This is a genomic window from Aquibium sp. A9E412, assembly GCF_030398335.1.
Classification (GTDB): domain Bacteria; phylum Pseudomonadota; class Alphaproteobacteria; order Rhizobiales; family Rhizobiaceae; genus A9E412.
The window spans coordinates 1-55,822 of sequence record NZ_JAOAOP010000021.1; the positions used below are offsets into that span (position 1 = coordinate 1).

At 70.9% G+C, this 55,822-nt stretch carries 52 protein-coding genes, 1 tRNA gene and 1 pseudogene; 25 read left to right on the forward strand and 29 right to left on the reverse strand.

Translation table 11 applies throughout. The annotated features are described in order from the left end of the window. Positions 1–199: 199 nt before the first annotated feature. Both N1F89_RS09910 and N1F89_RS09915 read right to left on the reverse strand, forming a co-directional pair. Entirely contained in the window at positions 200–946 is a 747-nt protein-coding gene (locus N1F89_RS09910; protein WP_290083768.1) for a sulfite exporter TauE/SafE family protein, read from the reverse strand. A 206-nt stretch (positions 947–1,152) separates the two neighbouring features. Further along, positions 1,153–1,229 (reverse strand) — tRNA-Ile (locus tag N1F89_RS09915). 168 nt (positions 1,230–1,397) lie between these two features. Here N1F89_RS09915 and N1F89_RS09920 point away from each other — a divergent pair. Continuing rightward, positions 1,398–2,120: an SIMPL domain-containing protein gene (locus N1F89_RS09920; protein WP_290083769.1), complete on the forward strand. Its 723-nt coding sequence runs from the start codon at positions 1,398–1,400 to the stop codon at positions 2,118–2,120. 123 nt (positions 2,121–2,243) lie between these two features. Here N1F89_RS09920 and N1F89_RS09925 read toward each other — a convergent pair whose 3' ends face one another. The 4 genes from N1F89_RS09925 to N1F89_RS09940 all read right to left on the reverse strand — a co-directional run bounded on the left by N1F89_RS09925 (position 2,244) and on the right by N1F89_RS09940 (position 4,380). Beyond that, complete coding sequence (locus N1F89_RS09925; RefSeq protein ID WP_290083770.1) at positions 2,244–2,597, reverse strand: hypothetical protein; 354 nt, start codon at positions 2,595–2,597, stop codon at positions 2,244–2,246. A gap of 135 nt (positions 2,598–2,732) precedes the next feature. Then, complete coding sequence (locus tag N1F89_RS09930) at positions 2,733–3,335, reverse strand: GNAT family N-acetyltransferase (protein WP_290083771.1); 603 nt, start codon at positions 3,333–3,335, stop codon at positions 2,733–2,735. Then, positions 3,332–3,748, reverse strand: coding sequence for a ketosteroid isomerase-related protein (locus N1F89_RS09935; protein WP_290083772.1), 417 nt, complete (start codon positions 3,746–3,748; stop codon positions 3,332–3,334). Before N1F89_RS09935 ends, N1F89_RS09930 begins: the two co-directional genes overlap by 4 nt. 185 nt (positions 3,749–3,933) lie before the next feature. After that, entirely contained in the window at positions 3,934–4,380 is a 447-nt protein-coding gene (locus tag N1F89_RS09940; protein ID WP_290083773.1) for a YcgN family cysteine cluster protein, read from the reverse strand. Between the two features lie 179 nt (positions 4,381–4,559). Here N1F89_RS09940 and N1F89_RS09945 point away from each other — a divergent pair, with 179 nt between their 5' ends. The 13 genes and pseudogenes from N1F89_RS09945 (at position 4,560) to N1F89_RS10005 (ending at position 23,777) form a co-directional block, all read left to right on the forward strand. Next, positions 4,560–6,707 (forward strand): OmpA family protein, encoded by a 2,148-nt coding sequence (locus tag N1F89_RS09945; RefSeq protein WP_290083774.1) that lies wholly within the window; start codon positions 4,560–4,562, stop codon positions 6,705–6,707. A gap of 632 nt (positions 6,708–7,339) precedes the next feature. Further along, on the forward strand, positions 7,340–8,425 hold the full coding sequence (locus N1F89_RS09950) for an ABC transporter ATP-binding protein (protein ID WP_290083820.1): 1,086 nt from the start codon (positions 7,340–7,342) through the stop codon (positions 8,423–8,425). Between the two features lie 130 nt (positions 8,426–8,555). Further along, entirely contained in the window at positions 8,556–9,644 is a 1,089-nt protein-coding gene (locus N1F89_RS09955; protein WP_290083775.1) for an ABC transporter substrate-binding protein, read from the forward strand. An 80-nt stretch (positions 9,645–9,724) separates the two neighbouring features. Continuing rightward, a complete protein-coding gene (locus N1F89_RS09960; protein ID WP_290083776.1) occupies positions 9,725–10,996 on the forward strand; it encodes an ABC transporter permease in 1,272 nt (423 codons plus the stop codon). Between the two features lie 130 nt (positions 10,997–11,126). Beyond that, the gene (locus tag N1F89_RS09965) at positions 11,127–11,978 is read left to right on the forward strand and encodes an ABC transporter permease (RefSeq protein ID WP_290083777.1); all 852 of its coding nucleotides are present in this window, start codon (positions 11,127–11,129) and stop codon (positions 11,976–11,978) included. A 251-nt stretch (positions 11,979–12,229) separates the two neighbouring features. Then, on the forward strand, positions 12,230–13,882 hold the full coding sequence (locus N1F89_RS09970) for an ABC transporter substrate-binding protein (protein ID WP_290083778.1): 1,653 nt from the start codon (positions 12,230–12,232) through the stop codon (positions 13,880–13,882). Between the two features lie 89 nt (positions 13,883–13,971). Continuing rightward, positions 13,972–15,009 (forward strand): ABC transporter permease, encoded by a 1,038-nt coding sequence (locus N1F89_RS09975; protein WP_290083779.1) that lies wholly within the window; start codon positions 13,972–13,974, stop codon positions 15,007–15,009. Positions 15,010–15,021: 12 nt separating this feature from the next. After that, complete coding sequence (locus N1F89_RS09980) at positions 15,022–16,179, forward strand: ABC transporter permease (RefSeq protein WP_290083780.1); 1,158 nt, start codon at positions 15,022–15,024, stop codon at positions 16,177–16,179. A 12-nt stretch (positions 16,180–16,191) separates the two neighbouring features. After that, positions 16,192–18,249, forward strand: a pseudogene (locus tag N1F89_RS09985) (ABC transporter ATP-binding protein); the annotation flags it as partial. Positions 18,250–19,240: 991 nt separating this feature from the next. Then, entirely contained in the window at positions 19,241–20,593 is a 1,353-nt protein-coding gene (locus tag N1F89_RS09990) for an NAD(P)-dependent oxidoreductase (protein ID WP_290083781.1), read from the forward strand. A 126-nt stretch (positions 20,594–20,719) separates the two neighbouring features. After that, positions 20,720–22,030 (forward strand): NAD-dependent dihydropyrimidine dehydrogenase subunit PreA, encoded by a 1,311-nt coding sequence (gene preA, locus N1F89_RS09995; protein ID WP_290083782.1) that lies wholly within the window; start codon positions 20,720–20,722, stop codon positions 22,028–22,030. Between the two features lie 328 nt (positions 22,031–22,358). Beyond that, positions 22,359–23,306, forward strand: a complete 948-nt coding sequence (locus N1F89_RS10000) for a DMT family transporter (protein WP_290083783.1) — start codon at positions 22,359–22,361, stop codon at positions 23,304–23,306. Between the two features lie 48 nt (positions 23,307–23,354). Beyond that, the gene (locus N1F89_RS10005; protein WP_290083784.1) at positions 23,355–23,777 is read left to right on the forward strand and encodes a PaaI family thioesterase; all 423 of its coding nucleotides are present in this window, start codon (positions 23,355–23,357) and stop codon (positions 23,775–23,777) included. Between the two features lie 144 nt (positions 23,778–23,921). On the opposite strand, the gene N1F89_RS10010 is transcribed toward N1F89_RS10005, so the two are convergent. The 4 genes from N1F89_RS10010 to paaI form a co-directional block, all read right to left on the reverse strand. Beyond that, the gene (locus N1F89_RS10010; RefSeq protein WP_290083785.1) at positions 23,922–24,806 is read right to left on the reverse strand and encodes a PaaX family transcriptional regulator C-terminal domain-containing protein; all 885 of its coding nucleotides are present in this window, start codon (positions 24,804–24,806) and stop codon (positions 23,922–23,924) included. A 50-nt stretch (positions 24,807–24,856) separates the two neighbouring features. Continuing rightward, a complete protein-coding gene (locus tag N1F89_RS10015) occupies positions 24,857–25,456 on the reverse strand; it encodes a TetR/AcrR family transcriptional regulator (protein ID WP_290083786.1) in 600 nt (199 codons plus the stop codon). Between the two features lie 86 nt (positions 25,457–25,542). After that, entirely contained in the window at positions 25,543–26,853 is a 1,311-nt protein-coding gene (paaK, locus tag N1F89_RS10020; RefSeq protein WP_290083787.1) for a phenylacetate--CoA ligase PaaK, read from the reverse strand. Between the two features lie 22 nt (positions 26,854–26,875). Next, the gene (paaI, locus tag N1F89_RS10025) at positions 26,876–27,313 is read right to left on the reverse strand and encodes a hydroxyphenylacetyl-CoA thioesterase PaaI (protein WP_290083788.1); all 438 of its coding nucleotides are present in this window, start codon (positions 27,311–27,313) and stop codon (positions 26,876–26,878) included. Positions 27,314–27,425: 112 nt separating this feature from the next. On the opposite strand from paaI, the gene N1F89_RS10030 reads away from it, so the two are divergent. Then, positions 27,426–28,640 (forward strand): cytochrome P450, encoded by a 1,215-nt coding sequence (locus tag N1F89_RS10030; RefSeq protein WP_290083789.1) that lies wholly within the window; start codon positions 27,426–27,428, stop codon positions 28,638–28,640. Positions 28,641–28,675: 35 nt separating this feature from the next. Continuing rightward, the gene (gene paaZ / locus N1F89_RS10035; RefSeq protein ID WP_290083790.1) at positions 28,676–30,706 is read left to right on the forward strand and encodes a phenylacetic acid degradation bifunctional protein PaaZ; all 2,031 of its coding nucleotides are present in this window, start codon (positions 28,676–28,678) and stop codon (positions 30,704–30,706) included. A 19-nt stretch (positions 30,707–30,725) separates the two neighbouring features. Here paaZ and N1F89_RS10040 read toward each other — a convergent pair whose 3' ends face one another. The 5 genes from N1F89_RS10040 to pobA all read right to left on the reverse strand — a co-directional run bounded on the left by N1F89_RS10040 (position 30,726) and on the right by pobA (position 34,829). Further along, positions 30,726–31,796 carry a 3-carboxy-cis,cis-muconate cycloisomerase gene (locus N1F89_RS10040; RefSeq protein WP_290083791.1) on the reverse strand — a complete coding sequence of 357 codons (1,071 nt, stop codon included), beginning with the start codon at positions 31,794–31,796 and terminating at the stop codon, positions 30,726–30,728. A 10-nt stretch (positions 31,797–31,806) separates the two neighbouring features. Continuing rightward, on the reverse strand, positions 31,807–32,421 hold the full coding sequence (gene pcaG / locus N1F89_RS10045) for a protocatechuate 3,4-dioxygenase subunit alpha (RefSeq protein WP_290083792.1): 615 nt from the start codon (positions 32,419–32,421) through the stop codon (positions 31,807–31,809). A 69-nt stretch (positions 32,422–32,490) separates the two neighbouring features. Continuing rightward, positions 32,491–33,240, reverse strand: coding sequence for a protocatechuate 3,4-dioxygenase subunit beta (pcaH, locus tag N1F89_RS10050; RefSeq protein WP_290083793.1), 750 nt, complete (start codon positions 33,238–33,240; stop codon positions 32,491–32,493). Continuing rightward, positions 33,237–33,641: a 4-carboxymuconolactone decarboxylase gene (pcaC, locus tag N1F89_RS10055; protein WP_290083794.1), complete on the reverse strand. Its 405-nt coding sequence runs from the start codon at positions 33,639–33,641 to the stop codon at positions 33,237–33,239. Before pcaC ends, pcaH begins: the two co-directional genes overlap by 4 nt. A gap of 15 nt (positions 33,642–33,656) precedes the next feature. After that, positions 33,657–34,829 carry a 4-hydroxybenzoate 3-monooxygenase gene (pobA, locus tag N1F89_RS10060; protein ID WP_290083795.1) on the reverse strand — a complete coding sequence of 391 codons (1,173 nt, stop codon included), beginning with the start codon at positions 34,827–34,829 and terminating at the stop codon, positions 33,657–33,659. A 153-nt stretch (positions 34,830–34,982) separates the two neighbouring features. Between pobA and N1F89_RS10065 the strand changes: the two genes are divergently transcribed. Continuing rightward, on the forward strand, positions 34,983–35,879 hold the full coding sequence (locus N1F89_RS10065; RefSeq protein WP_290083796.1) for a helix-turn-helix domain-containing protein: 897 nt from the start codon (positions 34,983–34,985) through the stop codon (positions 35,877–35,879). Positions 35,880–35,996: 117 nt separating this feature from the next. On the opposite strand, the gene N1F89_RS10070 is transcribed toward N1F89_RS10065, so the two are convergent. The 9 genes from N1F89_RS10070 to N1F89_RS10110 form a co-directional block, all read right to left on the reverse strand. Continuing rightward, positions 35,997–36,986: an ABC transporter substrate-binding protein gene (locus N1F89_RS10070; protein WP_290083797.1), complete on the reverse strand. Its 990-nt coding sequence runs from the start codon at positions 36,984–36,986 to the stop codon at positions 35,997–35,999. A gap of 46 nt (positions 36,987–37,032) precedes the next feature. Next, positions 37,033–37,893: an ABC transporter permease gene (locus N1F89_RS10075; RefSeq protein WP_290083798.1), complete on the reverse strand. Its 861-nt coding sequence runs from the start codon at positions 37,891–37,893 to the stop codon at positions 37,033–37,035. Next, positions 37,890–38,771, reverse strand: coding sequence for an ABC transporter permease (locus tag N1F89_RS10080; protein WP_290083821.1), 882 nt, complete (start codon positions 38,769–38,771; stop codon positions 37,890–37,892). Before N1F89_RS10080 ends, N1F89_RS10075 begins: the two co-directional genes overlap by 4 nt. A gap of 91 nt (positions 38,772–38,862) precedes the next feature. After that, on the reverse strand, positions 38,863–39,504 hold the full coding sequence (locus N1F89_RS10085) for a LysE family transporter (RefSeq protein ID WP_290083799.1): 642 nt from the start codon (positions 39,502–39,504) through the stop codon (positions 38,863–38,865). Between the two features lie 27 nt (positions 39,505–39,531). After that, complete coding sequence (locus N1F89_RS10090; protein WP_290083800.1) at positions 39,532–40,356, reverse strand: ABC transporter ATP-binding protein; 825 nt, start codon at positions 40,354–40,356, stop codon at positions 39,532–39,534. A gap of 10 nt (positions 40,357–40,366) precedes the next feature. After that, on the reverse strand, positions 40,367–41,818 hold the full coding sequence (hydA, locus tag N1F89_RS10095) for a dihydropyrimidinase (protein WP_290083801.1): 1,452 nt from the start codon (positions 41,816–41,818) through the stop codon (positions 40,367–40,369). 222 nt (positions 41,819–42,040) lie between these two features. Further along, positions 42,041–43,291, reverse strand: coding sequence for a Zn-dependent hydrolase (locus N1F89_RS10100; protein ID WP_290083802.1), 1,251 nt, complete (start codon positions 43,289–43,291; stop codon positions 42,041–42,043). Positions 43,292–43,413: 122 nt separating this feature from the next. Next, positions 43,414–43,704 (reverse strand): cupin domain-containing protein, encoded by a 291-nt coding sequence (locus N1F89_RS10105; RefSeq protein WP_290083803.1) that lies wholly within the window; start codon positions 43,702–43,704, stop codon positions 43,414–43,416. 7 nt (positions 43,705–43,711) lie between these two features. Next, a complete protein-coding gene (locus N1F89_RS10110; RefSeq protein ID WP_290083804.1) occupies positions 43,712–45,040 on the reverse strand; it encodes an aspartate aminotransferase family protein in 1,329 nt (442 codons plus the stop codon). A gap of 215 nt (positions 45,041–45,255) precedes the next feature. Between N1F89_RS10110 and N1F89_RS10115 the strand changes: the two genes are divergently transcribed. Both N1F89_RS10115 and N1F89_RS10120 read left to right on the forward strand, forming a co-directional pair. Then, a complete protein-coding gene (locus tag N1F89_RS10115) occupies positions 45,256–45,888 on the forward strand; it encodes a TetR family transcriptional regulator C-terminal domain-containing protein (RefSeq protein ID WP_290083805.1) in 633 nt (210 codons plus the stop codon). A gap of 76 nt (positions 45,889–45,964) precedes the next feature. After that, positions 45,965–46,819, forward strand: a complete 855-nt coding sequence (locus tag N1F89_RS10120) for a methyltransferase domain-containing protein (RefSeq protein WP_290083806.1) — start codon at positions 45,965–45,967, stop codon at positions 46,817–46,819. Between the two features lie 59 nt (positions 46,820–46,878). Here N1F89_RS10120 and N1F89_RS10125 read toward each other — a convergent pair whose 3' ends face one another. Further along, positions 46,879–47,262 carry a hotdog domain-containing protein gene (locus N1F89_RS10125; protein WP_290083807.1) on the reverse strand — a complete coding sequence of 128 codons (384 nt, stop codon included), beginning with the start codon at positions 47,260–47,262 and terminating at the stop codon, positions 46,879–46,881. A gap of 166 nt (positions 47,263–47,428) precedes the next feature. On the opposite strand from N1F89_RS10125, the gene paaA reads away from it, so the two are divergent. From paaA to paaE, 6 genes are all read left to right on the forward strand, one after another. Next, the gene (gene paaA, locus N1F89_RS10130; protein ID WP_290083808.1) at positions 47,429–48,424 is read left to right on the forward strand and encodes a 1,2-phenylacetyl-CoA epoxidase subunit PaaA; all 996 of its coding nucleotides are present in this window, start codon (positions 47,429–47,431) and stop codon (positions 48,422–48,424) included. A 195-nt stretch (positions 48,425–48,619) separates the two neighbouring features. Then, positions 48,620–48,868, forward strand: a complete 249-nt coding sequence (locus N1F89_RS10135) for a hypothetical protein (protein ID WP_290083809.1) — start codon at positions 48,620–48,622, stop codon at positions 48,866–48,868. A 112-nt stretch (positions 48,869–48,980) separates the two neighbouring features. Beyond that, the gene (gene paaB, locus N1F89_RS10140; RefSeq protein WP_290083810.1) at positions 48,981–49,268 is read left to right on the forward strand and encodes a 1,2-phenylacetyl-CoA epoxidase subunit PaaB; all 288 of its coding nucleotides are present in this window, start codon (positions 48,981–48,983) and stop codon (positions 49,266–49,268) included. Further along, entirely contained in the window at positions 49,268–50,044 is a 777-nt protein-coding gene (paaC, locus tag N1F89_RS10145) for a 1,2-phenylacetyl-CoA epoxidase subunit PaaC (protein WP_290083811.1), read from the forward strand. Before paaB ends, paaC begins: the two co-directional genes overlap by 1 nt. An 11-nt stretch (positions 50,045–50,055) precedes the next feature. Next, a complete protein-coding gene (gene paaD, locus N1F89_RS10150; protein ID WP_290083812.1) occupies positions 50,056–50,556 on the forward strand; it encodes a 1,2-phenylacetyl-CoA epoxidase subunit PaaD in 501 nt (166 codons plus the stop codon). Positions 50,557–50,563: 7 nt separating this feature from the next. After that, positions 50,564–51,643, forward strand: a complete 1,080-nt coding sequence (gene paaE, locus N1F89_RS10155) for a 1,2-phenylacetyl-CoA epoxidase subunit PaaE (protein WP_290083813.1) — start codon at positions 50,564–50,566, stop codon at positions 51,641–51,643. Positions 51,644–51,751: 108 nt separating this feature from the next. Here the strand turns inward: paaE and N1F89_RS10160 are convergent, their stop codons facing one another. The 4 genes from N1F89_RS10160 to N1F89_RS10175 form a co-directional block, all read right to left on the reverse strand. After that, positions 51,752–53,485: a glycosyltransferase family 39 protein gene (locus tag N1F89_RS10160; protein ID WP_290083814.1), complete on the reverse strand. Its 1,734-nt coding sequence runs from the start codon at positions 53,483–53,485 to the stop codon at positions 51,752–51,754. Continuing rightward, entirely contained in the window at positions 53,451–53,783 is a 333-nt protein-coding gene (locus N1F89_RS10165) for a lipid-A-disaccharide synthase N-terminal domain-containing protein (protein WP_290083815.1), read from the reverse strand. The genes N1F89_RS10160 and N1F89_RS10165 overlap by 35 nt, the downstream gene beginning before the upstream one ends. Further along, positions 53,780–54,508 carry a glycosyltransferase family 2 protein gene (locus N1F89_RS10170; protein ID WP_290083816.1) on the reverse strand — a complete coding sequence of 243 codons (729 nt, stop codon included), beginning with the start codon at positions 54,506–54,508 and terminating at the stop codon, positions 53,780–53,782. The genes N1F89_RS10165 and N1F89_RS10170 overlap by 4 nt, the downstream gene beginning before the upstream one ends. Before the next feature lie 93 nt (positions 54,509–54,601). Then, on the reverse strand, positions 54,602–55,771 hold the full coding sequence (locus N1F89_RS10175; protein ID WP_290083817.1) for a CaiB/BaiF CoA-transferase family protein: 1,170 nt from the start codon (positions 55,769–55,771) through the stop codon (positions 54,602–54,604). Positions 55,772–55,822 lie beyond the last annotated feature (51 nt).

The window sequence follows — 55,822 nt, forward strand, 5'->3', positions numbered from 1 at the left end:
ATAGGAGAGCTGTCGCGTTTCCATGGTGCCACCCCGATTGCCCCGGTCCGGCCGTGCCGGATGCACCGCCCGCGCCGCCCGCCGGCGGTCGTCTCCCCGCCGTGCGCCGCGCGGCCGTCGGGCGTCTGCCGGGGCAGTCTATCAGAAGCGGCTGGCCATGCCGCAACCGCCGCGCTGCGGCGTCGCGGCGCGGCCGGCCTCAGCCGAGCAGGCGGGCGAAGAAGATCAGGCTCATCGCGCTGCCGACGGCGATCACCACGGCGCGGACGACCTGGCGCGGCAGCGCGCGGGCGAGCGGCGCGCCGGCATAGCCGCCGAGCGTGGCGGCGACCATCATGACGGCCGCCTGCGGCCAGGCGACGAGGCCGGCGAGGGCGAAGGTGGCGACCGAGATGGCCGACAGCACGAAGGACAGCCCGGTCTTCAGCCCGTTCATCACGTTGAGATCGCGCATGCCCCACAGCGCGAACAGCGCCAAGAGCACGATGCCGAGCCCGCCATTGAAATAGCCGCCGTAGATCGCCACCAGCAGCGCCGAAACCGGGCTGTCGGCCGCGCCGCCGCCGCGCCGCCGGGCCCAGCCCTGCAGGCGCTCGCCGAAGGCGAAGGTGAGCGTCGCCAGCGCGAGCAGGAACGGCACCACGGCGGCGAACGCCGCGTTGGAGGAGACGAGCAAGAGCAGCGAGCCGATCAGCCCGCCGGCCGCCGTCCAGGCGGTGATCTTGACGAGCCGCCGCCGGTCGAAGGCGGCGATCTCGCGGTAGAAGCCCGCCGCGCCGCCGAGATAGCCGGGAAACACCGCCACCGCGCTGGTGGCGTTGGCCGCCACCACGGGCACGCCGGTGTAGACCAGGGCGGGGAAGGTGAGGAAGGTGCCGCCGCCGGCGACCGTGTTCAGCGTGCCGGCACCGAACGCCGCCGCGGCGAGGACGAGATAGTCGGGCATGGCTTTCCTTCTGCGGCGCACCGGCTGGCCGCCGGCCGCCGCGCCACACGGCACGCGACGCCGCTGCGGCGGATGACGCCGCAGGCTTTAGGCCGCCGGCCCGCCGGCAATCAAGCGCCGGAGCGCGCCGCGCGGGACCGGCGCGCGCCGCAACCGGCCGCTGCGCGCCTTCGCCGCGCGGGTCCCGTGGCTGTGCAGGTGTGTGATGGTGGGCCCGGAGGGACTCGAACCCCCAACCAAGCGGTTATGAGCCGCCGGCTCTAACCAGTTGAGCTACAGGCCCGGCCGGGGTTCCGCTTAGTGCGTTTTGCGCGGCCGCACAAGCGGCCGCCGCAATGCGCCCCCAATCGCCGGCTAGAGCGGCCGGCATGCGGCACGCGCGTGCGGCGGTCCGGCGCTGCCGGTCCGGCTCGCGGCTTGCGCCGCACCACCAGCATGGAGAGTTCTTCCGATGACCCGTTTGCCGCTCAACCTCGCCGCCGCCGCCCTCCTGCCGCTGGCGCTCGCCGCCGTCCCGGCCGCGCATGCCGCCGAGCCCGCGGCCGAGCCGCGCATCGTGGTGACCGGCGAGGGCGAGACGGCGGTCAGCCCCGACATGGCCGTCGTCACGCTGTCGGTGGTGCGCGAGGCCGAGACGGCGCGCGCGGCGCTCGACGCCAACAACGAGGCGATGCGGGCGGTGATCGCGGCGATGAAGGAGGAGGGCGTCGCCGCACGCGACCTGCAGACCGCCGGCCTGTCGATCCAGCCGCGCCAGGTCTACCCGGAAAACGGCGAGGGCCGGCCGCGCATCGTCGGCTACACCGTCAGCAACACGCTGACGGTGCGCGTGCGCGAAATCGGCAACACCGGCGCGATCCTCGACCGGGCGGTGACGCTCGGCGTCAACCAGGGCGGCAACATCGCCTTTCTCAACGCCGATCCCTCCGCGGCGCTGACGACGGCGCGGCAGCGCGCGGTGGAGGACGCCATCGCACGGGCGCGCACGCTGGCCGAGGCGGCCGGCGCGTCGGTCGGCCCGATCCTGAGCATGCGCGAGCGCCAGGGGCAGGACGGGCCGCGGCCGATGGAGGTGCGGGCGATGCGCATGGACGCGGCCGGTGCCGCGCCGGTCGAGGCCGGCGAGACGACCTATCGCGTCGAGGTGGAGGTCACCTTCGGGCTCGAGCAGTAGGCTGCGCGGTGCGCGGCGTGCCCGTCGCGCCGCGGCCGGCGCCTCGCACAACACATGGCAGAAAGGCGCCGCCGGCCTGGCCGGCAGCGCCTTTTTGCGGTGCGGCCTGGCGCCGGCCGGGCCTCAGAGCGAGACGATCGGGCAGCGCGGCGCGCGGGCGAAGACGATGCGCACGGGACGGTGGTGCAGCCGGCCGCGCACGACGATGGCGCGCCGGTTGGCCCGCACCACGCGGGCGCGGCGCACACCGAGCCGCTCCGCCTTGTTGACGGCGCGATGCGGCGTGCAGTGGCGGCCACGGGCGCGCGGCGCGCGGCGGTAGGAATGGCCGCTTTCGCCGATGTGCACGCCGGCGCGGGCACCGTTGCCGCCGATGCTGAAGCTGAAGCCGTCGGCCTGTGCGGTGGCCGGCATGGCGGCGAGCGTGCCGAGCCCGACGAGGGCGGAAAGGGCGGCGATCCTGAGTGTCTTGAACATGGGTCCTCTCGCGTGGCGGTGGTTGCGTTCCAAGGCGACGGGAGGACGATGGCAGGGCGCGGCTGAACGCTGCGCGAACCGGCCGTTCATCGCAGGTTCAGCCGGTGCGGCGGCGCGCCGCCGGACGGAGGCGGCTCAGCCGAGCCGCTTCAGCCAGTATTCCATGGGCTTTTCGGTCTCGCCCGGCTGGTCGACGTCCTTCCAGGCGAAGTGCGTCTGCAGGCCGGGCACCCGCGCGTAGCCGCGCCGGCGCCAGAAGGCGTCGAGCGGCACGTAGCCGTCGGGCCGCAGCGGATGGTCCGCCGGCCGCACGACGGCGGAAAACAGCGCCTGGTCGAAGCCCTGCTCGCGGGCGGCGCGCTCGCGCTCCTCGAAGAAGCGCACGCCGATGCCGCGGCCGCGCCAGGCCGGCTCGAGCACGGATTCGCCGAAGTAGAACAGCCGCCGCGGATCGAGGCCGGCCGCCGCCAGCGGCCGCGCGAAGGCGTCGAAATGATCGGCGAGCGGCGCGGCGGTCGCCGCGCCCACCATGCGCGGGCCGGCGAAGGCGCCGACGACGACGGCGCCCGGCGAGCGGGCATAGGCGGCGAGATAGCCGCGCTCGTAGTCGGCGTCGCCGTCGTAGAGATAGGGGAAGGCGCGGAAGACGGCGATGCGCAGGCGCGCCAGGTCGTCGAGACGCTGCTGCAGCGCGTCGCCGGAAAGCCGGCGGATGGCGATCGCGGCCTCGCCGCTCATGGCGCGTCGCGCACCTGGGCGGTCCAGTCGGCCAGGTTGTAATAGGTGGAGACGCGGCTGATGGCGCCGTCGTCGACCTCGAAGAAGATGCCGGCGGGCAGCGTGTAGCGCTGGCCGCGCGCCTCCGGCAGGCCCTCGGCGGTGGCCAGATAGGTGCCGCGCACGGTGAACTCGGCCGCCGCGCGCACGCCGCCCGGCGCGGTCATGACGACGATGTCGCTCAGCGCCTCGCGATAGTGGCGCGCCATCATGGCGAGGAACCAGCGGAACTTCTCGCGGCCGATCTCGCGGCCGTCCTGGTTGATGTCGTGCGCCACGTCGTCGGCCAGAAGCGCGAGCATCGCCTCGTGGTCGCCGGCGTTGAAGGCGGCGAGATAGCGCTCGATCAGCGCCCGCGTGTCCTGTTCGCTCACCGGTCTCTCCCCGTCGCATGCGCCGCGTGGCAGGTCGCGGCCGGTGCGCCGCTTTGGCATGGCCCGGCGGCCGGCGCAAGCCGGGCTGGAGCCGTCCTGCCTTTCAGACAATCGCAGCTCGGCTCCAACTGGTCGTCTTGAGGCGTTCTAGGACGGCGAACCGGTCTGCGCTTCGCCTGCAAACGCTAGGGTTCCTCGGGCAGGATGTGCGCGACATAGGCCTCCGGCTCGTCGCACTCCTCCTCGAAGGCGGTGACCCGGCCGCGGATCGACACGCCGGCCTCGTGCACGCTGTCGGCCCGGCCGGAGACGAGCGGGTGCCAGGCCGGCAGGTCGCGCCCCTCGGCGACCAGGCGGTAGGCGCAGGTCGCCGGCAGCCAGGCAATGGTGGCGACGTTGTCGGGCGTCAGCCGCACGCAATCGGGCACGCGCTCGAGCCGGTTGGCATAGTCGGTGCAGCGGCACAGGCCGGCATCGAACAGCCGGCAGGCGACGCTCGTCCAGTGGATCTCGCCGGTGTCCTCGTCCTCGAGCTTGGCCAGGCAGCACTTGCCGCAGCCGTCGCACAGCGCCTCCCATTCGGCCGCGCTCATCGCGGCCAGCGGCTTGGTCTTCCAGAAGGGCTCGTCCATCGCCGCGGTTTGGCGCGCCGCGCGGCCGCGGTCAAGCGGCTCGTGGCGGCCGCCGCCCTGTCGCCGCGCCGCCGCCGCGCCGCCGCCGCAATCGGCCGCGCGGCGGCTGTGGCGGGAACCAAATGTCCGGTCGCCGATTACGCCGATGACGGGACGACCGAATTCGAGGAGTGCATTTGATGACCAGAGCTATCCGGGGCCGCATCCTGGCAGGAACCGCGCTCGGCCTGTTGATGGCGGCGACGCCGCCGTCGATCGCCGCCGGCATGGACCGGCTGTCGAGCAGCGACCTCGTCAACGCGACGCGCGGCGCGCCCAACGCGCGCATCATCCTGGCCCAGGCCGAGGCGCTCGGCGAGGACGAGAGGCGACGGGAAGAGAACGGCGAGCAACCGCCGGAGGACCGTGGCGGCGAGGGTGCCGCGAATGGCGGCCAGGGCGGCGGCGCAAGCGCCGGCGGCCAGGGCCAGGGGCAGGGGCAGGACGCGCCTCCGCCCGAGCAGCCGCCGGCCGAGGAGCCGCCGGCCGAACCCGCGGCCGAGCCGCAGCCTCCGGTCGGCGACGATGCGCCGCCCGCCGGTGCCGCGGCCGAGCCGCCGCCACAGGACGACGGCATGCTGGAAGGCCCGGTGGAAGAGGGGCCGGAACCCGCGCCGAGCCCGCCGCCGGCGCAGCAGGACGCGCCGGCCGAGGCGGTCGAGCCCGCGCCGCAGGACGACGGCATGCTGGAAGGCCCGGTCGAGGAGGGTCCCGAACCCGCGCCGAGCCCGCCGCCGGCGCAGCAGGACGCGCCGGCCGAGGCGGCCGAGCCCGCGCCGCAGGACGACGGCATGCTGGAAGGCCCCGTCGAGGAAGGCCCCGAACCGGCGCCGAGCCAGCCACCCGCGCAGAATGCCGAGCCGGCCGACGCGGTTGACGAGCAGCCGGAGGCCGGCGCCGACGACGGCGCGGCCGCCGACGACGAGCTGCTGGAAGGCCCGGTGGAAGAGGGGCCGGAGCCCGCGCCGAGCGCCCCGCCGGCGCAGCAGGACGGCGCGCCGGCCGAGGAGACCGAGGAGCAGCCGGAGGTCGGCACCGACGACGAGCTGCTGGAAGGCCCGGTCGAGGAGGGCCCCGAGCCCGCCCCGGACGCGCCTCCCGCCGAGGACGGTGAGCCGGCCGACGAGGCCGAGGAGCAGCCCGAGGAAGCGACCGACGGCGCGCCCGCCGATGCCGCCCCGGTGCTCGACAGCCAGAAGGACGCCGACGCCGAGGGCGCGCCGACGGCCGCGCCGGACGGTTCGGCCGGCAGCAGCGCCGAGCAGCCGGCCGATGACGGGCAGCAGGCCGGCGAGGCCGCGCCGCCGCCGGCTTCCGACGAGGAGGCGCAGCAGCCGCTCGCCATCGGCGATCTGGAATCGGTGATCGGCGAAGAGGGCCGCCGCATCGAGGGCCGCCGGCCGCCGCGCCGCGAGCGGCGCGAGGATGCCGAGGTCGTGCGCGAGTTCGGCGACCGCATCGTCATCCGCTTCGGCGACCAGATCGTCGTCGAGGGCGGCGACCGCGACCGGCTGGTGCGCGACGCGCGCGAGGTCTACTACGAGGAGCTGCCGCGCGGCCGCACCCGCGAGGTGATCGTGCGGGCCGACGGCACGCGCGTCGTCACCATCCGCAACCGCTACGGCGACGTGCTGCGCCGCGCGCGCATCACGCCGGACGGCGACGAGTACGTGCTCGTCTACGTGCCGCGCGAGCGCTGGGGCGAGGGCGAGCGCCGCTGGCGCGACCCGGCGCGCGACCTGCCGCCGCTGCGCCTGACGATCCCGGTGTCGGAGTACATCCTGGAGGCCGAGCGCGTCGAGGATCCGCAGGCCTACTACGAGTTCCTCGACCAGCCTCCGGTCGAGCGCGTCGAGCGGCTCTACACGGTCGACGACGTGCGCTACTCCTCCCGCGTGCGCGACAAGGTGCGCCGCGTCGATCTCGACACGGTGAACTTCGAGTTCGGCTCGGCGGAGATCCCCGAAAGCGAGATCGACGAGCTGGAGGCGCTGGCGCTCGCCATCGACCGGATGATCGAGCAGAACCCCGGCGAGACCTTCCTGATCGAGGGGCACACCGATGCCGTGGGCTCCGACCTCGCCAATCTCGCGCTGTCGGACCGCCGTGCCGACGCCGTGGCGCGGGCGCTGACCAACGTGTTCGGCATCCCGCCGGAGAACCTGGTCACCCAGGGCTATGGCGAACGCTACCTGAAGATCGAGACGCCGGAGCGCGAGCGCGAGAACCGGCGCGTGGCCGTGCGCCGCATCACGCCCCTGGTGGCGCCGGTGGCGAGCGCCAGGTAGCGACGATTCCCTGCCCCGTCCCCGGTCGAACATGCCGGGGACTCGGCGAGAGCCCGGCCGGCTTCCCCTCCACCGGCCGGGCTTCTTGCGTTCGCGGCCCTGCCGGGCACGGCGGTGAAGCTTCCCGGAGGAGCCGGTTTTTCTGCGCCGATGCACGCAGGCAAAGCTTTTCCCGTTTCAAAGACCCCCGCCGGGACTTGACGCCGACCGGAGATCGACATGTTTTTTCGTATATGTTTTCAATGAAGGCGCCAACATAAGAAAAATATTCCCTTTCTGTACGTAATATACGGACTTATATGGCTTGTTTCTTCAAGCTTCCGTCCTTCCGAGAAATCGATGACCGGCAATTAGCGGTATGATTGCACGTCTGTGGACGGCGATAGATACCGTTTGATTTCGGCCACGGGCCGGTCAACCGGATCGTCGACTTCATTCGACACATGCGGCGCTGTCTATCGCGTCAATCTTTCTCGATGCGTCACGCAATGTCGCAAAGGGGTTTGATCATCAAAAAATGTTGCCCTAGGTATTGAAAAAAATGAACAAAGGGGAACAGGCATTTGAACGACGCCAAAAGCGCCGAGGCCGAGGCGCGTGCATCGAACGCGTCCGGCGCCGAGACCTCCGACATGCCGATGGTCCGGTTCGAGGAGGTCCAGAAGTCCTATGACGGCGAAACGCTCGTCGTCAAAAACCTCAATCTCGACATCGCCAGGGGCGAGTTCCTGACGATGCTGGGGCCGTCGGGCTCCGGCAAGACGACCTGCCTGATGATGGTCGCCGGCTTCGAGGCCGCCACCCACGGCGAGATCTTCCTCGACGGCCGGCCGATCAACAGCGTGCCGCCGCACAAGCGCGGCATCGGCATGGTGTTCCAGAACTACGCGCTGTTTCCGCACATGACGATCGCGGAGAACCTGGCCTTCCCGCTCGAGGTGCGCGGCATCAACAAGGCCGACGCGCAGAAGAAGGTGCAGCGCGCCCTCGACATGGTGCAGATGGGCGAGGGCGGCTTCCACGGCCGCCGCCCGGCACAGCTTTCCGGCGGCCAGCAGCAGCGCGTGGCGCTCGCCCGCGCGCTCGTCTTCGAGCCGGAGCTGGTGCTGATGGACGAGCCGCTCGGCGCGCTCGACAAGCAGCTTCGCGAGCACATGCAGTTCGAGATCAAGCACATCCACGAATCGCTCGGCGTGACGGTGATCTACGTCACCCACGACCAGGGCGAGGCGCTGACGATGTCGGACCGCATCGCCGTGTTCAACGACGGCAAGGTGCAGCAGCTCGCCGCGCCCGAGGTGCTCTACGAGAAGCCGGAGAACAGCTTCGTGGCGCAGTTCATCGGCGAGAACAACACCCTGCACGGCAAGATCCGGGCGATCAACGACGGCATCGCCCGCGTCGAGCTGACCGATGGCGAGACGGTCAACGCGCTCGCCATCAACGCCGGCCCGGGCGAGCGGACCCAGCTTTCCATCCGGCCGGAGCGCGTCGAGATCGACCCCGACGGATCGGTCACCGACCACACGGTGACCGGCCGCGTCGAGGAGGTGATCTATCTCGGCGACCACATCCGCACGCGCATGACGGTCGCCGGCAACAGCGACTTCGTCGTCAAGACGCGAAACCGGCTTGGCGCCCGGCGCTTCAAGCCGGGCGAGAAGGTGCGCGTGGGATGGGCGACCGAGGACTGCCGCGCGCTCGATTCCGCCGGGTGAGCAGGCGCGCCACGCGCCGACAACGGGGCCTTCCGGCGGCCTTACCACACGACAAGAAAAGCCGGACATTCCTCCTGTGTGTGTCTCCGATCCCGAAGCAGTTCTTTCACGTGCAAAGGAAGGTGAGAGTATGAAACGATTTCTTCTGATGACCGGCTCGGTCGCGGCCCTCGCGGTCACCGGCGCGGTCGCCCAGGACCAGCAGCTCACGATCGTCTCGTGGGGCGGCGCCTACTCGAACTCGCAGCAGAAGGCCTATCACGAGCCCTACGAGGAGAAGACCGGCGTCGAGATCCTCAACGAGGACAAGTCGGCCAACGCGCTGGCCGGCATCCGCGCCCAGGTCGAGGCCGGCAACGTGACGTGGGACGTCGTCGACATGCTGCAGGCCGACGCGCAGCGCGCCTGCGACGAGGGCCTGATCCTCGAGATCGACCACAACGAGTGGCTCGAGCCGGCGCCCGACGGCACGCCGGCGACCGAGGACTTCATCGAGGGCACGCTCGGCCCCTGCTTCATCCCGCAGATCCTCTACGCCACCATGTTCGCCTACAACACCGAGGCGTTCGACGGCGAAGGCCCGAAGACGGTCGAGGACGTGTGGGATCTGGAGAAGTTCCCGGGCACCCGCTCGCTGCAGAAGATCCCGCAGAAGAACCTCGAATGGGCGCTGCTGGCCGACGGCGTCGAGGTCGACCAGGTCTACGAGGTGCTAGCCACCCGCGAGGGCCAGGACCGCGCCTTCGCCAAGCTCGACGAGATCAAGGACAACGTTATCTGGTGGACCGAGGGCGCCCAGCCGCCGCAGATGCTGGCCGACCAGGAGGCGGCGATCGCCACCGCCTATAACGGCCGCATCTTCAACGCGCAGGTCAACGAGGACCAGCCGTTCAAGATCATGTGGGACCACCAGATGTTCGAGACGGACGGCTGGGTGGTGCCGGTCGACACCGGCAATCTCGACCTGATCAAGGACTACATCCGCTTCGCCACCGACACGCAGCGGCTCGCCGACCAGGCCAAGTACATCTCCTACGGCCCGGCGCGTAAATCGTCGGCGCCGCTGGTCGGCATGCTCGAGGGCACCGACATCGACATGAAGCCGCACATGCCGACCAATCCGGAGAACCTCGAGACGGCGATCCCGTTCGACGTCCAGTTCTGGGCCGACTACGGCGACGCGCTCGAGGAGCGCTTCAACGCCTGGGTCGCCGGCTGATCCCGACCGACCGCGGCGGGGCGCTCCGGCGCCCCGCCGTCTCTCACCGCACGATGCCACGATGACGATGGACGGACGCAATGGCGAGCAGCACTGAAAGGCGCGGCACGGCCGCCCCGATCCTGGCGGCCGACGGCACGCCGCTCAAGCAGGCGCTGCGCCGCTCGCAGTCGATCGAGCGCCGCCGGGCGCTGGCGCTGGTGGCGCCCTTGCTTCTGTTCATCCTCATCGTCTTCGTGGTGCCGATCATCGCGATGATCTGGCGCTCGGTCTACAATCCCGAGATCCGCGAGTTCCTGCCGCAGACGGCGAGCGCGCTGCAGGACTGGGACGGCACCGAGGTGCCGCCCGAGCCCGTGTTCCAGGCGATGGCCGCCGACATGATCGTCGGCGTGGAAAACCGCACCATCGGCCGCGCGGCGGCGCGCATCAACCGCGAGATCCCCGGCGCGCGCAGCACCATGATGCGCACCGCGCGCCAGGTCGACGAATGGTCGGCCCCCTACCGTGAGAAGTTCATCGAGGCCGACGAGGACTGGACCAATCTGGAGTTCTGGCGCATCCTCAAGCGCGAGACGCGGCTGCTGACGCCGACCTACTACCTCTTGGCGCTCGACTACGAATACAACGCCGAGGGCGAGATCGCGCCGCGGCCGGAGGTCTACCAGGTCTACAAGGGGCTGTTCTTCCGCACCGCCTGGATGAGCCTGCTGATCACCGGGCTGTGCGTGCTGCTCGCCTATCCGGTGTCCTATCTTCTGGCCACGCAGCCGACGCGCACGGCCAACCTGCTGCTCATCCTGGTGCTGCTGCCGTTCTGGACGTCGCTGCTGGTGCGCACCTCGGCCTGGATCGTGCTGTTGCAGCAGCAGGGCGTGCTCAACGACCTGTTGGTCGCCGCCGGCCTGGTCGACGACAACGGCCGGCTGCGCATGATCTACAACCGCACCGGCACGATCATCGCCATGACGCACATCCTGCTGCCGTTCATGATCCTGCCGCTCTACTCGGTGATGAAGACCATCCCGCCGAGCTATCTGCGCGCGGCCAAGTCGCTCGGCGCGCACCCGTTCCGCGCCTGGTGGCGGGTCTACTTCCCGCTCACGCTGCCCGGGCTGGCGGCCGGCTGCATCCTCGTCTTCATCCTGGCGATCGGCTACTACATCACGCCGGCGCTGGTCGGCGGCGAGACCGGCATCTTCATCTCGAACCTGATCGCCCAGAACATGCAGGGCTCGAGCGCCCAGCTCAAGCTGGCCGCGGCGCTGGCGACCATCCTGCTCGTCGCCGTGCTCCTCATCTACTGGGCCTTCAACAAGCTCGTCGGCGTCGACAAGCTGAAGTTCGGCTAGGCGATGACGGCGGACCATGTGCAGCGCGCGTCGCACGGCCTGATGGCCGGGACGACAGACTTTGCCGCATGTCTGCGGGGCCGGGTGCGCGCACCCGGCCGCAGCATGCCGTAGGAACCGGAGGAGACCGATGGCTCTGCCAGCCTATGCGACGACCGCCGAACGCGTCTGGCACCACGCGTTCCGGGTGATCTGCGGACTGATCTTCTTCTTCCTGATCGCGCCGATCATCGTCATCATCCCGCTCGCCTTCAACGCCGAGCCCTACTTCACCTTCACGCGCGAGATGCTGACCTTCGATCCGGCCGGCTACTCGATGCGCTGGTTCGACAATCTCGTCACCTCGTCGGAGTGGACGAGCTCGATCGCCAACTCATTCATCATCTCGATCTCCTCGACGATCCTGGCGACCGCGCTCGGCACGCTCGCCGCGCTCGGCCTCAACCGGCGCAACATGCCGGCGCGCGCCGTCATCACCGCGGTGCTGATCTCGCCGATGATCGTGCCGCTGATCATCACCGCGGCGGCGCTGTTCTCCTTCTTCGCGCGCGTCGGCCTGTCGCAGACCTTCCCCGGCATCATCCTCAGCCACGTGGTGCTCGGCACGCCCTTCGTGGTGCTGACGGTCACGGCCTCGCTGGCCGGCTTCGACGAGACGCTGATCCGCGCCTCGCAGAGCCTCGGCGCCAACCAGTCGCGCACCTTCTTCAAGGTGATCCTGCCGCTGCTGCTGCCCGGCGTGATCTCCGGCGCGCTGTTCGCCTTCGTCACCTCGCTCGACGAGGTCGTCATCGTCAACTTCATGGCCGGGCCGGAGCAGACGCCGATGACGGTGCGCATGTTCTCCGGCCTGCGCGAGGAGATCAGTCCGACCATCCTGGCGCTCGCCAGCCTGCTGGTGGCGCTGTCGATCATCCTTCTGACGACGCTCGAGCTGATCCGCCGGCGCAACGAGCGGCTGCGCGGCATGTCGCCGGGATAGCGGCGACCGGACCGGGCCATCGGCTGCCGGCGAGGGCAAGTCGCCGGCAGCGACGATTCGACGGTTGCGGCGCAGGGCGACGTTTGCGACGATTAATGACCGATTTGCGCCAAGCCTGTCGCAAATCCGGCATCCGCCTGGCGGCCAAAGTTGCACAGTCGCGACGGGGTTTCCGTGTGGTCCGCTTCTTTGACAACCCGCGGGCTATGCGGAATGCTACGGTTCGACACCTAACGCATGGGAGAGCGTCAATGAAGTTCTACAAGAGCAACGGGGATCGCGTACCCGCGAAAATCGAGGCGCTGGCAGAGGAGGCGAAGGCCGGCCGCATGGACCGCCGCGAGTTCCTGGCGCTGGCGAGCGCCTTCGGCGCCTCCACCGCGGCCGCCTACGGCATGCTCGGCATGGCCGCGCCGAGCCGCGCGCTGGCGCAGGAGCCCAAGAAGGGCGGCGTGCTGCGCGTCGCCATGCTGGTCAAGGAGCCGAAGGACCCGCGCACGGCCGACTGGTCGGAGATCGCCAACGCCATGCGCCAGACGCTGGAGCCGCTGGTCAAGTACACCCGCGACTTCACCTTCGAGGGCAAGCTGCTCGAGGGCTGGGAGGTCAACGACGACGCCACCGAATACGTGCTGCGGCTGCGCCCCGGCGCCGAGTGGAACAACGGCGACAAGTTCACAGCCGACGACGTGATCTACAACATCACCCGCTGGTGCGACCAGACCGTCGAGGGCAACTCGATGGCCACCCGCATGGCCTCGCTGATCGACCCGGAGACCAAGAAGGCGCGCGAGGGCGCGATCGAAAAGGTCGACGACATGACGGTCCGGCTGGTGCTGCTGTCGCCCGACATCTCGATCATCCCCGGCATGGCCGACTATCCGGGCCTGATCGTGCATCCGAGCTTCGACGAGACGGGCCGCGACTTCGTCGCCAACCCGATCGGCACCGGCCCGTTCGAGCTGGTCACCTACGAGGTCGGCAACCGGGTCGAGCTGAAGCGGCGCGAGAACGGCACGTGGTGGGGCGGCGAGGCCCATCTCGACGGCATCGAGTTCATCGACTACGGCACCGACCCCTCGGCCATGGTGTCGGCCTTCGAGGCCGGCGAGGTGCACACCAACTACGAGACGACGGCCGACTATGTCGACATTCTCGACTCGCTCGGCCTGGAGAAGTCGGAGAAGGTCACCGCCAACACGATCGTGGCGCGCGCCAACGTCAACAACGCGCCCTATGACGACCAGCGGGTGCGCAACGCGCTGCAGCTCGCCGTCGACAACGCGGTCGTGCTCGGCCTCGGCTACGGCAATGCCGGCGAGACGGCCGAGAACCACCACGTCTGCCCGATCCACCCGGAATATGTCGAGCTGCCGCCGATCAGCCGCGACGTGGACAAGGCCAAGTCGCTGATGGAGGAGGCCGGCCAGTCCGACTACGAGCACGAGCTCATCACCGTCGACGAGGACTGGCACAAGAACACCGGCGACGCCATCGCCGCGCAGCTCCGCGACGCCGGCTTCAAGGTCAAGCGCACCGTGCTTCCCGGCTCGACCTTCTGGAACGACTGGACGAAGTATCCCTACTCGATGACCAACTGGAACATGCGCCCGCTCGGCATCCAGGTCATCGCGCTCGCCTACCGCACCGGCGAGGCGTGGAACGAGGCCGGCTACTCGAACGCCGATCTCGACGCCATGATCGAGGAGGCGCTGACCATCCCGGACGCGGAAGAGCGCAAGACGGTGATGAAGGGGATCGAGGAGCACATCCAGAACTCCGGCATCATCATCCAGCCCTACTGGCGCAAGATCTACAACCACTTCGCGCCGCAGGTGAAGAACCACGGCATCCACCAGACCTTCGAGATCAACCTCGAGGACGTCTGGCTCGACGAGGCCTGACGAGGGCCGCAGGAGAGGGGCCGGCCGGCCCCTCTCCGCACCTCCAATAACAACGATAAGACGACGAACCCCGAGGGGATGGGGCTCCGATGCTGACCTTCATTCTGCGACGTCTCGGCGTCATGGCCCTGACCATGGTGTGTCTGACGCTGGTGGTCTTCTTTCTGGTCAATCTCGAACCGAACCTGAAGAAGCTCGCGATCAGCCAGCTCGACATGCGCTCCTCGCAGGAGGACCTGGAAAGCTGGCTCGAGGCCAACGGCTACCGCCAGAACTTCTTCGTGCGCTACGGCCAGTGGCTCGGCGTCATGCCCAAGCAGCCCAACGTCGACCCGGCGACGGGCGAGGCGGTGCCGCGCTTCCGCTACTGCGACGAGCCGGCCGAGCCGCACTATTCGGGCATCCTGCAGGGCGAGTTCGGCTGTTCCACCAAGTTCAAGGTGCCGGTGGCCGAGAAGCTGTTTCCCGCGCTCGGCGCCACCGGCATCCTGATGTTCTGGGTGATGGTGGTGATGGTCCCCGTGTCGCTGCTGGTCGGGGTGCTGGCCGGCATGCGCGAGGGCACGCGCACGGACCGAAGTCTCTCGGTCGCCTCGATCACCACGACCGCGACGCCGGAATACGTCTCCGGCGTCATCTTCACCGTCGTTTTCGCCTCCTGGCTCGGCATCCTCAACGGCTCGGCCGCCACGGCGACCAGCCAGGGCATCAACTTCTTCAACTTCACCCTGCCGGTGATGACCATGGCCATCTACGGCACCGGCTACATCGCCCGCATGACGCGCGCCTCGATGGTCGAGGTGATGACGCAGCAATACATCCGCACCGCCCGGCTCAAGGGCCTGAGCTTCCGCCAGGTGGTGATGAAGCACGCGCTGCGCAACGCGCTGATCGCGCCCTTCACCGTCATCATGCTGCAGTTTCCCTGGCTGCTCACCGGCGTCGTCATCGTCGAGGTGATGTTCCGCTACCAGGGCTTCGGCTTCACGCTGGTGGAGGCGGCCGGCAACAACGACATCGACCTCCTGCTCGGCTGCTCGCTGGTCTCGGTCTTCGTGGTGCTGTCGACGCAGCTCATCTCCGACATCGGCTACGCCTTCCTCAACCCGCGCATTCGCGTGAAATAGAAAGGCGCGGCCATGCAACTGGAGTTCATCGGACCCTTCGAGATCCTGCTCGGCCTCGTCTATCGGTTCTGGCCGGTGTGGCTGGCGCTCGGCATCCTCCTCGCCCTGTCGCTCGGCTTCAAGCGGCGGCTCGGCCTCTACGGCCAGCTCTTCGACACCGGCGTCGGCGTGGCCGGCGTGCTGATCTGCGCCTTCTGGCTGTTCACCGCGATCTTCGCCGACCTGGTGGCGCCCTTCGCGCCGCTCGACCAGATCTTCGTCATGAAGGACGCGCTGCCCGGCGCGGTCGAGCCGGAGACCGGCCGGGTGTTCCTGCTCGGCGGCGACAAGCTCGCCCGCGACGTCTTCTCGCGCATGGTCTACGGCAGCCAGATCGTGCTCATCATCGCGCCGGCGGCGACCGCCTTCGCGCTGATGGTGGGCACCACGCTCGGCCTGCCGGCCGGCTATTACGGCGGCCGCGTCGACACGGTGCTGTCGTTCATGGCCAACCTGGTGCTGGCCTTTCCGGTCATCCTGCTGTTCTACCTGCTGGTGACGCCGGGCATCCGCGAGACGGCGATCCCGCAATGGCTCGCCGGCTTCTTCTTCGTCTTCCCGATCGTCTTCTTCGGCACGCTGTTCTGGACGCGCTTCCGCAGCCGGCCGCGGCTTCTGGCCGTGCAGCTCGCGATCACGGTGCTGCTCGGCGGCTGGGTCTATCTCGGCCTCGTGTTCGACGCCGACCCGCTCGGCATCATCGCGATCGAGCCGAACGAGCTCAACATCTTCGTCGCCGTCGTCTTCGCCTCCGCGCCGGGCGTCTTCCGCATCGTGCGCAGCCTGACCATGGACATCCAGACGCGCGACTACGTGGCGGCCGCCCAGACGCGCGGCGAAAGCCCGTGGTACATCATGCTGTGGGAGATCCTGCCCAACGCGCGCGGGCCGCTGATCGTCGATGTGTGCCTGCGCATCGGCTACACCACCATCCTGCTCGGCACGCTCGGCTATTTCGGCCTCGGCCTGGCGCCGGAGAGCCCCGACTGGGGCACGGCGATCAAGGAGTCGAGCCGGCTGTTGCGCGCCTACGTCCATCCCGCCCTGCCGCCGGTCATCGCGCTGATGTCGTTCGTGCTCGGGCTCAACCTGCTCGCCGACGCGCTGCGCGAGCAGTCGCTGAAAGACTGAGGAGGGCGGGCGATGGCGGAACCGATCCTGGAAATCGAAAACCTGTCGATCTCCTTCTTCACGCGTGCTGGCGAGATCCCGGCGGTGATGGACTTCTCGTGCAAGGTGATGCCGGGCGAGGCGATGGGCCTGGTCGGCGAATCCGGCTGCGGCAAGTCGACCGTCGCGCTCGGCATCATGCGCGACATGGGCAACCGCGGAAAGATCGTTGGCGGCCGCATCAAGTTCATGGGCCGCGACATGGGCGAGATGTCGGAGGCGGAGCTGCGCCGCGTGCGCGGCAACAAGATCGCGATGATCTACCAGGAGCCGATGGCCAGCCTCAATCCGGCGATGAAGGTCGGCCGTCAGCTCATGGAGGTGCCGCTTCTGCACGACCGGGCGTCGCGCGAGGAGGCCTATGCGCGCTCGCTCGACATGCTGAAGTCGGTGCGCCTGCCCGATCCCGAGCGCATGATGGGCTCGTATCCGCACCAGCTTTCCGGCGGCCAGCAGCAGCGCGTGGTGATCGCCATGGCGCTGCTGTCGAAGCCCAACCTGCTGCTGCTCGACGAGCCGACGACGGCGCTCGACGTCACGGTGGAGGCCGGCATCGTCGACCTGGTCAAGGATCTGGGCAAGGAGTTCGGCACCTCGATGCTGTTCATCTCGCACAATCTCGGGCTGATCCTCGAGACGTGCGACCGCATCACGGTGATGTATTCCGGCGAGGCGGTGGAGACCGGCACGGTCGAGGACGTCTTCGACCGCATGCGCCATCCCTACACGCAGGGCCTGTTCCGCTCGATCCCGCTGCCCGGCGCCGACAAGCACGCCCGCCCGCTGATCGCCATTCCCGGCCAGCTTCCGCTGCCGCACGAACGGCCCAAGGGCTGCAATTTCGGGCCGCGCTGCCACCACTTCGTCGAGGGCGTGTGCAACGCAGCCGAGATCCCGATGATCGCGGTGCCCGAGCACGGCAGCCACATGAGCCGCTGCGTGCGCTTCGAGGAGCTCGACTGGACGGCGCTGCCCGAAGGCGTGAAGCAGAACCCGGCCGTCGAGCCCGGCCCGCCGGTGCTCAGGGTCGACGACCTGAAGAAGTACTACGCCGTGTCGGCAAACGAGATCTTCGGCGGCACGGAACGCCGCGTCGTCAAGGCCAACGAGGCGATCAGCTTCGACGCGCGCGAATCCGAGACGGTCGCCATCGTGGGCGAGTCGGGCTGCGGCAAGTCCACGCTGGCCAAGGTGCTGCTCGGGCTGGAGACGGCGACCAGCGGCGAGGTGACGCTCGGCAACACGCACATCCAGGACGTGCCGATCCAGCAGCGCGACACCGAGACCATCTCGTCGATCCAGATGGTCTTCCAGAACCCGTTCGACACGCTCAACCCGAGCCACTCGGTGGGCTCGCAGATCATCCGCACGCTCGAGAAGTTCAAGATCGGCCGCACGGTCGAGGACCGGCGCCAGCGCATGCTGGAGCTGCTCGACCTGGTCAAGCTGCCGCGCGCCTTCGAAAAGCGCATGCCGCGCCAGCTGTCGGGCGGCCAGAAGCAGCGCATCGGCGTGGCGCGCGCCTTTGCCGGCCGGCCCAAGGTGGTGGTCGCCGACGAGCCGGTCTCCGCCCTCGACGTGTCGGTGCAGGCGGCCGTCACCGAGCTGCTGATGGACATCCAGCGCGAATCGAAGACGACGATGCTGTTCATCAGCCACGACCTGTCGGTGGTGCGCTACCTCGCCGACCGGGTGGTGGTGATGTATCTCGGCTACATCGTGGAAAAGGGCACCACCGAGCAGATCTTCTCGCCGCCCTACCACCCCTATACCGAGGCGCTTCTGTCGGCGATCCCGATCGCCGACACCAGCGTGCGCAAGAAGCATGTGGTTCTGGAGGGCGACGTGCCGTCGGCGATGAACCCGCCGCCCGGCTGTCCGTTCCAGACGCGCTGCCGCTACAAGCATCTGGTGCCCGACGACAAGTGCGAGACCGAGGTGCCGCCGCTGCGCGAGCTGGGCGACGGGCACCGCTCGCTGTGCTGGCTGTCGGATGCGCAGCTCGCCGAGCAGGAGCCGGTCATCACCTTCCACCGGAGCGAGGAGAAGGACGCCTCGACGCGAGCGCCGGAGCCCACCGCGCGGGTCACCCGGGCGCCGGTCGCCAAGAAGTCGAAGGCCTCCGAGGTCGCCTCTGAGACCGCCGACCCCGAGACGCCGGCCGAGGCCGAGCTTGCCGCCGGCGGCGGGAAGGGCGGCCGGCGGGCGAGTGCGGTGCCCGGCAGCTCCGCGCCGCAGCGCAGCGCTGGCCAGGTCGGCGGCGGCCGCTCGGCGGCGAGCACCCGCGTCAAGCCGGGCACCACGCGGTCGACTTCGCGCGAGGGCGGGCCGACGCGCAGCGGCACGCGGCCGAGCGCCAGGGCGAAGGCCAACGAGGCGGGCTCGCGCGAGCCGGCCGGCACGGCGACGGCGGCCGATGCGGCAGGCGGGGCGCGCGGCGCGCGCGCCAGGCCCGAGGCGATCGCGCGCCCGGCACAGCCCGACGATCTCAAGCGCATCTCCGGCGTCGGGCCGAAGATCGAGGGCATCCTCAACGGTCTCGGCATCTACACCTATGCCCAGATCGCGGCGTGGAAGAAGGCCGAGCGCGCCTGGGTCGACGAGCACCTGCGCTTCCGCGGCCGCATCGAGCGCGAGGACTGGGTGGGCCAGGCGAGGGCGCTGAAGAAGGGCGTGCAGGCTCCGGCCGGCCGCGCCGGCCGCAGGCCGCGCTGAGGGCGCCGGGCCCGGGCTTCGTCCGGCGCGCGGAAACGACGCCGGCGCGCCGGCATCCCGCATGCCGGCCCGCCAACCTGCGACGGCGATTCAACGCGCTGCCAGTCTGAATCCGGCAAGCGGCGCAAGATGCTGATTTTCAAGCACTTCTCATTGACGTCAGGAGCTGCAGGGCGGCCGCGCGCGACGCGCGGGGCGGGGCGGCGGCAGCCGGGTGCCGGTCCCCGGCGCGGGCAAAATTTGACCGATTGATAAAAAAACAAATCTGCGCTAGCGTTCGCCAAAACAAGCGATCGGGGAACACGCCATGACCGACGGCCCTTTCAAGGAAGGCATCGCCGCGGGGCGCCTGGCGCCGCAGGACTACGCCGGGAACTTCGCCGACCTGCACCCGCCGTTCGACCGGCACGAGGCGCAGGTCGAGGCCGACCGCTGCTACTTCTGCTACGACGCGCCCTGCGTGACGGCCTGCCCGACCGCCATCGACATCCCGCTGTTCATCCGCCAGATCGCCACCGGCAACCCGATGGGCTCGGCGCGCACCATCTTCGACCAGAACATCCTGGGCGGCATGTGCGCGCGCGTCTGCCCGACCGAGACGCTGTGCGAGGAGGCCTGCGTGCGCGAGGCGGCCGAAGGCAAGCCGGTGCAGATCGGCCGGCTGCAGCGCTACGCGACCGACACGGCGATGGCCGCCGGACGGCAGTTCTACGACCGCCCCGCGTCGACCGGCAAGCGCGTCGCCGTGGTCGGCGCCGGCCCGGCCGGGCTCGCCTGCGCCCACCGGCTGGCGATGTACGGCCATGACGTGACGGTGTTCGAGGCGCGGCCCAAGCCGGGCGGCCTCAACGAATACGGCATCGCCGCCTACAAGACGGTCGACGGCTTCGCCCAGGCGGAGGTCGACTACGTCACCGCCATCGGCGGCATCGCCATCGAGAACGGCAAGGCGCTCGGCCGCGACCTCTCGCTGGGCGAGCTGACCGGCGGCTTCGACGCCGTCTTCCTCGGCATGGGGCTCGGCGGCGTCAACGCGCTGCGCGCCGAGGGCGAGGAGGCGGCCGGCGTCGACGACGCGGTCGGCTTCATCGCCGAGCTGCGCCAGGCGAGCGATCTCGCCGCGCTGCCGGTCGGCCGCCGCGTGGTGGTGATCGGCGGCGGCATGACGGCCATCGACGCGGCGGTGCAGGCCAAGCTGCTCGGCGCCGAGGAGGTGACCATCTGCTACCGCCGCGGCAAGGAGCGCATGAACGCGTCCGACTACGAGCAGGATCTGGCGGCGGCCAACGGCGTGACCATCCGCCACTGGCTGCAGCCCCGGCGCGTCGTCGCCGAGGACGGCACGGTGCGGGCGATCGAGCTCGAATACACGCGCGAGGAGGGCGGCCGGCTGGCCGGCACCGGCGAGACGGTGACGCTTGCCGCCGACCAGGTGTTCAAGGCGATCGGCCAGACCTTCGAGCCGGCCGGCCTCAACGGCAGCGGCCCGTCGATCGCCATGGAGGGCGGCCGCATTAGGGTCGACGCCGAGGGCCGCACGTCGCTCGACAAGGTGTGGGCGGGCGGCGACTGCGTGGCGGCCGGCGACGACCTGACCGTGACGGCGGTCGCCCAGGGGCGCGACGCGGCCGAGGCGATGCACCGCGCGCTCGCCCGCTAGAGCGTTTGCAGGCGAAGTGGGAACCGGTTCGCCGTTCGCAAACGCGGCAAGACAGCAAGTTGGAGCCGATCTGCGATTCCCGTGAAGGGCAGAACGGCTGCAGACGACCGGCGGAGGACCGTGACCATGGCTGACATTCGCAACGATTTCGTCGGCATCAAATCGCCGAACCCCTTCTGGCTGGCTTCGGCGCCGCCGACCGACAAGGAGTACAACGTCGTGCGCGCCTTCAAGGCGGGCTGGGGCGGCGTGGTGTGGAAGACGCTCGGCGAGGATCCGCCGATCGTCAACGTCAACGGGCCGCGCTACGGCGCCATCTGGGGCGCCGACCGGCGGCTGCTCGGCTTCAACAACATCGAGCTGATCACCGACCGCAAGCTGCAGACCAACCTGCAGGAGATCAAGGCGGTGAAGAAGGCGTGGCCGGACCGCGCGGTGGTCGTGTCGCTGATGGTGCCGTGCGAGGAGGACAACTGGAAGGCCATCCTGCGCGCCGTCGAGGAGACGGAGGCCGACGGCGTCGAGCTCAATTTCGGCTGCCCGCACGGCATGAGCGAGCGCGGCATGGGCTCGGCGGTCGGCCAGGTGCCGGAATACATCGAGATGGTGACGCGCTGGTGCAAGGCCAACACGCGCATGCCGGTCATCGTCAAGCTGACGCCCAACATCACCGATGTGCGCTATCCCGCGCGCGCGGCCAAGGCCGGCGGCGCCGACGCGGTGTCGCTCATCAACACGATCAACTCGATCACCGGCGTCAATCTCGACCATTTCGCGCCGGAGCCGATGATCGACGGCAAGGGCAGCCACGGCGGCTATTGCGGCCCGGCGGTCAAGCCGATCGCCATGAACATGGTGGCCGAGATCGCCCGCGATCCCGAAACCGCCGGCCTGCCGATCTCCGGCATCGGCGGCATCACCACCTGGCGCGACGCGGCCGAGTTCATGGCGCTCGGCGCCGGCAACGTGCAGGTCTGCACGGCGGCGATGACCTACGGCTTCAAGATCGTCGAGGAGATGATCGCCGGCCTCAGCGAGTGGATGGACGCCAGGGGCCACGCCAGCCTCGACGCCATCGTCGGCCGCGCGGTGCCCAACATCAGCGACTGGCAGCACCTCAACCTCAACTACGTCACCAAGGCGCGCATCGACCAGGAGCTGTGCATCAAGTGCGGCCGCTGCCACATCGCCTGCGAGGACACCTCGCACCAGGCGATCACCAGCATGGTCGACGGCGTGCGCCATTTCGAGGTGATCGACGCCGAGTGCGTCGGCTGCAACCTGTGCGTCAATGTGTGCCCGGTGGAAAACTGCATCACCATGGAGCCGCTCGCCGCCGGCGTCGTCGACCAGCGCACCGGCCGGACGGTCGAGCCGACCTACGCCAACTGGACGACGCATCCCAACAACCCGGCCGCTCGGGTGGCGGCGGAATAGGCCGCACCGACCGCGCGAGAGCCGATCTGCCGTTCGCGGGAATCGCAGATCGGCTGCAACTTGTTGCCTTGGCGCGTTTGCGAACGGCGAACCGGTTTCCCCTTCGCCCGGAAACGCTATGGGACCGCGCCGCAGCCGGGCGGGGCCCGCCGGGTCCGGCCGGCCCGCGGCGACGGTGGCAGGACCGCCCCGGCATGCCGGCGAAAGCCGGCGGCCGCCTGTGGCGGCATGGCTGCGGCCGCGCGGGGCTTGCCGGCGCCGGCTTTGGCGTTGCAGATGGTGAGCGGCGGGCCGGGGGCCGCGCGCGGCAGATGGTGACGAGGGCAGGGTGAGCGAGGCGATCGGCAGCGGCGACGGACCGGCGGCACGGTCGCATACCGTGCACGCCACCGGCCGGCAGAAGCTGGTCGGCCATCTGGCGATGCTCGCCTTCTCGGCGCTGGTCGCCGGCTCGTTCTCCTTCGGCGCGCTGGCCGCGCCGCATGTCGGGCCGGCGGCGCTCAACGCGGTGCGCTTCGCCATCGGCACGGCGCTGATGGGCGCGGCCGCCTGGCTGGTGCTGCGCGGCCGGGTGCCGCCGCCGCGCGCGCCGTGGCGCTTCCTGCTGCTCGGCGCGCTGATGGCGGTGTTCTTCGTCACCATGTTCGTCGCGCTGCGCCTCACCGATCCTGTCTCGACGGGGGCGGTCTTCACGCTGATGCCGCTGATGGCGGCCGGCTTCGGCCGGCTTTTTCTCGGCCAGGTGCCGCGTCCGGTCGTGCTCGCCAGCCTGGCGCTCGCCGGCGCCGGCGCGCTGTGGGTGATCTTCGGCGGCGAGCTGGCGGCGCTGCTCGCCTTCGACGTCGGCCGCGGCGAGATGATCTTCTTCGTCGGCGTCGCCTGCCACGCCGCCTACGCGCCGCTGGTGCGCCGGCTCAACCGCGGCGAGCCGGTGATCGCCTTCACCTTCTGGACGCTGCTGGCGACCGGGCTGTGGATCGCGCTCTACGGCGCCGGCGAGATCGCCGCCACCGGCTGGGGCGACCTGCCGGCGGTGGTGTGGGCGGCGATCCTCTACCTGGCGGTGTTCACCACCGCCGGCACGTTCTTCCTGCTGCAGTTCGCCACGCTGCGGCTTCCCGCCTCCAAGGTGCTCGCCTACAACTATCTCACGCCGTCGCTCGTCATCCTCTATGAGGGGCTGCTCGGGCACGGCTGGGCGAGCGGCGCGGTGCTGGCCGGCGCGGCGATCACGGTTGCCGGCCTGGCGCTGCTGGCGCTGGCGCCGGACGGCTGAGACGCGGCTGCGGCGGCCGCCGGGCGCACGAGCATGGAAAGGCAGGCGATGAGCGACATGCTGGCTTTCGGACGCGGGGTGCTGGAGCGCCAGCCCTTCAGCGTCTTCATGGGCGTCGAGCTCCTGGCGATGGAGCCCGGAGCGGCCGAGCTCGCGCTGGCGCTGCGCGCCGACCACCGCCAGCAGCACGGCTACGTGCATGGCGGCGTCATCAGCTATCTGGCCGATTCCGCGCTCGCCTATGCCGGCGGCTCGGTGCTCGGCGATTCGCTCACGCTGGAGTTCAAGATCAACTATCTGCGGCCCGGCCGCGGCCGGCGGCTGGTCGCCCGGGCGCGCGTCACCGGCAGCGGCCGCAGCCAGGCGGTGTGCCACTGCGACGTGTTCGCCGTCGACGACGACGGCGAGACGCTGTGCGCCACCGCGCAGGGCACGATCTGGAAGGTCGAGCCGCGCCGCGCGCAGGCCTGAGCGGTGGCGGCGCCGCGCGCCCCCGGCACGCGGCGGCGGCGTGGCTTCGTGCCGCTCTTCGTTCACCGAATCACGGAACGGCTTCAACCCGTTGTTTTGACGCGCTTCCGGACGGCGAGTCGGGTTCCGTTTCGCGCGAAAACCCTAGCCGCCGAGGCCGCCGAAGCGCCGCGCGAAGGCGGCCGGATCGGCGAGCGGCGGCATGCCGGCGGCGTCGAGCCAGGCCTCGCTCGGCGCGGCGAGCCGCGCATAGACGCTGCGCGCCAGGCGGCGCGCCGCCTCGCCGGGCCAGTCGGTCGGCAGCAGCGCGGGCGGCAGGCCGGGATCGCGCAGCACGATGCGCCGCCAGTCGTGCACCAGCAGCGTGCGCGCGGCGATCGCCTCGCCGGGCGGCACCGGCCGGGCGCGCGCCAGGGCGGCGGCGAACGGGGTGTAGGCCTCGATGAAGCCGCGATAGGCCGCCGCGATCTCGCCCGACGGCCACAGGCTGCGCAGCATCTCGGGGTGCTCGGCGCTGGTGCCGTGGATGACCAGCATGTTGGCGAGCGCCGGCGGCGCGGCCGGCGCGGCTTCGCCGGGGCGCAGATGCACGCCGGCGGCGATGCGCAGGAAGCCGGCCTCCTCGAGCTCGGCCGCGCCGGCGCCGTTGCCGCCGGGCGCGGCGATCGCCACGGTCCAGCTTCCGTCCCAGGCGGGCGGGCCGGCGGCATAGATGCGCCGCGTCGCCCGGTCGAAGGCGTGGCGGCCGCGCTCGTCGAGCCGGTAGAAGGAGTTGCGCCCGCGCCGCTCGCGCTCGACCCAGCCGTCGGCGGCCAGCCGCGACAGCGCCGTGCGCAGCGCGCCCGCCTCGACGCCGAGCCGGCCGGCGATCTGGCGCAGCACGGCGAGCGGCACGCGGCCGCCGCGCGGCACCACCGCGTCGCCGAACACCGTGACGACCAGCGACCACACGCGCAGCCGGCCGCGCGCGTGCAGCCGGGCGATCAGCCGGTCGAGCGTGCCGTCGGTCGGGTCGGCGGTTGCGTCCATGGCGTCCCGAATGCCACGGGAGCGCGCGCGCTGGCAAGCTGGCGGCGCACTCAGTCGAGGCCGCGCACGCCCGACACCAGCAGCCGGGTGGCAAGCCGCGCGTAGCGCCCGCGGCTCATGCCGCCGCCCTCGCGAAACCACATATAGAGCCAGTTGAGCATGCCGAACAGGCTCATCGTCACCGGCTTGAGCAGCGTCGGATCGGCGGCGAAGGCCGGCGGATCGAGCCGCATGACGGCATCGGCGAAGGTGGCGACGAGCTGGCGCTCGAGCGTCTTGAGGCGCTGCTGATCGGCCTCGGGCAGCAGGCGCAGCGCGTTGATCTGCACCTTGTGCTCGGCGTCGGCGTCGCGATAGGCCTCGAGCAGCGCGGCGACCAGCCGCTCGAGCCGCGCCTCGGGCTCCGCCTCCGGCCGGTCGGCCGCCTCGACCGCCTCGACCAGCGTGGCCAGATGGTCGTGCACGATGTCGAAGAGCAGCGCCTCCTTGGAGGCGTAGTAGTGATAGAGCAGCGCCTTCGACACGCCGAGCTCGGCGGCGAGCTGCGCCATCGACGCGCGGTCGTAGCCGTCGCGCGCGAAGACCTGCGCGGCCTGGTGCAGCATGGCGGCGCGCTTGTCGTCGTAGTCCTTGGCGCGGCTGCGGGCCATCAGCTCGGCACGCGCCGGCGGCGCGCCCGCGGCACGGCGGCGGGCGCATGGCGGGGCAGGGCGGTCGCGCCGCGCATCGCCGGCGCTCAGTCCTTCGGCCGGTTGTCGACGACGCGCACCGCCTTGCCCTGGCTGCGCGACACCGCGCCGGGCTCGCGCACGTTGACGCGCACCGACACGCCGATCACCTCCTTGATGCGCGAGCCGAGCCGGCTCGAGGCGTCGGTGCGGTGCGCCTCGGGCGCGTCGGGCGCGGCGATCTCGACATGCACGGTCAACTCGTCCATGCGGCCCTGGCGCGTCAGCTCCACCTGGAAGTGCGGCGCCAGGCCGCCGACGGCGAGGATCTGCTCCTCGATCTGCGTCGGGAACACGTTGACGCCGCGCAGGATCATCATGTCGTCGGAGCGGCCGGTGATCTTCTCCATGCGCCGCATGGTGCGCGCCGTGCCGGGCAGCAGCCGGGTCAGGTCGCGGGTGCGGTAGCGCACGATCGGGAAGGCCTCCTTGGTGAGCGAGGTGAAGACGAGCTCGCCGCGCTCGCCGTCGGCGACCGGCCGGCCGGTCTCGGGATCGACCACCTCGGGGTAGAAATGGTCCTCCCAGATGTGCAGGCCGTCCTTGGTCTCCACGCATTCGTTGGCCACGCCCGGGCCGATCACCTCCGACAGGCCGTAAATGTCGACGGCGTGCATGTCGAAGGCGTCCTCGATCTCCCGGCGCATGGCGTTGGTCCACGGCTCGGCGCCGAAGATGCCGACCTCGAGCGGGCTTTCGCGCGGGTCGAGCCCCTGGTCGCGGTAGGCGTCGAGGATCGACAGCATGTAGGAGGGCGTCACCATGATGGTGGTGGCGCGGAAATCCTCGATCAGCGTCACCTGGCGCGCCGTCATGCCGCCCGACACCGGGATCACCGTGCAGCCGAGCCGCTCGGCACCGTAATGGGCGCCCAGCCCGCCGGTGAACAGGCCGTAGCCATAGGCGACGTGCACGATATCGCCGGGCCGGGTGCCCGAGGCGCGCATCGAGCGGGCGACCACCTCGGACCACACGTCGATGTCGTTCCTGGTGTAGCCGACGACGGTCGGCTTGCCGGTGGTGCCGGACGAGGCGTGCACGCGGATCACCTTGTCGCGCGGCACGGCGAACATGCCGAAGGGGTAGTTGTCGCGCAGGTCGGCCTTGCCGGTGAAGGGGAACTTCGCCAGGTCGGCCAATTCCTTCAGGTCGTCGGGATGGACGCCGGCGGCCTCGAACGCGCGGCGGTAGTGCGGCACGTTCTCGTAGGCGTGGCGAAGCGACCATTTCAGCCGCCCGAGCTGCAGGGCGGCGATCTCGTCGCGCGAGGCGATCTCGATCGGGTCGAGGTCCTCCTTGCGGGGTGTCAGGTCCTTCATCCGCGTCCTCCCGTCGGCGCCCTCACGACGCCTCGTCGAAATGCCGGCCCTCGATGGCGCGCGAGGCGCCGCGGAACTCGGCGATCAGCCGGCCGTCCTGGTCGCGCACGCGCACGTCGTAGATGCCGGAGCGGCCGTAGCGCGTCACCTCGCGCGCCTCGGCGGTCAGCCGGTCGCCGCGCCTGGCCGGCGCGATGAAGGTGATGACGTTGTGCTGCGCCACGACCACGGTATTGTAGGAATTGCAGGCGAAGGCGAAGGCGGAATCGGCCAGCGTGAAGATGTAGCCGCCGTGGCAGATGTCGTGGCCGTTGGTGTGGTGCGTCTCGACCGTCATCGACAGGGCCGCCGTGCCGGGCCCCACCGCGTCGAGCGTGGCGCCGAGCCATTTCGAGGCGGCGTCGCGCGCCCACATCGCCTCGGCGCTCCTCTCGGCGACGGCCTGCGGCGTCAGCGTCATGCCAAACCCTCCCCCGCGGCGGCGCGCCGCATCGTTGCGAAAACTTGCATAAACCGACCGGACGGTCAATAATACTTCCGTCCCTGTCGCCGAGCGGAGGAGCGCGGCACCCATGCAGGCCGATCCGACACTGGCGGCGCGTTTCGAGCTGACGGCGCCGCCCGACGGCTTCGCCGCCGACCCCTATCCCTTCTACCGGGCGCTGCTCGCGCATCGGCCGGTCAAGCGCTTCGCCGACGGCTCGGTGATGCTGTCGCGCTGGGCCGATCTCGACCGCGTCTACCGCGACACGACCGCCTTCTCCTCCGACAAGACGGTGGAGTTCCTGCCCAAGTTCGGCCGCACGCCGCTCTACGAGCACCACACGACGAGCCTGGTGTTCAACGATCCGCCGCTGCACACGCGGGTGCGCAAGATCATGGTGGGGGCGCTGACGCCGCGCGCGCTCGCGGCGATGGAGCCCGGCCTCGTCGCGCTGGTCGACCGGCTGCTCGCGCGCATGGCCGACAGGGAGGCGGTCGACCTGATCGAGGATTTCGCCGCGGCGATCCCGGTCGAGGTGATCGGCAACCTGTTCGGCATCCCGCATGCCGAGCGCGGCCCGCTGCGCGACTGGTCGCTCGCCATCCTCGGCGCGCTGGAGCCGGTCCTGAGCGCCGAGCAGCAGGCGCGCGGCAACCGCGCGGTGCGCGACTTCAAGGCGTATCTGAAGACGCTGGCCGACGCGCGCAGGCGGCGGCCGGGCGATCCGCAGACCGACGTGCTGACCCGGCTGATCGCCGGCAATGCGGGTGAGGCGCTGTCGGAGGTCGAGCTCCTGCAGAACTGCATCTTCATCCTCAATGCCGGCCACGAGACGACCACGAACCTGATCGGCAACGCGCTCAACGCGCTGCACGAATGGCCGCAGGAAAAGGCGCGGCTTCTGGCCGAGCCGGCGCTGATCGGCACCGCGGTCGACGAGTTCCTGCGCTTCGAGAGCCCCAACCAGCTCGGCAACCGCCTGGCGACGCAGGACGTCGTCTTCCACGGCGAGACGGTGGCGGCGGGCACGCGCGTGCATCTGGCGATCGGCGCGGCCAACCGCGACCCGCGCCAGTTCGACGCGCCCGACCGGCTCGACCTCGGCCGCAGGCCGAACAAGCATCTCGCGTTTGCCGGCGGGCCCCATCTGTGCGTCGGCTTCTCGCTGGCGCGCATGGAGGGCCGCATCGCCATCGCCCGCTTTGTGCAGCGTTTCCCCGGCTTCGCCGTCACCGGCACGCCCGAGCGCACCGGGCGGGTGCGCTTCCGCGGCTTCGCCCGGCTGCCGGCGCGGCTCGGCTGACCCGGCACGCCCATCGGCAATCAGGAGTCCCACCCATGTCCCTTCTCTCCCTCAACAGCTACGCCGCCGGCCGCTGGATCGCGCCGGCCGGCAAGACGGTGCGGCTGAAGAGCGCCGTCAGCGGCGCCGAGATCGCCGAGCTCGGCTCGGGCGGCGTCGACTTCCAGGCGATGGCCGCGCATGCCCGCCAGGTCGGCGGCCCGGCGCTGCGGCGCATGACCTTCCACGACCGCGCCTTCATGCTGAAGGCGCTGGCGCAGCATCTCAACGAGCGGCGCGAGGCGCTCTACGAGCTGTCCTACGAGACCGGCGCGACCCGGGCCGACTCGCAGATCGACATCGACGGCGGCATCGGCACGCTGTTCGTCTACGCCTCCAAGGGGCGGCGCGAGATGCCCGACGACACGGTCTATGTCGACGGCGCGCTGGAGCCGCTGTCGCGCTCGGGCGGCTTTGTCGGCCAGCACGTCGCCACGCCGCTGACCGGCGTGGCGGTGCACATCAACGCCTTCAACTTCCCGGTCTGGGGCATGCTGGAGAAGCTGGCGCCGACGCTGCTCGCCGGCATGCCGGCGATCGTCAAGCCGGCCTCGCAGACGGCCTGGCTGACCGAGGCGTGCTTCCGCATGATGGTGGAGTCGGAGCTTCTGCCGGAGGGCGCGGTGCAGCTCGTGGCCGGCTCGGCCGGCGACCTGCTCGACCGGTTGACCGGCCAGGACGTCGTCTCCTTCACCGGCTCGGCCGCCACGGCGGCGATGCTGCGCGGCAACCGCCATCTGATCGCCCAATCCGTGCGCTTCGTCGCCGAGCAGGATTCGCTCAACGCCTCGATCCTCGGGCCGGATGCGACGCCCGGCAGCGCCGAGTTCGACGCCTTCGTCCGCGAGGTGCACCGCGAGATGACGGCCAAGGCGGGGCAGAAATGCACCGCCATCCGGCGTATCCTGGTACCCGACGCGCATCGCGAGGCGGTGGTCGAGGCGGTCGCCGAGCGGCTGCGCAAGACCGTCGTCGGCAATCCGCGCTCCGAAAGCGTGCGCATGGGGGCGCTGGCCAGCCTGGCGCAGCGCGACGACGTGATGGCGCGGGTCGCCGAGCTCGCCGGCGAGGCGCGGCAGGTGTTCGGGAACGGCGACGGCTTTTCCGTCGCCGACGCCGACGCGCGGGCCGGCGCCTTCGTACCGCCGATGCTGTTCGTCGCCGACGATCCCGACGGGGCGGAGCGGCTGCACGCGGTCGAGGCGTTCGGCCCGGTCGCCACCGTGATGGGCTACCGCGACCTCGACCACGCGCTGGCGCTGGCCAACCGCGGCGGCGGCTCGCTGGTCGCCTCGGTGTTCACGCGCGATCCGCAGGTGGCGCGCCAGGCGGTGCTCGGCGCCGGCGCGCATCACGGCCGGCTCTACTTCGCCAACCGCGACACCGGCAAGGAGGCGACCGGGCACGGCTCGCCGCTGCCGCACATGGTGCATGGCGGCCCGGGCCGGGCGGGCGGCGGCGAGGAGCTCGGCGGCATCCGCGGCGTGATGCACTACATGCAGCGCACCGCCGTGCAGGCGAGCCCCGACCTCGTCGCCGGCATCACGCGGCGCTGGGTGCCGGGCGCGGCGACGCTGGAGAAGGACACGCATCCCTTCCGCCTCGCCTTCGGCGCGCTGGAGATCGGCCACACGCTGTGGACCGGCGAGCGCCAGGTGAGCCTCGACGACATCGAGCACTTCGCCCGCTTCACCGGCGACACCTTCTACGCCCACATGGACGAGGCGGCGGCCGCGGCCAACCCGTTCTTCCCCGGCCGGGTGGCGCACGGCTACCTGATCCTGTCCTTCGCCGCCGGGCTGTTCGTCGATCCCGAGCCCGGCCCGGTTCTGGCCAATTACGGGCTCGACAATCTGCGCTTCATGGAGCCGGTGTCGCCCGGCGACACGCTCAAGGTGCGGCTGACGGCCAAGCACAAGACGCGGCGCAACGAGGAGTATGGCGAGGTGCGCTGGGACGTCGGCGTCTACAACCAGGACGGCAAGCAGGTGGCCGGCTACGAGCTCCTGACGATGAACGCGATGTGAGGCGTTGCCGCCGGCCGCCTCACGGCTGCGGGGGCTCGCCTGAAAAGGCGATCTCGCCGGCGAGCGCGGCGGCGTGGGTGAGGGCGGCGCCGGTCGCCACCACCATCTGCGGCAGCAGCATCCATTCCAGCGTCCAGGCCGCGCCGGAGCGCTCGCCCTCGTGCACCAGCGCCTGGTGCATGCCGGCCAGAAGCGTGGCGTTGAAGCGGGCGAGCGCGACCAGCGTCTCGGCGCGCACCGGGTTGACCTTGTGCGGCATGGCCGACGAGCCGCCGCCGGCGGCGAGCCTGATCTCGGCCACCTCGCTCTGCGCCAGCAGCGCCACGTCCTGGCCCATCTTGCCGAGGCTGCCGGTGACGAGCGACAGCCAGCCGGCGAGCTCGGCCTGGCCGTCGCGCTCGCCGTGGCGCGGCCGGGCGGCGAGGTTGAGGCCGAGCCGGCGCGCCAGCCGCGCGGCGACCGCCGGGCCCGCCTCGCCGAGCGCGTCGAGCGTGCCGGCCGCGCCGCCGAAATGCAGCACCGCCACCGCGTCGGCGATCCGCCGCAGGCGCGTGCGGTGGCGCATCAGCGGGTCGCTCCAGGCGCGGATCTTGCGCGCCGCGGTGACGGGAACGGCCGCCTGCATGCGCGTGTGCGCCATCGCCGGGCGGGCGCCGTCGCGCGCCTCCAGCGCCTCCAGCGCGGCGACGGCGGCGGCCAGCCGCCGGTCGAGGATCGCCAGCGCCTCGCCGAGCCGCAGCGCCAGGCCGGTGTCGACCGCGTCCTGGCTTGTGGCGCCGAAATGCAGGTGGCGGGCATGCGGCGCGCCGAGCGCTGTGCGAAGCTGGGCGAGGAGTCCGGGCACCGCGACGCCGTCGCGGCCGGTCGCCGCGGCGAGGGCGGCCGTGTCGGGGCGGAAGCCGTCGCTCGCCGCGCCGATCGCCTGCGCCGCCGGCGCCGGGATCAGCCCTTCGGCGGCCTGCGCCTCGGCCAGCGCGGCCTCGAAGCGCAGCATCGCGGCCAGCTCCGCCTCGACGGCGAACAGCCGGGCGAGCGCGTCGTCGCCGACGAGCGCGGCGAGCAGCGGGTGGTCGAAGGCGGAAACGGCCAAGCGCAAGCCCTCAGATGTCGAAGAACACGGTTTCCCGCTCGCCCTGGAGATGGATGTCGAAGCGGTAGGTGTCGCCGTCGCGCGGCGCGATCAGCGTGGCGACGCGGTGGCGGTGCTCGATGCGCGCCAGCACCGGGTCCTCGGCGTTCGCCGCCTCCTCGTCGGCGAAGTACATCCGCGTCGACAGGCCGAGATTGATGCCGCGCGCGACGATCCACACGGTGACGTGCGGCGCCATCGGCCGGCCGTCGGGGAACGGCACGCGGCCGGGCTTGATCGTCTCGAAGCGGTATTCGCCGCTCTGCGCGTCGACCGCCGCGCGGCCCCAGCCGGCAAAATGCGGATCGGCCCGGCCGCGCGGCTCGCCGGGCGCGGGATAGAGCCCGTTCGCGTCGGCCTGCCACAGCTCGAGGAGCGCGTCCTTGAGCGGCGTGCCGGTGCCGTCGAGCACGCGGCCGGCAATGGCGATGCGCGCGCCGCGCGTGTCTTCGTTCACCAGGCTGGCGCCGAGGTCGCGCGGATAGACGCCGGCGATGCCGCACAGGTTCGGCGTCAGGCCGATATGGACATAGGGGCCGGCCGTCTGCGACGGCGTTTCCCGGAGGCGGTCGAGGGGCTGAACCATGCAGGCTCCTTTATCGGTGGACGGCCGCGCGAAGGCAACGGCGTCGCGGGCTCTCGCCGGCCAGCCGGCTCAGTTGCCCTCGCGGCGGTTCTCGAACGGCGTCGAGCGGCGGCCGCGCAGCACGATGTCGAACTTGTAGGCGAGCGCGTCCATCGGCAGCGTCTCGGCCATGTCGAGCGCGGCGACGAGCTGCGCGACGGCGGCCGGATCGGCGATCGTGCGCACGATCGGGCAGCGCGGGATCAGCGGATCGCCCTCGAAATACATCTGCGTGATCAGCCGCTGGGCGAAGCCGTCGCCGAACACCGAGAAATGGATGTGCGACGGGCGCCAGTCGTTCGGCCCGTTCGGCCAGGGATAGGGGCCGGGGCGAATGGTGCGGAAGGCGTAGCGGCCGTCTGGCCCGGTGATCGTGCGGCCGCAGCCGCCGAAATTGCCGTCGAGCGGGGCCAGATAGCCGTCCTTCCTGTGCCGGTAGCGGCCGCCGGCATTGGCCTGCCACACCTCGATCAGCGCGCCGGCCACGCCGCGGCCGTTCTCGTCGACGAGGCGGCCGTGCACGACGATGCGCTCGCCGATGGCGCTCTCGCCGGAGCGGGCGAAGTTGTGCACCAGATCGTCGTCGAGCGGGCCGAGCGCGTCGTGGCCGAACGCCGGTCCCGTCGTCTCCGACAGGGTGCTGTCGAGCGCCACCAGCGCCTTCTGCGGCGCGCGCAGCACGGAGGTCTTGTAACCCGGCGTGAAGGCCGGCGGATGCCACGTCAAGTCGCGCGGATAGAAGCCGCCCTGCGGCCGGCGGCGCCCGCTGTCGTCGCTCATCGGCTGTCGTCCTCCCGTTCGGCGAGCACCTGCTTGACCAGCTTGAAGGCGTGGTTGGCCGCCGGCACGCCGGCATAGATGGCCACGTGCAGCAGCGCCTCGCGCAGGTCGTCGGCGCTGGCGCCGGTGTTGGCGCAGGCGCGCGCGTGCAGCATCAGCTCGTCGTCGCGGCCGAGCGCGGCCAGGATGGCGACGGTGACGAGGGAGCGCTCGCGCCTGGTCAGCTCGGCGCGCGACCAGACATGGCCCCAGGCGGCCTCGGTGATGAGCGCCTGGAAGGGGGCGTCGAACGCCGTCTTGCCGGCCTCCGCCGCGTCGACCCAGGCATCGCCGAGCACGGCGCGGCGCGTCGCCAGGCCCTGGGCGCGGCGGTCGGCGGGGGGTGCGTCGTCGTCGCTCATCGGCGGCGGGCTCCTTCAGTAGGGCAGGCCGACATAGTTCTCGGCCATGGCGGTGCGGGCGGCGCGCGAGCCGACCAGGTAGTCGAGCTCGGCATGCTGGATCTTCTGGCCGAAGCCGCCCTGGTCGGGAAACCGGTGCAGCGTGTTGGTCATCCACCACGAGAAGCGCTCGGCCTTCCACACGCGGGCCAGCGCCTTGCCCGAATAGGCGTCGAGTCCCGCGTCGGAGCGCTCATGGTAGTGCTCGCGCAGGCCGTCGAACAGGTAGCGGATGTCGCTCGCCGCCAGGTTCAGCCCCTTGGCCCCGGTCGGCGGCACGATGTGGGCGGCGTCGCCGGCCAGCAGCAGCCGGCCGAAGCGCAGCGGCTCGGCGACGAAGGAGCGCAGCGGCGCGATCGACTTTTCCACCGACGGGCCGGTGGTCATCGCCTCGGCGGTGGCCGCCGGCAGCCGGCGGCGGATCTCGTCCCAGAAGCGGTCGTCCGGCCAGGCGTCGGTGCTCTCGTCCAGGCTGCACTGCACGTAGTAGCGGCTGCGCGTCAGCGAGCGCATCGAGCACAGCGCGAAGCCGCGCGGATGGTTGGCGTAGATCAGCTCGTCGCCGACCGGCGGCACGTCGGCGACGATGCCGAGCCAGCCGAACGGATAGACGCGCTCGAAGGTCTCGATGGCGCCGGCCGGCACCGAGCGGCGCGCGACGCCGTGATAGCCGTCGCAGCCGGCGATGAAGTCGCAGTCGAGCCGCCGCGTCGCGCCGTCGTGCTCATAGGTGAGACAGGGCCGCGCGCCGTCGAAATCGTGCGGCGTCACGTTCGCCGCCTCGTAGACCGACAACGCGCCGGAGGCCGCGCGCCGCTCCATCAGGTCGCGGGTGACCTCGGTCTGGCCGTACACCATGACGTGCCGGCCGCCGGTCAGTCCGGCGAGATCGACGCGGTGGCGCCGGCCGTCGAAGGCGAGGTCGAAGCCGGCATGCGGCAGGCCCTCGCGGCGCATGCGCGCGCCGGCGCCCGCCTCGTCGAGCATGGCCGCCGTGCCGTCCTCCAGCACGCCGGCGCGGATGCGGCCGAGCACATAGGCCTGCGAGACGCGCTCGACGATGACGTTGTCGATGCCGGCGTCCGTCAGAAGCTGGCCGAGCAGAAGGCCGGCCGGGCCCGAGCCGATGATGGCGACCTGGGTGCGCAACGCTCTCCTCCCGATGCCCGCCCGGTCTTGTGCCACCGTTCGCGGACCCGCGTCCCCGGGCGCGGCGCGGCGCGCAAGGAGACCGGCGAAGCATCGCCCGCCCGGGCCTGTCCGGCAATGGACATATCCGGCATCGCACTGCACTATCCGCACATGGCGACACCCCGCATCCCGGCCTCGGACCGGATTCCGACATACCGGCTTTATCGTGAGAGATCAGAGGAATCGGCGGATTTCTGGCTGCACTGCGAGACGCTTCCGGAGCGCACGCGGCTGCACAATTGGACGATCGGGCTGCACCGGCACGCGAGCTTCTTCCAGCTCTTCCTGCTGACCGCCGGCAGCGGCGCGCTCGACGAGGGCAGCGTCCGCCGCGGGCTTGCCGCGCCGGCGATGGTGTTCGTGCCGCCGGGCGCCGTGCACGGCTTCCGCTTCGCGCGCGACGTTGACGGGCTGGTGCTCACCGCGCTCGCCGACCGGCTGCAGCCGGTGGCGGCGGACCGCGTGCTCGGCCGGCTGTTGTCGGGCGTGCGGGTTGTGCCTGTGGCGGCGGACGCGCCGCCGGCCGCGGCGGTCCGCCGGCTGCACGGCGAGCTGTCGCGGCGCGCGCCCGGTCAGGCGCTGGTGCTGGAGGCGCTGGTGATCGAGGCGCTGGTCGGGTTTGCCCGGGCCGCGCTCGCCATGGCGAATCGCGACGGCGCCGACGGCGAGACCGGCGACCCGCGGCTGGCCCGGCTCGAGGCGCTGATCGGCGCGCACTGCCGCAGCGCGCGCGCGGTCGGCTTCTATGCCGCGCGCCTCGGCGTGTCGCCCGGCCACCTCAACCGGCTGACGCGGGCGGCGACCGGCCTGAGCGTGCACGGGCTGATCGCCGAGCGGCTGATGCAGGCCGCCCGCCGCGACCTGATCTTCACCGAGACGCCGGTGCAGGCGATCGCGCTGGCGCTCGGCTTCCAGGACCCGGCCTATTTCCACCGCTTCTTCCGGCGCCGCGCCGGCCTGCCGCCGGGTGCCTTCCGCGCCGCCGAGCGGCGCAAGCTGGCCGGGTGAGGGCGCAGCGGCCGGGCCAGAACGGCCGGGCCGGCACAAAAGAAAGGGGGCGGCCGCAGCCGCCCCCGGTGTCGCGTCCGGCGCTGGCCGTGCGGCGGCGGACCGCCGCCGGCGGCCTCAGTTCAGCGCCTCGTCGGTGATCGCGTGCGTCCAGGCGCCCTCGGGCTCCTGGGTGATGACGGGGTCGGAGCCGCCCGACAGCAGCGAGTCGACCGTGCGCTGGTAGTCGGCCGGGTCGAGCTCGCCGTTGGAGCCGGCCGTCAGCTTGGCGACCTCCTCCATCATGCGCTTCTGGTGCTTCTCGGTCTGGGCGCCGGTGGCGTCGTTCTCCAAGACGATCATCGCCGCCTCGACCGGGTTCTCCTCGGCCCATTTCCAGCCCTTCATCGAGGCGCGCACGAAGCGCACCATCTTGTCGACGAATTCGGGGTCCTGCAGGTCCTCCTCGAGCACGTACAGGCCGTCCTCGAGCGTGGCGACGCCCTGGTCCTCGTACTTGAAGTTGATGAGCTCCTCCGGCGTGATGCCGGCGTCGATCACCTGCCAGTACTCGTTGTAGGTCATGGTCGAGATGCAGTCGGCCTGCTTCTGCAGCAGCGGGTCGACGTTGAAGCCCTGCTTGAGCACCTCGACGCCGTCCTCGCCGCCCTCGGTCGGGATGCCGAGCTGGCTCATCCACGACAGGAACGGATACTCGTTGCCGAAGAACCACACGCCGAGCGTGCGGCCGGGGAAGTCGTCCGGTCCCTCGATGCCGGTCTCCTTCAGGCAGGTCAGCATCATGCCCGAGCTCTTGAAGGGCTGGGCGATGTTGACCAGCGGCACGCCGCGCTCGCGCGCGGCCAGCGCGGCCGGCATCCAGTCGACGATGACGTCGGCGCCGCCGCCGGCGATCACCTGCGGCGGGGCGATGTCCGGCCCGCCCGGCTTGATCGTGACGTCGAGGTCCTCCTCCTCGTAGAAGCCCTTGTCCTTGGCCACGTAGTAGCCGCCGAACTGGGCCTGGGTGACCCATTTGAGCTGCAGCGTCACCTCGTCGGCCGCCAGCGCGGGCGCGGCGGCCAGCATCATGCCGCCGGCAAGGATCGATGCGATGTGTTTCTTCATGTGCCTTCCCTCTGAGGTTGGGCCGCCGCGGGGCAGGCGGCCGCGTCTATCCACCGCGGACAGACGGATGCCAGAACGTAACAAGCCGCTCGACCAGCGTCACCAAGCCGTAGAACAGCGAGCCGGCGAGCGCTGCGACGGCGATCTCGGCCCACACCATGTCGATGTTCATGCGGCCGACCTCGGTGGAGATGCGGAAGCCCATGCCGACGATCGGCGTGCCGAAGAACTCCGCCACGATGGCGCCGATCAGCGCCAGCGTCGAGTTGATCTTCAGTGCGTTGAAGATGAAGGGCGCGGCCGCCGGCAGGCGCAGCTTGAACAGCGTCTGCCAGTAGGAGGCGGCATAGGTGCGCATCAGGTCGCGGTCGATGGCGCTCGAGGCGGCCAGCCCCTGGACCGTGTTGACCAGCATCGGGAAGAAGGTCATCACGATGACCACGGCGGCCTTCGACGGCCAGTCGAAGCCGAACCACATCACCATGATCGGCGCGATGCCGATGATCGGCAGCGCCGACACGAAGTTGCCGAGCGGCAGCAGGCCGCGCTGCAGGAACGGCGAGCGGTCGACGGCGACGGCGACCAGGAAGCCGACGCCGCAGCCGATCGCGTAGCCGATCAGCACCGCCTTGAGAAAGGTCTGCTGGAAGTCGGCCCACAGCGTCGGCAGCGAGTTGGTGATGCGCTCCCAGATCATCGTCGGCGGCGGCAGCAGCACGGTGGGGACCTCGAAGCCGCGCACCAGCCCTTCCCACACCACGAGCAGCGTGACGCCGAACAGCGCCGGCACCGCGATGTCGATGCCGCGGCGCAGCGCCGCGCTGCCCGGCTTCAGCCGCACCAGCCACTCGTTGACCGCCCAGGCGGCGGCCCAGAACAGGATGACGGTGGCGATGGTGCCGTTCATGGCCGCACCCCCATGCGCGCCAGGGCCATGCGATGGCCGAGGCCGACCAGCGCGACCAGCACGGCGGCAAGTGCCGCGGCCATGAACAGCGCCGACCAGATCTGCACGGTCTGGCCGTAGTAGGAGCCGGCGAGCAGCCGGGCGCCGAGACCGGCCACCGCGCCGGTCGGCAGCTCGCCGACGATGGCGCCGACCAGGCTGATGGCGACGGCCACCTTCATCGAGGTGAACAGGTAGGGCACCGCGCTCGGCCAGCGCAGCTTCCAGAAGGTCTGCGCCGTGCTGGCGTTGTAGGTGCGCATCAGGTCGAGCTGGATGACCTCGGGGCTGCGCAGCCCCTTCACCATGCCGACGACGACGGGAAAGAAGGACAGGTAGGTCGAGATCAGCGCCTTGGGCAGCAGTCCGGTCAGGCCGATCGCGTTGAGCACCACGACGATCATCGGCGCGATGGCGAGGATGGGGATCGTCTGGCTGGCGATCACCCAGGGCATCACCGACTTGTCCATCGCCCGGTTGTGCACGATGCCGACGGCCAGCAGGACGCCGAGCGCGGTGCCGATGGCGAAGCCGAGCAGCGTCGAGGAGAGCGTGATCCAGGTGTGATAGAGGAGGCTGCGCCGCGAGGTCGGGCTGACGCCGACGGTGGTGCGCCACATCTCGGCGAGCACCTGGTGCGGCGCTGGCAGCACCGGGCGCTCCTGGGCGAGCGTGTCGCGCACCAGGTCGGCGGCCGTCCACTCGGTGTCGCTGCGCTCGTAGACGCCGAGCTGCCAGGGCGCGTTGAGATAGACGGTGAAGGCGTACCAGATCGCCACGATGGCGGCGACCACGATGACGATCGGCAGGGCGCGGCCCTCTGCCAGACGGCGCAGCATCGAGCCCGACGCGCCGGCGCCGGCGCCGGGCGCGGCGATCGGCGTCGTCGCCGTCATGCGCGCCTCCGCGCCGAACGTCCGCCGGGCCCGCTCATCCGCGCCCTCCGGCCTCGCGCAGGCCGCCATAGAGCAGCGTGGCGCCGAGCGCGCCGAAGGCGGCGGCGAAGGCGGTCTCGATCCAGCGCGAGAAGCGGCGGTAGGAGCGCATGGCGAAGCCGGCCGAGAAGGCGAATGCCGAGACGCCGTAGACCAGCAGCGCCGAGAGCGCGGCGAGCGGACCGAAGGCGACGACCTGCCAGCCGTCGAGCCCGGCGCCGAACAGGAAGGCGCCGACGGCCGCCCACATCAGCGCCGCCTTGGGATTGGTGACGACGACCAGCAGGCCGCGCCGCCAGTCGGCGAAGTCCGAGCCGCGCGCGCCGGCCGACGGCACCGCCGCCGTGCCGCCGGCGCCGGCCTTGAGTGCCGCGCGCACGGCGAGGAACAGCAGATAGCCGCCGCCGAGCAGCTTCATCGCCGTCATCAGCGGCGGGAACAGCGCCAGTGCCGCGGCCAGACCGAAGGCCACCAGAACGGCCCAGACCAGCATGCCGGTCGACACGCCGAGCACGGTCATCAGCGCGGCGCGCCGGCCGCGGCCGAGCGCCGCGCCGACCACGGCCAGGAAGTTCGGGCCGGGGGCGGCCTGCGCCAGCGCCACGCCGAGCAGGGTGAGGGCATAGACCTCGATCATCGTGCCGCCTCCTTCGTGGACGGGCCGCTACTCATAGCTGTGCCCCGCGCGCAGGCCCTCGCGCACGCGGTGCGCGATCTCGAGGAACTCGGGCGCCTCGCGGATGTCGAGCGGGCGCTCCTTCGGCAGGGTCGATTCGATGACGTCGGTCACCCGGCCGGGCCTCGGCGACATGACGATGATGCGCGTCGACAGATAGACCGCCTCGGGGATCGAGTGGGTGACGAAGCAGATCGTCTTGGTGGTGCGCGCCCACAGCTCGAGAAGCTGCTCGTTGAGGTGGTCGCGGACGATCTCGTCGAGCGCGCCGAACGGCTCGTCCATCAACAGCAGGTCGGCGTCGAAGGCGAGCGCCCGGGCGATCGAGGCGCGCTGCTGCATGCCGCCGGAAAGCTGCCAGGGATACTTCTTTTCGAAGCCGGTGAGGTTGACCAGGTCGAGCGTGCGGCGGATGCGCTCGCGCCGCTCGGCGGCCGGATAGCCCATGATCTCGAGCGGCAGGGCGACGTTGTCCTCGATGCGGCGCCAGGGCAGCAGCCCCGCCGCCTGGAAGACGTAGCCATAGGCGCGGTCGCGGCGCGCCTCCTGCGGCGTGCGGCCGTTGACCCGGACGGTGCCGGCGGTCGGCGTCTCCAGGTCGGCGACGACGCGCAGGAAGGTCGTCTTGCCGCAGCCCGACGGGCCGATGAAGGAGACGAACTCGCCCTTGCCGATCGTCAGGTCGACGCCCGACAGCGCCTCGACCGGCCCGTCGCCGGTCTCGAAGGTGAGGCCGAGCCCGTGCGCCTCGACGACCGGCCGGCCGGCCTGTCGGGCGGGACTCTCCCTTTCCACGGCGGCTGACACGGTCATGCCGCGCCGCTCACACGCCGGAGGCCGGAATGCCGCTGCGCTCGACCTTGCGCGGCGCGGTCAGCTCCTTCCAGGTGGACAGCGCCCGGTTGACCGGGTTGTGCGGCTCGCGCGGCACGAACTCGCCGTGGCCGGGCTTGGCCTTCACCGTGCCGTTGTCGACGGCGATCTCGCCGCGCGTCAGCACGTAGCGCGGCAGGCCGGTCACCGCGATGCCCTCGAACACGTTGTAGTCGATGGCCGACTGCTGGCTCTCGGCCGAGATCGTCTTCGAGCGCTCGGGATCCCAGACCACGATGTCGGCGTCGGCGCCCTCGACGATGGCGCCCTTGCGCGGATACATGTTGAGGATCTTGGCGATGTTGGTGGAGGTGACGGCGACGAACTCGTTCATCGTCAGCCGGCCGGTCCTGACGCCGTAGGTCCACAGCACCGGCATGCGGTCCTCCAGACCGCCGGTGCCGTTCGGGATCTTGGTGAAGTCGCCGACGCCCATGCGCTTCTGCTCGGTGGAGAAGGCGCAGTGGTCGGTCGCCACGACCTGCAGCGAGCCGGCCGACAGCCCCGCCCACAGCGAATCCTGATGCGCCTTGTTGCGGAAGGGCGGGCTCATCACGCGGCGCGCGGCGTGGTCCCAGTCGGGATTGGCGTATTCGCTCTCGTCGAGCACCAGGTGCTGGATCAGCGGCTCGCCGAAGACGCGCATGCCCTTCTGCCGGGCCCGGCGGATCGCCTCGTGCGACTGCTCGCAGGAGGTGTGCACGACATAGAGCGGGCTGCCGGCCATGTCGGCGATCATGATGGCGCGGTTGGTCGCCTCGCCCTCGACCTCGGGCGGGCGCGAATAGGCGTGCGCCTCCGGCCCGTCATTGCCGGCCGCCAGAAGCTTCTGCTGCAGGCCGGCCACCACGTCGCCGTTCTCCGCGTGCACCAGCGGCAGGGCGCCGAGCTCGGCGCAGCGCTGGAAGGAGGCGTACATCTCGTCGTCCTCCACCATCAGCGCGCCCTTGTAGGCCATGAAGTGCTTGAAGGAGGTGATGCCGCGCTCGACCACCTCGGGCATCTCGTTGAAGACCTGCTCGCCCCACCAGGTGATCGCCATGTGGAAGGCGTAGTCGCAGCACGCCCTGGTCGACTTGTTGTCCCACATCTGGATCGCCTCGAGCAGCGACTGGCCGGGCGAGGGCAGGCAGAAGTCGACCACCGTCGTGGTGCCGCCCGACAGCGCGGCGCGCGTGCCGCTCTCGAAGTCGTCGGTCGAGTAGGTGCCCATGAAGGGCATCTCGAGATGGGTGTGCGGGTCGATGCCGCCGGGCATGACGTAGCAGCCGGTGGCGTCGAGCTCGTGGTCGCCGTGCAGGTCCGGGCCGATGGCGACGATCTTGTCGTGCTTGACCAGAACGTCGGCCTTCCAGGTCCGGTCGGCGGTGACGATGGTTCCGTTCTTGATCACCTTGGACATTGCGTTCCCCTTGTCTTTTTGGCTGCTCGGGCGGGCGGCGTCGGCGGCGCATCGGGCCGGCCCGCGGAGCGTCTGATCGTCTCTTCCGCCGCTCAGCCGGCCGATCGTCGCGCCGTTGGCGGCCTGGCGTTCCTCCATCATGGGCGGCGATGGCCCCGCGGCCCGGTCCGGGGCATCGCGATCGCCATGCGCGCCGGGCGCATTATCGGTCCGCGCCGCGCCTCATTCAACGATCCCGGCCGTCTCGACCACGGCGTGGAACAGCACGTCGGCGCCCGCCTTGGCCCATTCGGGAAAGATCTCCTCCGCCTCGTTGTGCGACAGGCCGTCGACGCACGGGCACATCACCATCGCCGTCGGTGCCACGCGGCTGATCCAGCAGGCGTCGTGGCCGGCGCCGGAAATGATGTTGCGGTGCGAATAGCCGAGCCGCTCGGCCGCGCCGCGGATCGCCGCCACGCAGTCGGCGTCGAATTCCACCGGATCGAAGCCGCCGACCTTCTCGAACTCCACGCCGAGCCCCATCTCCTCGCAGATCGCCTTGCCCTCCTCGCGCAGGCGGCTTTCCATCGCCTTGATGACGGCGAGATCGGGCGAGCGGAAGTCGACCGTGAACACCGCCTTGCCGGGGATCACGTTGCGCGAGTTGGGATAGACGTCGATGTGGCCGGCCGCGCCCACCGCGTCGGGCTTGTGGCTCCAGGCGATCTCGTCGACGAGCTGCAGCAGCCGGGCCATGCCGAGGCCGGCGTTCTTGCGCATCGGCATCGGCGTCGAGCCGGTGTGGCTGTCCTTGCCGGTGATCGTCACCTGCGTCCAGGACAGCCCCTGGCCGTGCGTCACGACGCCGATGTCCTTGCCCTCGGCCTCGAGGATCGGACCCTGCTCGATGTGCAGCTCGAAGAAGGCGTGCATCTTGCGCGCGCCGACCGTCTCCTCGCCGCGCCAGCCGATGCGCTCGAGCTCGTCGCCGAAGCGCTTGCCCGCGGCGTCGGTGCGGTCATAGGCCCAGTCCTGCTCGTGCACGCCGGCAAACACGCCGGAGGCGAGCATCGCCGGGGCGAAGCGCGTGCCTTCCTCGTTGGTCCAGTTGGTGACGACGATCGGATGCCTGGTGCGGATGTCGAGATCGTTGAGCGTGCGCACGATCTCGAGCCCGGCCAGCACGCCGAGCACGCCGTCATACTTGCCGCCGGTCGGCTGGGTGTCGAGATGCGAGCCGACATAGACGGGCAGGGCGTCGGGGTCGGTGCCGGGCCGGGTCATGAACATGTTGCCCATGGTGTCGACGCCCATCGACAGGCCGGCCTCCTCGCACCAGCGCTGGAAGAGGCTGCGGCCCTCGCCGTCCTCGTCGGTCAGCGTCTGGCGGTTGTTGCCGCCGGCCACGCCCGGGCCGATCTTGGCCATCTCCATCAGCGCCTCCCACAGCCGATCGGAGTTGATGCGCAAGTTCTCGCCGGGTGCGGCCATTCGTTCCCTCCAGGTCCCAGTCCAGTGCGCTTCCTGGCGAAGTGGATACCGGCTCGCCGTCCGGAAACGCGTCAAAACAACAAGTTGGAGCCGATCTGCGATTCCACGAAAGGCAGACGGCTCTAGGGTTTCAGTTCCACTTCCACGAAGGCCATCGGCGCCTCGCCGGCATTGACCACGTTGTGTTCGATGCCGGCGTCGCGGCGGTAGCTGACGCCGGCCTCCATGTCTGCGCGGCGCTCGTCGCCGCCCGGCTCCTCGAGCAGGAAGCGGCACGGCGTCAGCGTGGTGACCACGTAGTCGAGGCCGTGCCGGTGCCAGCCGGTCTCGCCACCCGGCGGGAAGTCCCACCGGGTGACGCGCACGCGATCGTCGTCGATCAGCACGCTGTGGCTGGCCTTGGGTCGCGTCATCGCCGTCTCACTCCACCTCGCCGAGCACGGTGCGCACGCAGTCGACCAGCTCGTCGATCTGGCCCTTCTCGACGATCAGCGGCGGCGACAGGGCGATGATGTCGCCGGTCGTGCGGATCAGGCAGCCCTTCTCGAAGGCCTTCACGAAGGCGGAGAAGGCGCGCTTGGTCGGCTGGCCGGCGAGCGGCTCGAGCTCGATGGCGCCGACCAGGCCGATGTTGCGCACGTCGATGACGTGCGGCGCGTCCTTGAGCGCGTGCAGCGCGTCCTCCCAGTAGGGGGCGAGCTCGGCGCCGCGCGTCAGCAGGCCCTCTTCCTTGTAGGTGTCGAGGGTCGCCAGCGCGGCGGCCGAGGCGATCGGGTTGCCCGAATAGGTGTAGCCGTGGAAGAACTCGATCAGGTGCTCCGGCCCCTGCATGAAGGCGTCGTGGATCTCCTTCTTCACGAACACCGCGCCCATCGGGATGACGCCGTTGGTGACGCCCTTGGCGGTGATCATGATGTCCGGCACGATGCCGAAATAGTCCGAGCCGAACGGCGTGCCGAGGCGGCCGAAGCCGGTGATGACCTCGTCGAAGATCAGCAGGATGCCGTGCTTGTCGCAGATCTCGCGCAGCCGCTTGAGATAGCCCTTCGGCGGGATCAGCACGCCGGTCGAGCCGGCGACCGGCTCGACGATCACCGCTGCCACGGTCGAGGCGTCGTGCAGGGCGACGATGCGCTCCAGCTCGTCGGCGAGGTCGGCGCCGTGCTCGGGCTCGCCGCGGGTGAAGGCGTTCTTCTGCGGCAGGTGGGTGTGCGGCAGATGGTCGACGCCGGTCAAGAGCGTGCCGAACATCTTGCGGTTGGCGACGATGCCGCCGACCGAGATGCCGCCGAAATTGACGCCGTGATAGCCGCGCTCGCGGCCGACCAGGCGGAAGCGGGAGCCGTCGCCGCGGGCGCGGTGATAGGCGAGCGCGATCTTCAGCGCGGTCTCGACCGATTCGGAGCCCGAATTGGTGAAGAAGACGTGCTCCAGGCCCTCCGGCGCGACGTCGACCAGCCGGTTGGCGAGCTCGAAGACGATCGGGTGGCCCATCTGGAAGGCCGGCGCATAGTCGAGCTCGGCCGCCTGGGTCTGGATCGCCTCGGTGATCTTCGGCCGGCAGTGGCCGGCGTTGACGCACCACAGTCCGGCCGTGCCGTCGAGGATCTTGCGGCCGTCGTCGGACGTGTAGTGCATGTCCTTGGCCGACACCAGCATGCGTGGCGCCTGCTTGAACTGCCGGTTGGCGGTGAACGGCATCCAGAATGCGCGCAGATCGTTCGGCTTTACATTGAGCCGGTTGGACATGACCAAGCCTCCGTTGATTTCCCCATTGTCCCGGCCAAAGCTTGGTTTCGGCGGCGAAGTCGTGCTACGCAAAATTTGACCGTTTGGACAAACGTTAACACCGCCATGTGGGCGGTCAAGTGGCATCGTAGGGAATTGGGCCCGGCCCTTCGCGCACCACACAACGCAAGGGAATGGGCCAGGCGGGACCCCCGCCGGCGCGTGCGGAGGACGCCTTGGACGAGACCGTGAAACCGCGGCGCACCCGCATCCAGCGCGAGAAGCGCGACCTGATCCTGGCGGCCGCGCTCGAGGTGTTCTCCACCCACGGCTTCCGCGGCTCGACGGTCGACCAGATCGCCGAGGCGGCCGGCATGTCGAAGCCCAACCTGCTCTACTACTTCCGCAACAAGGAGGACATCCACGCGACGCTGATCGCCCGGCTGCTCGACACCTGGCTGGCGCCGCTGCGCGAGATGGACCCCGAGGGCGATCCGATGAGCGAGATCCGCTCCTACATCCGGCGCAAGATCGAGATGGCGCGCGACTTCCCGCGCGAAAGCCGGCTGTTCGCCAACGAGATGCTGCAGGGCGCGCCGCGCATCATGGCGATGCTGGAGGGCGAGCTGAAGCCGCTGGTCGACGAGAAGGCCAAGGTGCTGACCGGCTGGATGCGGCAGGGGCGGCTTGCCCGCGTCGATCCCTACCACCTGATCTTCTCGATCTGGGCGACGACGCAGCATTACGCCGATTTCGACGTCCAGGTGCGCGCCGTGCTGGGGCCCGACCGCGGCGGCGAGGGACGCTTCGAGGATGCCGCGCGCTTTCTCGAGCAGCTCTACATGGGCGGGCTGGCCGCCAGGGGCTGAGCCGCGCCGCCGGCATGCGGCACGACCGCGTCCGGGCGCGCCGGGGCAGGAGAGGGCGACGAGGGCGGAGAACGGAATGAGCGAGACGCCGAACGCCGCGCAGGCGGAATTCTGGAACGCCCAGCCGGGGCGCAACTGGGTCGCCCACCAGGACGATCTCGACGCGCTGCACGCGGCGGTGACGGAGCTGCTGCTCGAAGCCGCCGCGCCGCGGCCGGGCGAGAGCGTGCTCGACGTCGGCTGCGGCGCCGGCGCCTCGAGCTTCGCCGTCGCCGAGGCGGTCGGCCCGAACGGCCGTGTGCACGGCATCGACATCTCCGCGCCGCTGCTGGCCAGGGCGGAGGCGCGCCAGGCGGCGGGCGCGGCCGGCGATGTCGCCTTCACGCTCGCCGACGCGCAGGTCCATCCGTTCGAGGCGGGCGGCTACGATCTCGTGGTGTCGCGCTTCGGGCTGATGTTCTTCGCCGACCCGCCGGCCGCCTTCGCCAACATCCGCAAGGGCCTGCGGGCCGGCGGCCGCATCGTCTTCGTCGCCTGGGCCGGGCCGCAGCACAATCCGTGGTTCGCCGCGCCGCAGGCGCATGCCGAGGCGCGGCTCGGGCCGGCCGCGCCGAGCGCGCCGGAGGCGCCCGGCCCGATGGCCTTCCGCGACGCCGAGCGCGTCTGCGCCATCCTGGCGGCGGCCGGCTTCGCCGCACCGCAAGGCAGGGCGGTCGACATCGCGCTGCACCATCCCGGCGGGCTGGAGGCGGTGATGGGCATCGTGCCGCATGTCGGGCCGATCGCGCGCATGCTGCGCGAAAAGGACGGCACGCAGGATGACCGGGCGGCGATCCTCGCGGCCATCGCCGAGGATTTCGCCCGCTACCGCACGCCGGACGGCATCCGCATTCCGGCGCGGGTGCATCTGTTCACGGCGGGCAATCCGTAACCGCCGGTGCCACGGCGGCCGCGATCAGTCCTCGAGATAGGCGAAGGCGCTGGTTGCGCTCACCGCGGTGCGGTCGTCGCCCTGCGCGCGCATCTCGACGCGCGTATAGGCCATGCGCCGGCCGTTCGACAGCACCGCGACGCGGATCGCCACCGGGCCGGCTTGAGCGGGCGGATGAAGTGGGTCGTCAGGTCGACCGTGGTGCACACGCGGAAGCGGCCGTTCAGCGCGGCCAGCGTGACCACCGCGCAGGTGTCGGCGGCCGAGGCCGTCGCCTGGCCGCAGATCACGCCGCCGACATGCACCAGGCGCGGGTTCTGCGGCAGCAGGAAGTCGCCGCCGGCGGCGTCGAAGCCGAGGGGCTCGAGCCCCAGATCGACGATCCAGGGGGCGAACACGTCGGTCAGCGTGCGGCGGGCGTCCTCGACGGTGAAGGCGGTCACGGGCGGCTCCTTGTCGTGTTACGAAATCTTGATTTCCGGGTCGTGTTTTGTTACATATTAAGGGCGTGCCGCAAGGCGCGGGTTCGCGCGCGCCCGTCAGCACCCGGCAAGAGGCGGGCAACGGGCGCCGCCCGCGCGGTGCCGGCCGCACAGTGGAGGACAGCGCATGTATAGCCAAGGGCTGATCGGGGCGAAAACCGAGACCGCGGAGGACGAGGCCTTCCTCGCCGCCTTCCAGGCGCGCATCGACGCGGAGGAGAAGATCGAGCCCAACGATCCGATGCCGGAGGGCTATCGCAAGACGCTGGTGCGGCAGATCGGCCAGCACGCCCATTCCGAGATCGTCGGCATGCTGCCGGAGGGCAACTGGATCACCCGCGCGCCGTCGCTGCGGCGCAAGGCGGCGCTGCTCGCCAAGGTGCAGGACGAGGGCGGCCACGGCCTCTACCTCTATTCGGCGGCCGAGACGCTCGGCGTCAGCCGCGAGCAGATGACCGAGGAGCTGCTCTCCGGCAAGGCGAAATACTCGTCGATCTTCAACTACCCGACCCTCACCTGGGCCGACATCGGCGCCATCGGCTGGCTGGTCGACGGCGCGGCGATCATGAACCAGATCCCGCTGTGCCGCTGCTCCTACGGCCCCTATGCGCGCGCCATGATCCGCATCTGCAAGGAGGAGAGCTTCCACCAGCGGCAGGGCTACGAGATCATGATGACGCTCGCCCGCGGCACGCCGGAGCAGAAGGCGATGGCGCAGGACGCGCTCGACCGCTGGTGGTGGCCGTCGCTGATGATGTTCGGCCCGCACGACGCCGACAGCCAGCACGGCGACCAGTCGATGAAGTGGAAGATCAAGCGCTTCACCAATGACGAGCTGCGCCAGAAGTTCGTCGACGCGACGGTGCCGCAGGCCGAGTTCATCGGCCTCGCGGTGCCCGATCCGGATCTCAGGTGGAACGCCGACAAGGGCGGCTACGATTTCGGCGCCATCGACTGGGACGAGTTCTGGCGCGTGGTGAAGGGCGGCGGGCCGATGAACCGCGAGCGCATCGCCGCGCGCCGCAAGGCCTGGGAGGACGGCGCCTGGGTGCGCGAGGCGGCGCTGGCGCATGCCGAGAAGCGCCGCGCGCGGCAGGACGCGGCGAAGATCGCGGCCGAGTGAGCCGTGCCGCCGAAGATACGCGCGCTGATCGCGGAGCTGGAGCGCGGGGTTCCGAGACGTAGGCGGCAAAGGCAGCCATCGGAACGTCGTCTTCGAGGAGAAGAACATACGCCTCACCATCTCCGGCAAGCCCGGCGCCGACGCGCAGCGCTATCAGGAGAAGCTGGTCAGGACCGCGATCAAGGACGCAATGAGATGAAAGACAGCGCTCGCTATCTGAAGGTCGTCGCCCGGTCCGAAGAGGACGGCTGCTCCATCGGCACGGCTTCGGGCCTGTTCCGCGGCGGTTGTCACGGCCAGGACGAACGGGCGGTCTTCGATGAACTGGTGGAAATCGTGGACGAATGGATCGCGCACGTCCACGTGAAGGGCGAACCGCTGTCGCCGGCGACGGCCGGTCAGCCACACAGGCTGATCTCCGTTCCGCAGCCGGCCGCCGAATAGTCGTGAGGCGGGAGGCGCGCCGCGGCTGGCGGACGATCTCGCAGCCCGCCCGATTGGTCGTGCCGCATCGAAGGGGCGCGCCGGCCGCAACAGTCTCAAGGAGACGAGCACGATGACGAAGAACCTGACCCCGCTCTGGGAAGTCTTCATCCGGCCGCGCAACGGGCTGGCGCACAAGCATTGCGGCTCGGTGCACGCGGCCGACGCGGTGATGGCGCTGCAGGCCGCGCGCGACGTCTATACCCGGCGCGGCGAGGGCACCTCGATCTGGGTCGTGCCGTCGGCGGCGATCACGGCGTCGGACCCGGCCGAGAAGGCGGAGAACTTCGAGCCGACCGCCTCCAAGGTCTACCGCCACCCGACCTTCTACGACATTCCCGAAGACGTGGGGCACATGTGATGGAGGCGGCCCCAGCCACGCTCGACCGCGCCACGCTGACCGCCTTCGTGCTGCGGCTGGCCGACGACCATCTGGTGCTCGGCCACCGGCTGTCGGAATGGTGCGGCCACGCGCCGACGCTGGAGGAGGATCTGGCGCTGCCCAACATGGCGCTCGACCTGATCGGCCAGGCGCGCGCGCTCTACAGCCATGCCGGCGCGCTCGAGGGCCGCGGACGCGACGAGGACGCGCTCGCCTATCTGCGGCCCGAGCGCGACTACGTGAACTGCCTGATGGTCGAGCGGCCGAACGGCGACTTCGCGCACACCATGCTGCGCCAGCTCTATTTCGCCGCCTTCATGGAGCCGATGTGGCGCGGCATGGGCGCCTCCGCCGACGCCACGCTGAAGGGCATCGCCGACAAGGCGGTCAAGGAGGTCGCCTACCACATCCGCCATGCCGGCGAATGGGTGGTGCGGCTCGGCGACGGCACGGCCGAGAGCGCGCGGCGCATGGCCGAGGCGGCCGAGGCGCTGGCGCCCTATGTCGACGAGCTGTTCGAGACCGACGCGGTGACCCGGGCCGTGGCGGCGGCCGGCGTGGCGCCCGAGCCGGCCTCGCTGCGCGCCGACTTCGACGCCACCGTGGCGCGCATCTTCGCCGAGGCCCGGCTCGAGCGGCCGCAGGCGCGCTGGGCGCAGACTGGCGGCCGCGCCGGCCGGCACGGCGAGGCGATGGGTTTCCTGCTGGCCGAGCTGCAACACATGCAGCGCAGCTATCCCGGGGCGACCTGGTGAGGGAGGAGACGGTGACCGAAGCCGCCGCCGTCCCGTCGCCCGCCGAACGCGCCTACCGCGCGGCGGCCTCCGTCGTCGATCCGGAGATTCCGGTGCTGTCGATCGCCGATCTCGGCATCCTGCGCGGCGTCGAGGTCGACGGCGGCACCGCGGTGGCGCGGCTGACGCCGACCTATTCGGGCTGCCCGGCCGTGCTCGCCATCGAGCTGTCGGTCGAGGCGGCGCTGCGCGAGGCCGGCTTCGAGCCGCGCGTCGAGCGCGTCGTCTCGCCGGCCTGGACGACCGACTGGATCAGCGCGGCAGGCCGCGAGAAGCTGCGCGCCTACGGCATCGCGCCGCCGGAACAGGCGTCGCGCTCGCTGCGCGCGCTGTTCGGCGAGACCGAGGTCGCCTGCCCGCGCTGCGGATCGCGCGACACCGAGCGCGTATCGGAGTTCGGCTCGACCGCCTGCAAGGCGCTTTACCGCTGCCGCGCCTGCGCCGAGCCGTTCGACTACTTCAAATGCATCTGAGGACGCCATGGCCCCCCGTTTCCACGCGCTGAAAGTCGCCGAGATCGTGCGCGAGACGCCCGAGGCGGTCGCCATCGCCTTCGAGGTGCCGGCCGAGCTGGCCGACACCTTCGCCTTCACGCCCGGCCAGTATCTGACGCTCCTGGCCGAGATCGACGGGGCGGAGGCGCGCCGCTCCTACTCGATCTGCTCGGCGCCCGGCGAGCCGCATCTCAAGGTCGGCGTCAAGAAGGTGGCCGACGGCCGCTTCTCGACCTTCGTCAACGAGCGCCTGACGGTCGGCGACACGATCCGCGTCATGCCGCCGGAAGGCCGCTTCACCTCGCTCAGGGGCGAGCGGCACGACTATCTGCTGATCGCCGCGGGTTCCGGCATTACGCCGATGCTGTCGATCGCCAAGACAGTGCTCGGCCACGAGCCCGACAGCACCGTCACCCTGGTCTACGGCAACCGCAGCACCGATACGATCATGTTCCGCGAGGAGCTGCAGGACCTGAAGGACAGCCATATGGGCCGCTTCTCGCTGGTCCATCTGCTGTCGCGCGAGACGCAGGACGTCGACCTGCTCAACGGCCGCATCGACGGCGCGCGCATCCGGCTGCTGGCCGAGCGCGGGCTGATCGATCCGGGCGGCGCCGACGGCGTCTTCCTGTGCGGGCCGGGGGCGATGATCGACGACGTCTCGGGCGTGCTGCAGGCGCTCGGCGTGGCGCGCGACCGCATCCGCTTCGAGCGCTTCACGCCGGCCGGCGACGCGCCGGCGCCGCGCAAGCCGTCGAAGGCGGTCGAGGCGGCGACGGCCGACGGCGTGGCGGTCGAGGTGCTGCTCGACGGCGTCAGGCGCCGCTTTGCGGTGACGGAGGCCGGCGACACCGTGCTCGACGCCGCCCACAAGGCGGGCGTGGAACTGCCCTATTCCTGCGCCGGCGGCATGTGCTGCACCTGCCGCTGCCGCATCACCGAGGGCAGCGGCGAGATGGCCGTCAACTTCTCGCTCGAGCCGTGGGAGCTGGAGGCGGGCTTCACGCTGGCCTGCCAGACGCGGCCGACGAGCGACCGGCTGGTGCTCGACTTCGACGCCGCGTGAGGCGGCGCCGGAGCCGTCCTGCGTTTCACGAAACCGCGGATCGGCGCCGACTTGCTGATCTGACGGATTCGCGGGCGGCGAAGCGGTTTCCGGCTCGGCCGGAATCGTTCACTCGGCCGGCGGCGCCAGTCGCACCATCACCATCTCGCGCGCCACGCCCTTGGTGTAGTCGAGCGCGCTGATCGTGGCGAGCCGTTCGACGGCGGCCTCGCCGCCCGGCAGCGCGGCGTGGAAATCGGCCAGATAGCTGTCGAGCACGACGGCGACGGCGCATTGCGGGTCGGCCGCCAGATGATCGGCCGCGCCCTGCGCGCCGGTCAGCCGCGTCGGCGTGCCGGCGAGCACCACCAGGCTGGGCTCGGAAAAGCCGGCCGAGGCGAGCACGGAGTCCGGGCACGGCCGGTTCGCCTCGAAGGCCTCGGCGATGGTGGTGCTGAGCCACAGCGGCTTGGCGGCCGGCAGGATCTGCTGCGTCAGCAGGCCGAACAGCGCGCCGGCGCTCAGCGTGGCGGCGAGGATGCGCGGCAGCGGCGGCAGCGGCGGCCGGAAGCCCGAGCCGAGCCAGCCGGCAAGCAGCGCCAGCGCCGCCGCGAGGAGGCCCCACAGGCTCCAGGTGCCGGTGACGAAGGGCAGCAGGCCGGCGGCGATCGCCGCCAGGCCGACGGTGATCAGCCCCCAGCCGAAGACCGCCGCGCGCATCAGCCAGACCTGCCAGCGGCGCAGCGGCGTGTCGGCGGCGCCCGGCTCCGTCAGCGCCCAGCCCATCAGGATGAGGATCGCCGGGTAGGCCGGCAGCACGTAATGCGGCAGCTTGGTGGGGATCAGCTCGAAGACCAGCCAGAACGGAACGTACCAGGCGACGCAGAAGGCGATGCGCGGGTCGCCGGCCATCCGGTTCAGCCCCTTCAGCCCGGCGCGCAGCGTCTCCAGCGCGAAGGGCCACATGAACACGACGAAGGTGACGGCGTAGTAGCCGGGCGGGAAGCCGTGCGATTCCTGGCCGCTGGTGATCTTGGCGAACATGTCGCGGCCGAGCGCCTCGCGCCAGAAGGTGGCGCCCGATTCCAGCGTGATGGCGATCGGCCACGGCGCCACCAGCAGCGCCGTCAGCGCCAGGCCGCGCAGCGGCCGGAGGCCGGAGAGCCAGCGCCAGTCGCGGTCGTAGAGCGACAGCGTCGCGATCGTGGCGAGCGCGAGCGCCGGGGTGATCGGCCCCTTGACGAGCAGGCCGACGCTCATCGCGATCCAGAACAGCCAGGGCGCCAGCGCCGGCACGGCGCGGCCCTGGCGGGCGCCGAGATAGATATGCGCCAGCGCCGCCTGCACGGCCACCGAGGCGGCGAGCAGCGTGGCGTCGGTCTTGGCGATGCGCGCCTCGAAATTCAGCATCACGATGCCGGCCAGGCCGAGCGCGGCGAGGAAGGCCGCCTGCGGGCCGAACAGCCGCAGGCCGGCCCAGTAGGTGGCGAGAACGGCGAGAATGGCGGCCGCGACGGAGACGCTGCGGAAGGCCCAGATCGGCGCGTCGGCGCCGTCGCCCTGGGCGGCGACGGCGAGGTTCTGCAGCCAGTAGATGCCGACCGGCTTCAGGTAGCGGGTCTGGTCCTGGAAGCGGATGTCGACATAGTCGCCGGTCTCGGCCATCTGCCGCGAGGCCTGCACGAAGCGCGACTCGTCGCGGTCGGTCGGCGGAAGCTGTGCGATGCCCGGCACGAAGGCGAACAGGCAAACGAGCACCAGAAGCGCGCAGCGCAGCGCATGGCCGGCCGCACCGCCCATGGCCGCCACCGCGCCGCCCGGCGCGGCCTCAGTCGGCGTCGGCGAGGGGCGACTTGCGCTCATTGGCGATCAGCCAAAGGTTGCGGATGTAGATCACGAGGCCGAGGCCCTGGCCGGCGATGAAGACCGGGTCCTGGCGGTGGATCGCATAGATGAACAGCAGTGCGCCGCCGCCGAGCGAGAAGAACCAGAAGGCGATCGGGATGACCGAGCGCCGCGCCCGCTCCGAGGCCACCCACTGCACCAGGAAGCGCATGGTGAAGAAACCCTGCGCGATGAAGCCGAGCACCACCCAGCCGTCGAACTGGTCGACGAACACGGCGCGGAACCACAGCGCGAGCGGGGCCAGAATGTCCGTCATGGGGCAAGCTCCGTGGCGGTGGGCACGCGGCGGCAGCGCCGGCGCAGCCACCACACGCCGTAAAGGTCGAGGATGCCGCGCAGGCCGCGGTCGACGATACCGTAGTTCGAGCGGCCGTGCCGGCGCGCGCGGTCGACCACGTCGAGATGGGCGATCGCGTGGCCCTCGCGCAGCACCAGCGCGGGCAGGTAGCGGTGCCAGCCGTCGAAGAAGGGCAGCCGGCGGAACACCTCGGTGCGCACCGCCTTCAGCCCGCAGCCCGAATCGCGCGTGTCGTCCTTCAGGATCGCCTGGCGCAGGCCGTTGGCGAAGCGCGAGGAGAGCCGCTTGAGCGGCGTGTCGGTGCGCTTGAGGCGCTGGCCGGCGACCAGCGCGGTGCCCGGTCCGGCGGCCTCCAGCGCGTCGGCGAGCCGCGGCAGATAGGCGGGGTCGTTCTGGCCGTCGCCGTCCATCGTCACTACGATCGGGCTCCTGGCGGCCAGCATGCCGGTGCGGATCGCCGCGCTCTGGCCGGCCGAGCGGTCGTGGGTCAGGCAGCGCAGCCGGCCGTCGCCGGCCGCCGCGATGCGCGCGCCCATCACCGCCTGCGTGTCGTCGCTCGAGCCGTCGTCGACGACCAGCACCTCGTGGTCGCGACCGGCCATGGCCGCGGCCACCTCGTCGAGGAGCCCGGGCAGGTTCGCGCCTTCATTGCGGCACGGGATCACAATCGAAATCGCTGGCATTCTGGATGTCTGGAGGCAACTCGCCCGGAAACGGCGCCTCTTAGCACCCTTGCCCCGGCAAGGCCACCGCGGAAAATCCCGCCGGCCGCGGCCTCACGCCTCGCCGATCTCGCGCAGCACCTCTTCGGTGTGCTCGCCGAGCCGCGGCGAGGGGCGCTCGTAGGCGAGCGGCGTCGCCGACAGGCTGATCGGCGCGCGCACGCCGGGCAGCGCCGTGCCGGCGTCGTCGCGCAGCGTGATCTGCATGCCGCGCGCCACCGTCTGCGGGTCGGCGAACATCTCGCCGATCGTGTTGATCGGGCTGGCCGGCACGCCGGCCGCCTCGAGGTCGGCGAGCAGGCGGTCGCGCGGCAGCGCCGCCAGCGCGGCGACCATCGCCTCGCGCAGCCGCGCCCGGTTGGCCACGCGCGCCTTGTTGGTGGCGAAGTCGGCGTCCTCGGCCAGCCGCTCGAGGCCGGCCACCGCGCAGAAGCGGCGGAACTGGCCGTCATTGCCGACCGCCAGGATGACGTGGCCGTCGGCGACCGGCAGCACCTCGTAGGGCGCGATGTTGGGATGCGCGTTGCCCATCTGCACGGGCGAGGTGCCCGACACCAGATAGTTGAGGTTCTGGTTGGCGAGCACGGCGATCTGCGCGTCGAACAGCGCCATGTCGACGTGCTGGCCCTCGCCGGTCGCCTCGGCATGGCGCAGCGCGGCCTGGATCGCGATGACGCTGTAGAGCCCGGTGAACAGGTCGCTGACCGCCACGCCCACCTTCTGCGGCTCGCCGCCGGCCGCGCCGGTGATCGACATCAGGCCCGACATGCCCTGGATGATGAAGTCGTAGCCGGCGCGCGGCGCGTAGGGGCCGGTGTGGCCGAAGCCGGTGATCGAGCAGTAGACGAGACGCGGGTTGAGGGCGCGCACGCTGTCGTAGTCGAGGCCGTATTTGGCGAGCCCGCCCGACTTGAAGTTCTCGATCACCACGTCGGCCCCGGCGATCAGCTTGCGCAGGGCGCGCGCGCCGTCCTCGCTGCGGAAGTCGATGGTCACCGAGCGCTTGCCGCGGTTGGCCGCGTGGTAATAGGCGGCCGACAGGTCGGCGCCGTCGGCGCCGGTCACGAAGGGCGGCCCCCAGCCGCGCGTGTCGTCGCCGCCGGCCGGGTTCTCGACCTTGATCACGTCGGCGCCGAGGTCGGCGAGAAGCTGGCCCGCCCACGGCCCGGCGAGGATGCGGGCGAGCTCGATGACGCGGATGCCTTTGAGGGGAGGAGGGGCCATGGCGGGATCTGCTGCGGGCGGGGTCGGGGCCGCTGCCTAGCAGATTACGCC

Coding starts and splice junctions, on each gene's coding strand:
- N1F89_RS09910 (WP_290083768.1), bottom strand. CDS start 946: ATGCCCGACTATCTCGTCCTCGCCGCGGCGGCGTTCGGTGCCGGCACG.
- N1F89_RS09920 (WP_290083769.1), top strand. CDS start 1,398: ATGACCCGTTTGCCGCTCAACCTCGCCGCCGCCGCCCTCCTGCCGCTG.
- N1F89_RS09925 (WP_290083770.1), bottom strand. CDS start 2,597: ATGTTCAAGACACTCAGGATCGCCGCCCTTTCCGCCCTCGTCGGGCTC.
- N1F89_RS09930 (WP_290083771.1), bottom strand. CDS start 3,335: ATGAGCGGCGAGGCCGCGATCGCCATCCGCCGGCTTTCCGGCGACGCG.
- N1F89_RS09940 (WP_290083773.1), bottom strand. CDS start 4,380: ATGGACGAGCCCTTCTGGAAGACCAAGCCGCTGGCCGCGATGAGCGCG.
- N1F89_RS09945 (WP_290083774.1), top strand. CDS start 4,560: ATGACCAGAGCTATCCGGGGCCGCATCCTGGCAGGAACCGCGCTCGGC.
- N1F89_RS09950 (WP_290083820.1), top strand. CDS start 7,340: ATGCCGATGGTCCGGTTCGAGGAGGTCCAGAAGTCCTATGACGGCGAA.
- N1F89_RS09955 (WP_290083775.1), top strand. CDS start 8,556: ATGAAACGATTTCTTCTGATGACCGGCTCGGTCGCGGCCCTCGCGGTC.
- N1F89_RS09960 (WP_290083776.1), top strand. CDS start 9,725: ATGGCGAGCAGCACTGAAAGGCGCGGCACGGCCGCCCCGATCCTGGCG.
- N1F89_RS09965 (WP_290083777.1), top strand. CDS start 11,127: ATGGCTCTGCCAGCCTATGCGACGACCGCCGAACGCGTCTGGCACCAC.
- N1F89_RS09970 (WP_290083778.1), top strand. CDS start 12,230: ATGAAGTTCTACAAGAGCAACGGGGATCGCGTACCCGCGAAAATCGAG.
- N1F89_RS09975 (WP_290083779.1), top strand. CDS start 13,972: ATGCTGACCTTCATTCTGCGACGTCTCGGCGTCATGGCCCTGACCATG.
- N1F89_RS09980 (WP_290083780.1), top strand. CDS start 15,022: ATGCAACTGGAGTTCATCGGACCCTTCGAGATCCTGCTCGGCCTCGTC.
- N1F89_RS09990 (WP_290083781.1), top strand. CDS start 19,241: ATGACCGACGGCCCTTTCAAGGAAGGCATCGCCGCGGGGCGCCTGGCG.
- preA (WP_290083782.1), top strand. CDS start 20,720: ATGGCTGACATTCGCAACGATTTCGTCGGCATCAAATCGCCGAACCCC.
- N1F89_RS10005 (WP_290083784.1), top strand. CDS start 23,355: ATGAGCGACATGCTGGCTTTCGGACGCGGGGTGCTGGAGCGCCAGCCC.
- N1F89_RS10010 (WP_290083785.1), bottom strand. CDS start 24,806: ATGGACGCAACCGCCGACCCGACCGACGGCACGCTCGACCGGCTGATC.
- N1F89_RS10015 (WP_290083786.1), bottom strand. CDS start 25,456: ATGGCCCGCAGCCGCGCCAAGGACTACGACGACAAGCGCGCCGCCATG.
- paaK (WP_290083787.1), bottom strand. CDS start 26,853: ATGAAGGACCTGACACCCCGCAAGGAGGACCTCGACCCGATCGAGATC.
- paaI (WP_290083788.1), bottom strand. CDS start 27,313: ATGACGCTGACGCCGCAGGCCGTCGCCGAGAGGAGCGCCGAGGCGATG.
- N1F89_RS10030 (WP_290083789.1), top strand. CDS start 27,426: ATGCAGGCCGATCCGACACTGGCGGCGCGTTTCGAGCTGACGGCGCCG.
- paaZ (WP_290083790.1), top strand. CDS start 28,676: ATGTCCCTTCTCTCCCTCAACAGCTACGCCGCCGGCCGCTGGATCGCG.
- pcaG (WP_290083792.1), bottom strand. CDS start 32,421: ATGGTTCAGCCCCTCGACCGCCTCCGGGAAACGCCGTCGCAGACGGCC.
- pcaH (WP_290083793.1), bottom strand. CDS start 33,240: ATGAGCGACGACAGCGGGCGCCGCCGGCCGCAGGGCGGCTTCTATCCG.
- pcaC (WP_290083794.1), bottom strand. CDS start 33,641: ATGAGCGACGACGACGCACCCCCCGCCGACCGCCGCGCCCAGGGCCTG.
- N1F89_RS10065 (WP_290083796.1), top strand. CDS start 34,983: ATGGCGACACCCCGCATCCCGGCCTCGGACCGGATTCCGACATACCGG.
- N1F89_RS10070 (WP_290083797.1), bottom strand. CDS start 36,986: ATGAAGAAACACATCGCATCGATCCTTGCCGGCGGCATGATGCTGGCC.
- N1F89_RS10075 (WP_290083798.1), bottom strand. CDS start 37,893: ATGAACGGCACCATCGCCACCGTCATCCTGTTCTGGGCCGCCGCCTGG.
- N1F89_RS10080 (WP_290083821.1), bottom strand. CDS start 38,771: ATGCTGCGCCGTCTGGCAGAGGGCCGCGCCCTGCCGATCGTCATCGTG.
- N1F89_RS10085 (WP_290083799.1), bottom strand. CDS start 39,504: ATGATCGAGGTCTATGCCCTCACCCTGCTCGGCGTGGCGCTGGCGCAG.
- N1F89_RS10090 (WP_290083800.1), bottom strand. CDS start 40,356: ATGACCGTGTCAGCCGCCGTGGAAAGGGAGAGTCCCGCCCGACAGGCC.
- hydA (WP_290083801.1), bottom strand. CDS start 41,818: ATGTCCAAGGTGATCAAGAACGGAACCATCGTCACCGCCGACCGGACC.
- N1F89_RS10100 (WP_290083802.1), bottom strand. CDS start 43,291: ATGGCCGCACCCGGCGAGAACTTGCGCATCAACTCCGATCGGCTGTGG.
- N1F89_RS10105 (WP_290083803.1), bottom strand. CDS start 43,704: ATGACGCGACCCAAGGCCAGCCACAGCGTGCTGATCGACGACGATCGC.
- N1F89_RS10110 (WP_290083804.1), bottom strand. CDS start 45,040: ATGTCCAACCGGCTCAATGTAAAGCCGAACGATCTGCGCGCATTCTGG.
- N1F89_RS10120 (WP_290083806.1), top strand. CDS start 45,965: ATGAGCGAGACGCCGAACGCCGCGCAGGCGGAATTCTGGAACGCCCAG.
- paaA (WP_290083808.1), top strand. CDS start 47,429: ATGTATAGCCAAGGGCTGATCGGGGCGAAAACCGAGACCGCGGAGGAC.
- N1F89_RS10135 (WP_290083809.1), top strand. CDS start 48,620: ATGAAAGACAGCGCTCGCTATCTGAAGGTCGTCGCCCGGTCCGAAGAG.
- paaB (WP_290083810.1), top strand. CDS start 48,981: ATGACGAAGAACCTGACCCCGCTCTGGGAAGTCTTCATCCGGCCGCGC.
- paaC (WP_290083811.1), top strand. CDS start 49,268: ATGGAGGCGGCCCCAGCCACGCTCGACCGCGCCACGCTGACCGCCTTC.
- paaE (WP_290083813.1), top strand. CDS start 50,564: ATGGCCCCCCGTTTCCACGCGCTGAAAGTCGCCGAGATCGTGCGCGAG.
- N1F89_RS10160 (WP_290083814.1), bottom strand. CDS start 53,485: ATGAGCGCAAGTCGCCCCTCGCCGACGCCGACTGAGGCCGCGCCGGGC.
- N1F89_RS10165 (WP_290083815.1), bottom strand. CDS start 53,783: ATGACGGACATTCTGGCCCCGCTCGCGCTGTGGTTCCGCGCCGTGTTC.
- N1F89_RS10170 (WP_290083816.1), bottom strand. CDS start 54,508: ATGCCAGCGATTTCGATTGTGATCCCGTGCCGCAATGAAGGCGCGAAC.
- N1F89_RS10175 (WP_290083817.1), bottom strand. CDS start 55,771: ATGGCCCCTCCTCCCCTCAAAGGCATCCGCGTCATCGAGCTCGCCCGC.